Origin of the sequence: Enterobacter chuandaensis (assembly GCF_039718975.1) — a bacterium.
Taxonomy (GTDB): Bacteria; Pseudomonadota; Gammaproteobacteria; order Enterobacterales; family Enterobacteriaceae; genus Enterobacter; species Enterobacter chuandaensis.
On the sequence record NZ_CP097173.1, the window covers coordinates 4,452,108 to 4,509,778 of the forward strand.

Annotated in this window: 47 protein-coding genes, 8 tRNA genes and 3 rRNA genes (2 of these 58 cut by a window edge); 13 read left to right on the forward strand and 45 right to left on the reverse strand. The window is 55.9% G+C overall.

The annotated features are described in order from the left end of the window. Nucleotides 1–163 carry the end of an EamA family transporter RarD gene (gene rarD, locus MX657_RS21385; protein ID WP_119917162.1) on the forward strand. Its footprint begins 734 nt before the window's first position, so only the last 163 of its 897 coding nucleotides appear in the window; the start codon falls outside the window, past its left edge; its stop codon occupies nucleotides 161–163. A 43-nt stretch (nucleotides 164–206) separates the two neighbouring features. On the opposite strand, the gene corA is transcribed toward rarD, so the two are convergent. The 8 genes from corA to lptM form a co-directional block, all read right to left on the reverse strand. After that, the gene (corA, locus tag MX657_RS21390; protein ID WP_080330379.1) at nucleotides 207–1,157 is read right to left on the reverse strand and encodes a magnesium/cobalt transporter CorA; all 951 of its coding nucleotides are present in this window, start codon (nucleotides 1,155–1,157) and stop codon (nucleotides 207–209) included. A gap of 150 nt (nucleotides 1,158–1,307) precedes the next feature. Further along, complete coding sequence (ysgD, locus tag MX657_RS21395; RefSeq protein WP_217480774.1) at nucleotides 1,308–1,364, reverse strand: YsgD/CorL family protein; 57 nt, start codon at nucleotides 1,362–1,364, stop codon at nucleotides 1,308–1,310. A gap of 149 nt (nucleotides 1,365–1,513) precedes the next feature. Next, a complete protein-coding gene (gene uvrD, locus MX657_RS21400; RefSeq protein ID WP_045631335.1) occupies nucleotides 1,514–3,676 on the reverse strand; it encodes a DNA helicase II in 2,163 nt (720 codons plus the stop codon). A 107-nt stretch (nucleotides 3,677–3,783) separates the two neighbouring features. Beyond that, on the reverse strand, nucleotides 3,784–4,500 hold the full coding sequence (yigB, locus tag MX657_RS21405; RefSeq protein ID WP_080330377.1) for a 5-amino-6-(5-phospho-D-ribitylamino)uracil phosphatase YigB: 717 nt from the start codon (nucleotides 4,498–4,500) through the stop codon (nucleotides 3,784–3,786). Continuing rightward, nucleotides 4,500–5,402, reverse strand: coding sequence for a tyrosine recombinase XerC (xerC, locus tag MX657_RS21410; protein ID WP_032641439.1), 903 nt, complete (start codon nucleotides 5,400–5,402; stop codon nucleotides 4,500–4,502). The genes yigB and xerC overlap by 1 nt, the downstream gene beginning before the upstream one ends. Beyond that, nucleotides 5,399–6,106, reverse strand: a complete 708-nt coding sequence (locus MX657_RS21415) for a DUF484 domain-containing protein (RefSeq protein WP_346806747.1) — start codon at nucleotides 6,104–6,106, stop codon at nucleotides 5,399–5,401. Before MX657_RS21415 ends, xerC begins: the two co-directional genes overlap by 4 nt. After that, a complete protein-coding gene (gene dapF, locus MX657_RS21420) occupies nucleotides 6,103–6,927 on the reverse strand; it encodes a diaminopimelate epimerase (protein WP_061096761.1) in 825 nt (274 codons plus the stop codon). The genes MX657_RS21415 and dapF overlap by 4 nt, the downstream gene beginning before the upstream one ends. 35 nt (nucleotides 6,928–6,962) lie before the next feature. After that, nucleotides 6,963–7,166, reverse strand: coding sequence for an LPS translocon maturation chaperone LptM (gene lptM / locus MX657_RS21425; RefSeq protein WP_080330375.1), 204 nt, complete (start codon nucleotides 7,164–7,166; stop codon nucleotides 6,963–6,965). A 135-nt stretch (nucleotides 7,167–7,301) separates the two neighbouring features. On the opposite strand from lptM, the gene cyaY reads away from it, so the two are divergent. Beyond that, nucleotides 7,302–7,622, forward strand: coding sequence for an iron donor protein CyaY (gene cyaY / locus MX657_RS21430; RefSeq protein ID WP_003860816.1), 321 nt, complete (start codon nucleotides 7,302–7,304; stop codon nucleotides 7,620–7,622). Nucleotides 7,623–7,713: 91 nt separating this feature from the next. Here the strand turns inward: cyaY and cyaA are convergent, their stop codons facing one another. Continuing rightward, nucleotides 7,714–10,257 (reverse strand): class I adenylate cyclase, encoded by a 2,544-nt coding sequence (cyaA, locus tag MX657_RS21435; RefSeq protein WP_080330374.1) that lies wholly within the window; start codon nucleotides 10,255–10,257, stop codon nucleotides 7,714–7,716. Nucleotides 10,258–10,607: 350 nt separating this feature from the next. Between cyaA and hemC the strand changes: the two genes are divergently transcribed. From hemC to MX657_RS21460, 5 genes are all read left to right on the forward strand, one after another. Beyond that, nucleotides 10,608–11,549 (forward strand): hydroxymethylbilane synthase, encoded by a 942-nt coding sequence (gene hemC, locus MX657_RS21440; RefSeq protein WP_346806749.1) that lies wholly within the window; start codon nucleotides 10,608–10,610, stop codon nucleotides 11,547–11,549. Continuing rightward, the gene (gene hemD / locus MX657_RS21445; RefSeq protein WP_119917169.1) at nucleotides 11,546–12,286 is read left to right on the forward strand and encodes a uroporphyrinogen-III synthase; all 741 of its coding nucleotides are present in this window, start codon (nucleotides 11,546–11,548) and stop codon (nucleotides 12,284–12,286) included. The genes hemC and hemD overlap by 4 nt, the downstream gene beginning before the upstream one ends. 20 nt (nucleotides 12,287–12,306) lie before the next feature. After that, nucleotides 12,307–13,497 carry a uroporphyrinogen-III C-methyltransferase gene (hemX, locus tag MX657_RS21450; protein WP_119917170.1) on the forward strand — a complete coding sequence of 397 codons (1,191 nt, stop codon included), beginning with the start codon at nucleotides 12,307–12,309 and terminating at the stop codon, nucleotides 13,495–13,497. A 2-nt stretch (nucleotides 13,498–13,499) separates the two neighbouring features. Further along, a complete protein-coding gene (gene hemY, locus MX657_RS21455; protein ID WP_346808583.1) occupies nucleotides 13,500–14,699 on the forward strand; it encodes a protoheme IX biogenesis protein HemY in 1,200 nt (399 codons plus the stop codon). 169 nt (nucleotides 14,700–14,868) lie between these two features. Then, on the forward strand, nucleotides 14,869–16,080 hold the full coding sequence (locus MX657_RS21460; RefSeq protein ID WP_080330370.1) for an MFS transporter: 1,212 nt from the start codon (nucleotides 14,869–14,871) through the stop codon (nucleotides 16,078–16,080). 506 nt (nucleotides 16,081–16,586) lie between these two features. On the opposite strand, the gene MX657_RS21465 is transcribed toward MX657_RS21460, so the two are convergent. The 17 genes from MX657_RS21465 to trxA form a co-directional block, all read right to left on the reverse strand. Then, a tRNA-Pro gene (locus MX657_RS21465) sits at nucleotides 16,587–16,663 on the reverse strand. Nucleotides 16,664–16,708: 45 nt separating this feature from the next. Continuing rightward, nucleotides 16,709–16,794, reverse strand: a tRNA-Leu gene (locus MX657_RS21470). Between the two features lie 22 nt (nucleotides 16,795–16,816). Next, a tRNA-His gene (locus tag MX657_RS21475) sits at nucleotides 16,817–16,892 on the reverse strand. Nucleotides 16,893–16,956: 64 nt separating this feature from the next. Next, nucleotides 16,957–17,033, reverse strand: a tRNA-Arg gene (locus MX657_RS21480). A 102-nt stretch (nucleotides 17,034–17,135) separates the two neighbouring features. Continuing rightward, nucleotides 17,136–18,521 (reverse strand): bifunctional threonine/serine APC transporter ThrP, encoded by a 1,386-nt coding sequence (gene thrP, locus MX657_RS21485; protein WP_119917173.1) that lies wholly within the window; start codon nucleotides 18,519–18,521, stop codon nucleotides 17,136–17,138. 197 nt (nucleotides 18,522–18,718) lie between these two features. Next, nucleotides 18,719–19,459, reverse strand: coding sequence for a lipopolysaccharide N-acetylmannosaminouronosyltransferase (gene wecG, locus MX657_RS21490; RefSeq protein ID WP_119917174.1), 741 nt, complete (start codon nucleotides 19,457–19,459; stop codon nucleotides 18,719–18,721). A 12-nt stretch (nucleotides 19,460–19,471) separates the two neighbouring features. Next, entirely contained in the window at nucleotides 19,472–20,824 is a 1,353-nt protein-coding gene (wzyE, locus tag MX657_RS21495; protein WP_119917175.1) for an ECA oligosaccharide polymerase, read from the reverse strand. Beyond that, nucleotides 20,821–21,900, reverse strand: coding sequence for a TDP-N-acetylfucosamine:lipid II N-acetylfucosaminyltransferase (locus MX657_RS21500; protein ID WP_346806753.1), 1,080 nt, complete (start codon nucleotides 21,898–21,900; stop codon nucleotides 20,821–20,823). Before MX657_RS21500 ends, wzyE begins: the two co-directional genes overlap by 4 nt. Then, nucleotides 21,897–23,147 (reverse strand): lipid III flippase WzxE, encoded by a 1,251-nt coding sequence (gene wzxE / locus MX657_RS21505; RefSeq protein WP_346806755.1) that lies wholly within the window; start codon nucleotides 23,145–23,147, stop codon nucleotides 21,897–21,899. The genes MX657_RS21500 and wzxE overlap by 4 nt, the downstream gene beginning before the upstream one ends. 1 nt (nucleotide 23,148) lies before the next feature. After that, the gene (gene rffA / locus MX657_RS21510) at nucleotides 23,149–24,279 is read right to left on the reverse strand and encodes a dTDP-4-amino-4,6-dideoxygalactose transaminase (RefSeq protein ID WP_080330363.1); all 1,131 of its coding nucleotides are present in this window, start codon (nucleotides 24,277–24,279) and stop codon (nucleotides 23,149–23,151) included. Between the two features lie 4 nt (nucleotides 24,280–24,283). After that, nucleotides 24,284–24,961: a dTDP-4-amino-4,6-dideoxy-D-galactose acyltransferase gene (gene rffC, locus MX657_RS21515; RefSeq protein WP_346806757.1), complete on the reverse strand. Its 678-nt coding sequence runs from the start codon at nucleotides 24,959–24,961 to the stop codon at nucleotides 24,284–24,286. Continuing rightward, nucleotides 24,958–26,220 (reverse strand): UDP-N-acetyl-D-mannosamine dehydrogenase, encoded by a 1,263-nt coding sequence (gene wecC / locus MX657_RS21520; protein WP_346806759.1) that lies wholly within the window; start codon nucleotides 26,218–26,220, stop codon nucleotides 24,958–24,960. Before wecC ends, rffC begins: the two co-directional genes overlap by 4 nt. After that, nucleotides 26,217–27,347 carry a non-hydrolyzing UDP-N-acetylglucosamine 2-epimerase gene (gene wecB / locus MX657_RS21525; RefSeq protein WP_080330360.1) on the reverse strand — a complete coding sequence of 377 codons (1,131 nt, stop codon included), beginning with the start codon at nucleotides 27,345–27,347 and terminating at the stop codon, nucleotides 26,217–26,219. The genes wecC and wecB overlap by 4 nt, the downstream gene beginning before the upstream one ends. Nucleotides 27,348–27,403: 56 nt before the next feature. Beyond that, nucleotides 27,404–28,450 (reverse strand): ECA polysaccharide chain length modulation protein, encoded by a 1,047-nt coding sequence (wzzE, locus tag MX657_RS21530; protein ID WP_080330359.1) that lies wholly within the window; start codon nucleotides 28,448–28,450, stop codon nucleotides 27,404–27,406. Between the two features lie 13 nt (nucleotides 28,451–28,463). Then, nucleotides 28,464–29,567, reverse strand: a complete 1,104-nt coding sequence (gene wecA / locus MX657_RS21535) for a UDP-N-acetylglucosamine--undecaprenyl-phosphate N-acetylglucosaminephosphotransferase (protein WP_080330358.1) — start codon at nucleotides 29,565–29,567, stop codon at nucleotides 28,464–28,466. Between the two features lie 241 nt (nucleotides 29,568–29,808). Further along, nucleotides 29,809–31,068 carry a transcription termination factor Rho gene (gene rho, locus MX657_RS21540; RefSeq protein WP_008501566.1) on the reverse strand — a complete coding sequence of 420 codons (1,260 nt, stop codon included), beginning with the start codon at nucleotides 31,066–31,068 and terminating at the stop codon, nucleotides 29,809–29,811. 344 nt (nucleotides 31,069–31,412) lie between these two features. After that, nucleotides 31,413–31,742: a thioredoxin TrxA gene (gene trxA, locus MX657_RS21545; RefSeq protein WP_006179218.1), complete on the reverse strand. Its 330-nt coding sequence runs from the start codon at nucleotides 31,740–31,742 to the stop codon at nucleotides 31,413–31,415. Nucleotides 31,743–31,886: 144 nt separating this feature from the next. Here trxA and rhlB point away from each other — a divergent pair, with 144 nt between their 5' ends. Together rhlB and gppA are read left to right on the forward strand one after the other, a co-directional pair. Next, nucleotides 31,887–33,155 carry an ATP-dependent RNA helicase RhlB gene (gene rhlB, locus MX657_RS21550; RefSeq protein ID WP_346806760.1) on the forward strand — a complete coding sequence of 423 codons (1,269 nt, stop codon included), beginning with the start codon at nucleotides 31,887–31,889 and terminating at the stop codon, nucleotides 33,153–33,155. Nucleotides 33,156–33,161: 6 nt separating this feature from the next. After that, the gene (gene gppA / locus MX657_RS21555; protein ID WP_119917183.1) at nucleotides 33,162–34,646 is read left to right on the forward strand and encodes a guanosine-5'-triphosphate,3'-diphosphate diphosphatase; all 1,485 of its coding nucleotides are present in this window, start codon (nucleotides 33,162–33,164) and stop codon (nucleotides 34,644–34,646) included. 51 nt (nucleotides 34,647–34,697) lie between these two features. Here gppA and rep read toward each other — a convergent pair whose 3' ends face one another. Next, on the reverse strand, nucleotides 34,698–36,722 hold the full coding sequence (gene rep, locus MX657_RS21560) for a DNA helicase Rep (protein WP_028014817.1): 2,025 nt from the start codon (nucleotides 36,720–36,722) through the stop codon (nucleotides 34,698–34,700). An 85-nt stretch (nucleotides 36,723–36,807) separates the two neighbouring features. Here rep and ppiC point away from each other — a divergent pair, with 85 nt between their 5' ends. After that, nucleotides 36,808–37,089 (forward strand): peptidylprolyl isomerase PpiC, encoded by a 282-nt coding sequence (ppiC, locus tag MX657_RS21565; RefSeq protein ID WP_004886861.1) that lies wholly within the window; start codon nucleotides 36,808–36,810, stop codon nucleotides 37,087–37,089. A gap of 86 nt (nucleotides 37,090–37,175) precedes the next feature. On the opposite strand, the gene ilvC is transcribed toward ppiC, so the two are convergent. Further along, nucleotides 37,176–38,651 carry a ketol-acid reductoisomerase gene (gene ilvC, locus MX657_RS21570; RefSeq protein ID WP_021242831.1) on the reverse strand — a complete coding sequence of 492 codons (1,476 nt, stop codon included), beginning with the start codon at nucleotides 38,649–38,651 and terminating at the stop codon, nucleotides 37,176–37,178. A gap of 152 nt (nucleotides 38,652–38,803) precedes the next feature. On the opposite strand from ilvC, the gene ilvY reads away from it, so the two are divergent. After that, a complete protein-coding gene (gene ilvY / locus MX657_RS21575) occupies nucleotides 38,804–39,694 on the forward strand; it encodes an HTH-type transcriptional activator IlvY (protein ID WP_080330355.1) in 891 nt (296 codons plus the stop codon). Here the strand turns inward: ilvY and ilvA are convergent. From ilvA to ilvL, 7 genes are all read right to left on the reverse strand, one after another. After that, entirely contained in the window at nucleotides 39,691–41,235 is a 1,545-nt protein-coding gene (gene ilvA, locus MX657_RS21580) for a threonine ammonia-lyase, biosynthetic (RefSeq protein ID WP_119917187.1), read from the reverse strand. The genes ilvY and ilvA overlap by 4 nt on opposite strands. 2 nt (nucleotides 41,236–41,237) lie before the next feature. After that, a complete protein-coding gene (ilvD, locus tag MX657_RS21585) occupies nucleotides 41,238–43,088 on the reverse strand; it encodes a dihydroxy-acid dehydratase (protein ID WP_080330353.1) in 1,851 nt (616 codons plus the stop codon). A 60-nt stretch (nucleotides 43,089–43,148) separates the two neighbouring features. Next, on the reverse strand, nucleotides 43,149–44,078 hold the full coding sequence (gene ilvE / locus MX657_RS21590; protein ID WP_023326297.1) for a branched-chain-amino-acid transaminase: 930 nt from the start codon (nucleotides 44,076–44,078) through the stop codon (nucleotides 43,149–43,151). Nucleotides 44,079–44,096: 18 nt separating this feature from the next. Further along, entirely contained in the window at nucleotides 44,097–44,360 is a 264-nt protein-coding gene (ilvM, locus tag MX657_RS21595; RefSeq protein ID WP_003860184.1) for an acetolactate synthase 2 small subunit, read from the reverse strand. Continuing rightward, nucleotides 44,357–46,003 carry an acetolactate synthase 2 catalytic subunit gene (gene ilvG / locus MX657_RS21600; protein WP_119917184.1) on the reverse strand — a complete coding sequence of 549 codons (1,647 nt, stop codon included), beginning with the start codon at nucleotides 46,001–46,003 and terminating at the stop codon, nucleotides 44,357–44,359. Before ilvG ends, ilvM begins: the two co-directional genes overlap by 4 nt. Nucleotides 46,004–46,005: 2 nt before the next feature. Beyond that, the gene (gene ilvX / locus MX657_RS21605; protein WP_166792073.1) at nucleotides 46,006–46,056 is read right to left on the reverse strand and encodes a peptide IlvX; all 51 of its coding nucleotides are present in this window, start codon (nucleotides 46,054–46,056) and stop codon (nucleotides 46,006–46,008) included. An 86-nt stretch (nucleotides 46,057–46,142) separates the two neighbouring features. Further along, a complete protein-coding gene (gene ilvL, locus MX657_RS21610; RefSeq protein ID WP_001311244.1) occupies nucleotides 46,143–46,241 on the reverse strand; it encodes an ilv operon leader peptide in 99 nt (32 codons plus the stop codon). A gap of 341 nt (nucleotides 46,242–46,582) precedes the next feature. Between ilvL and MX657_RS21615 the strand changes: the two genes are divergently transcribed. Next, a complete protein-coding gene (locus MX657_RS21615; RefSeq protein WP_217480771.1) occupies nucleotides 46,583–48,103 on the forward strand; it encodes a YifB family Mg chelatase-like AAA ATPase in 1,521 nt (506 codons plus the stop codon). Between the two features lie 25 nt (nucleotides 48,104–48,128). On the opposite strand, the gene MX657_RS21620 is transcribed toward MX657_RS21615, so the two are convergent. Beyond that, a complete protein-coding gene (locus tag MX657_RS21620; RefSeq protein ID WP_008501577.1) occupies nucleotides 48,129–48,467 on the reverse strand; it encodes a DUF413 domain-containing protein in 339 nt (112 codons plus the stop codon). Nucleotides 48,468–48,585: 118 nt separating this feature from the next. On the opposite strand from MX657_RS21620, the gene hdfR reads away from it, so the two are divergent. Next, a complete protein-coding gene (gene hdfR, locus MX657_RS21625) occupies nucleotides 48,586–49,407 on the forward strand; it encodes an HTH-type transcriptional regulator HdfR (protein ID WP_346806764.1) in 822 nt (273 codons plus the stop codon). A gap of 99 nt (nucleotides 49,408–49,506) precedes the next feature. On the opposite strand, the gene MX657_RS21630 is transcribed toward hdfR, so the two are convergent. The 9 genes from MX657_RS21630 to btuB form a co-directional block, all read right to left on the reverse strand. Then, nucleotides 49,507–49,582: transfer RNA gene (locus MX657_RS21630), tRNA-Trp, on the reverse strand. Between the two features lie 53 nt (nucleotides 49,583–49,635). Next, nucleotides 49,636–49,712, reverse strand: a tRNA-Asp gene (locus MX657_RS21635). A 56-nt stretch (nucleotides 49,713–49,768) separates the two neighbouring features. After that, a 5S ribosomal RNA gene (rrf, locus tag MX657_RS21640) occupies nucleotides 49,769–49,884 on the reverse strand. Between the two features lie 65 nt (nucleotides 49,885–49,949). Next, nucleotides 49,950–52,853 (reverse strand): 23S ribosomal RNA (locus MX657_RS21645). A gap of 170 nt (nucleotides 52,854–53,023) precedes the next feature. After that, nucleotides 53,024–53,099, reverse strand: a tRNA-Ala gene (locus tag MX657_RS21650). Nucleotides 53,100–53,206: 107 nt separating this feature from the next. Continuing rightward, nucleotides 53,207–53,283: transfer RNA gene (locus tag MX657_RS21655), tRNA-Ile, on the reverse strand. A gap of 69 nt (nucleotides 53,284–53,352) precedes the next feature. Then, nucleotides 53,353–54,892: ribosomal RNA gene (locus MX657_RS21660) — 16S ribosomal RNA — on the reverse strand. The 16S, 23S and 5S rRNA genes sit together here with 4 tRNA genes alongside, the layout of an rRNA operon. 382 nt (nucleotides 54,893–55,274) lie before the next feature. Beyond that, nucleotides 55,275–56,126, reverse strand: a complete 852-nt coding sequence (murI, locus tag MX657_RS21665; protein WP_134347534.1) for a glutamate racemase — start codon at nucleotides 56,124–56,126, stop codon at nucleotides 55,275–55,277. Beyond that, nucleotides 56,071–57,671, reverse strand: partial view of a TonB-dependent vitamin B12 receptor BtuB gene (gene btuB / locus MX657_RS21670; protein ID WP_346806766.1) — the 3' portion only. The gene runs 247 nt beyond the window's last position; 1,601 of the gene's 1,848 nt are visible here — the last part of the coding sequence; the start codon falls outside the window, past its right edge — the gene reads right to left on this strand; its stop codon occupies nucleotides 56,071–56,073. Before btuB ends, murI begins: the two co-directional genes overlap by 56 nt.

The following is a 57,671-nucleotide window of genomic DNA, read 5'->3' on the forward strand; positions in this document are numbered from 1 at the left end:
CCAGTACATTGGCCCGACGCTGATGTTCCTGCTGGCGGTGGTGTTTTACGGCGAAGTGCCGGGTGCGGATAAGATGGTGACCTTCGCCTTTATCTGGGTGGCGCTGGCGATTTTCGTCGCCGATGCGATTTATACCCAGCGCAGAACCCGCAGAGGAATGTAGGTATTTTGCAGGGCGGGTAAGCGCAGCGCCACCCGCCAGATCTTTACAGCCAGTTCCGACGCTTGAAATAGAGATACGGCGCCAGCCCCGCGAGGATCATAAAGATAATCGCCCCCGGGTAGCCAAAGCTCCACTTCAGCTCCGGCATAAACTCAAAGTTCATCCCATAGCTGGATGCCACCAGCGTAGGCGGCAGGAACACCACGGACACCACCGAGAAGATCTTGATAATGCGGTTCTGCTCGATGTTGATAAAGCCCATCGCCGCCTGCATCAGGAAGTTCACCTTCTGGAACAGGGATTCGTTGTGTGGCAGCAGGGATTCGATATCGCGTAAAATCTCACGCGCCTGCTCCAGCTGACCGCCCGGCAGACGCGCCTTGCGCACCAGGAAGTTCAGCGCGCGCTGGGTATCCATCAGACACAAACGCACCTTCCAGCCGATATCTTCCAGCTCTGCCAGCGTAGACAACGCTTCGTCGTACTCATCGCCCTGATGGCCTTCCATGATCACGCGGCTCAGCTTTTCCAGGTCGCTGTAGATGTTTTCAATTTCGTCCGCCAGCTGTTCAATTTTGGTTTCGAACAAATCGAGCAGCAGCTCGTAGGCGTTGCCGTCCACCATCGCCTGGCTGCGGGCGCGCATGCGGTAGAGACGAAATGCCGGCAGTTCGCGCTCGCGCAGAGTAAACAGACGGCCGTCGCGAATGGTAAACGCCACGGTGGAGTTACCCGCGTGGTCTTCCGCATCTTCAAAGAAGAAGAAGGAGTGAATATGCAGGCCATCTTCATCTTCAAAGAAACGCGCAGAGGCTTCGATGTCTTCCAGTTCTGGACGGGTTGCCAGGCTTTGCCCCAGCTCTGATTGTACGCGAAGGCGCTCATCGTCGTCCGGCTCGACCAGATCCACCCATACGGCATCAACGAGGGGCTGTGACTCTTCGGCTTCAAGCCGAGTCAGTCGGTTATTTTCGAGTTGAAATGCGCTCAACATGACCGGGACTCCCAATGCAAAAAATATCGGACAGTTCGGTGGGCACACAGAAACAAATTGGGTTTCAGACCATTAAACAGCCTGACTCAGCGCGACGGGAATAATGCAGTCGCTGACAACCACTAAGGCCATCAGCAAGAGGAGATAGCCTTAGGAGTTGTTCCTGGATGACAGGGAAATGAGCCAGTATCTACTGGGTGTGTCCAAGGCGAATGTCCTCTTAGCGTAATCGTGCGCGCATGTTACGCCAGCAGTTACTGCGGCGTCAACACGCAACGGAACGCTGAAGGGCATTAATTGACCTTCAACGTATAAGGCTAGCAGATTATTACAAAATAATGATATTTTTCTGTAAGTTACACTGTTTCCAGCTTCGCGTAAGCGGCCACCAGCCATTTGATCCCCTGGCCCTGGAACGCGACCTGCAGGCGGCTGTGCTCGCCGCTGCCTTCCAGATTCACAATGGTGCCTTCACCAAACTTCGAGTGACGCACGCGCTGGCCCAGCTTGTAGCCGGTGTCAGTTTCAGAGATCGGCGAGCCCATACGCGGATGGCTAACCGGGCGGCTGATGCTGGCACGCAGACGCACCTCTTCCACACACTCTTCCGGCAGTTCGCCGATAAAGCGCGACGGACGGTGGTAGACCTCTTTGCCGTACAGACGGCGGGTTTCGGCGTAGGTCAGCGTCAGCTTTTGCATGGCGCGGGTGACGCCGACGTAGGCCAGACGACGCTCCTCCTCCAGACGTCCGCCTTCATCCAGCGACATCTGGCTCGGGAACATCCCCTCTTCCATGCCGACGATAAACACCTGCGGGAACTCCAGACCTTTGGCGGAGTGCAGGGTCATCAGCTGAACCGCGTCCTGCCAGGTGTCCGCCTGCCCTTCACCCGCTTCCAGCGCGGCGTGAGAGAGGAACGCCTGCAGCGGCATCAGGTCTTCGTCTTCTTCGTTGTAGCTGAACTGGCGCGTTGCCGTGACCAGTTCCTCTAAGTTCTCAATACGGGTCTGGCCCTTCTCGCCTTTTTCCTGCTCGTACATGGTGCGCAGGCCGGAGTCTTTAATCACCCGGTCGGTCTGCACGTGCAGCGGCATATCGGCGGTTTCCTGCGCCAGGGCGTCAATTAATTCCAGGAAGCGCTGCAACGCGCTGGCGGCGCGTCCGGCGAGGGCTTTCTCCTGCAGCAGCTCGCGGCACGCCTGCCACAGCGTCAGCTGGCGATCGCGCGAGGCCTGGCGCACCACGTCCAGCGTACGGTCGCCAATGCCGCGGGTCGGCGTGTTCACCACGCGCTCAAACGCCGCGTCGTCGTTACGGTTGGCGATCAGGCGCAGATACGAGAGCGCATCTTTGATTTCCTGACGTTCGAAGAAGCGCATGCCGCCATAGATGCGGTACGGCATGCTCACCTGCAGAAGCGCCTCTTCCAGCACGCGCGACTGGGCGTTGCTGCGGTAGAGAATGGCGCACTGCTCCAGCGCGCCGCCGTTGTCCTGCCAGGTTTTGATGCGGTTCACCACGAAGCGGGCTTCGTCGAGCTCGTTGAAGGCGCAGTAAATCGAAATCGGTTCGCCGTCGACGCCGTCGGTCCACAGCTTTTTGCCCAGACGCCCGTTGTTGTTCTCAATCAGGGCGTTGGCCGCGCTCAGGATGTTGCTGGTTGAGCGGTAGTTCTGCTCCAGACGGATGGTTTCCGCGCCGGGGAAATCGTTGAGGAAGCGCTGGATGTTCTCCACCTGCGCCCCGCGCCAGCCGTAGATCGACTGGTCGTCATCGCCCACGATCATCACCTTGCCGGTATCACCGGCCAGCAGGCGGATCCACGCGTACTGGATGTTGTTGGTATCCTGGAATTCGTCCACCAGGATATTGGTGAAGCGTTCGCGGTAGTGCTGCAGGATATGCGGTTTGTTCAGCCACAGCTCGTGGGCGCGCAGCAGCAGTTCGGCAAAGTCCACCAGCCCGGCACGATCGCACGCTTCCTGATAGGCCTTATAGACGTTCTGCCAGGTCTGCTCGACCGGGTTGCCGAAGCTCTGAATGTGGTGCGGGCGAAGGCCTTCGTCTTTCTGACCGTTGATGTACCACATCGCCTGACGCGGCGGCCACTGCTTCTCGTCGAGGTTCATCGCCTTGATCAGGCGCTTCAGCAGACGGAGCTGGTCTTCGCTGTCGAGGATCTGGAAATCCTGCGGCAGGTTGGCGTCCATATGGTGCGCGCGCAGCAGACGGTGCGCCAGGCCGTGGAAGGTGCCAACCCACATGCCGCCCTGGCTGGTGCCCATCAGCTGGGCGATACGGTGGCGCATCTCCGCCGCCGCCTTGTTGGTAAACGTCACCGCCATGATGGAGTACGGTGAGCAGTTTTCCACGCTCTGCAGCCAGGCGATACGGTGAACCAGCACGCGTGTCTTACCACTGCCCGCCCCAGCCAGAACCAGCAGGTTGGTGCGCGAGGCGGCAACCGCGTCACGCTGTTTGTCATTAAGGCTGTCGAGCAGGTAAGAAACGTCCATTGGCACCGTCACATAGTCTTCAGGAACACAGCAAAACGCCCGGTGGCGCTTCGCTTACCGGGCCTACAACTGCAAAACCATGGTAATTTATACATTATTACTGGTGATTATATCAGCGTCGTGAGGGATGCCAACCGTGAAATTTCCACGTGCGGCAGAAGACGGCTGTCGGCTGCGGTCATCAGCTCCGCATTTTCTGGCTTGATCCAGCAGGCCTGCATGCCGCAGCGGATAGCACCCGCCACGTCGGTGGTCAGGTCGTCGCCCACGTGAAGTATGTTACCGAGCGGCAGATTCAGTTTTTCCGCTGCAAGGTGATACATATCGCTGAACGGCTTCGAGCGCCCGTGCGGGCCCGCGCGCAGCACGAACTCGAAGTAATCCCCGAGGCCAAACAGCTCCGGCTGGGCGTTGCCGTTGGTAATGGCCACCAGCGGCCACTTTTCAGCGAGCTTAGCCAGCGTGTCGTGGGTTTCCTGCGGCACGTCGATCCGGCTGCGCCATTTGGCAAAGTTTTCCATGGACGCTTCGGCACCGATGGCCGCATCCTGCGCACTCAGGCCAGCGTTGAGCATCGCCTGCTCAACCGCACGGCGACGCCATTCGGTCACGTCGTGGTAAATCTCCGGCTCGGTCTCCCGCAGGGACTGGCGCAGCTGCTGGAAGTCTTTATTCTGCATCGCTTTCAGCGCGGGATGGTAATTTTGCACAAACGCCAGCGACTCCTGCTCAGTACGCAGGATCACCTCGCGGTTGTCATAAAGGGTGTCATCAAGGTCAAACGTCAGGGCTGAAATCTGACCGAGTGGGCGGTAAAAACGCATTATTTCCCCCGTTTGGCGCGTGGATGCGCCGCGTCATACACCGAGGCAAGGTGTTGGAAGTCTAAGTGGGTGTAGATTTGAGTGGTCGACAGATTCGCGTGGCCGAGCAGTTCCTGTACGCCGCGCAGATCGCCGCTCGATTCCAGCATGTGGGTGGCAAACGAGTGGCGCAGCTTGTGTGGATGCACGTGGCTGTTCAGCCCCTGCTTGATGCCCCACTCCGCAAAGCGCTTCTGCACGTTACGCGCGGAGATCCGCTTGCCGAGCTTTGATAAAAACAGCGCATCCTCTTCCGCGCCAAACAGGCCGCGCAGATCCAGCCAGTGCTCAATCCAGGAAACCGCGTTACGGCCAATCGGCAGGCGGCGCTCTTTGCTGCCCTTGCCCATCACCCACACTTCGCCGGATTCCAGATCGAGATGCTTTAAGTCGAGGTTCACCAGTTCGGAGAGACGCAGGCCCGCGCCGTACATCACCTCCAGCATCGCGCGGTCGCGCACGGCGAGCGGATCGTTCAGATCGATATCCAGCAGGCGGTTTACGTCGTCAACGTCGATGTTTTTAGGCAGATGGCGCGGGGCTTTCGGCGTGGCGATCCCTTTCGCCGGGTTGGCTTTCAGGCCGCCCTGGCTGACCAGCCAGTCGAAGAAGCTGCGCAGCGCAGAGAGCCGGAGCGCCAGGCTCGCCGGGCTGAGATTTTTTTTACGGCTACGCACGACGAACCCGCGTACCGTGGCGGCGTCACATTGTTGCCAGCTTTTCAGGCCGATTTCATCGGCAATCTGCATGATGGCATCAAGCTGACGCTGATAGTTGAGCAGCGTGATGGGGCTGAGCTGACGTTCAACGCCCAGATAGCGCAGAAAGCGCGAGACGTCAGTGGCGAGCAGTCCGTCCGTCATACGCGTTCAATCCAGCGCTCCAGCAGCTCGGGCAGCATCAGGGCGATCTCCTGCAGCAGGTGCGTGGCTTGCCCCTGCTCATAGTGGTGCGCGTCGCGGCTGGTAAATAATATTACCCCCAGGTCGCCATCGCGCCCCATCAGCGACATCGCCACCGAGCCAATCGCTTTAGCTTCCGGTAACACCACCAGCAGTTCAGGCCCGTTCAGCGGCCCCAGATAGTGGTGCTCATGGCCCAGGCGCTGAATGCGCAGCGGTTCAAATGCCTGACGGCTGATCGCCAGATGGGTGAACCCCGACGGTGCGCCAATGCGCCAGCGGTCAGGGAACAGACGAATTGTGGCACCCGCCAGCCCCAGCTCGCGCGCCCAGCGGTGGAAGCGGCTGAGAAACTCTTCGAGGCTGTGCGCCGAGGCCAGACGCGCCTGCAGATGCAGCAGACGATAGAACAGGCTTTCGTTGGTGCTGGCCTGCTCCATCAGCAGCGTCATGTTCTCTTCAAGCTGGTTGATGTGGTTACGCGAGCGCGCCATGTGCCATTCGACCAGCGACACGGTCCCGCGAACCGGATGCGGCACGCGCATCTGTTCGACGACGCGTGCATTGCGAATAAAAAACTCAGGATTGTTCAGCAGATAATCAACAACAGCGCTGTCGTCCAGTTCCGTCACTGTTTCCTGCAGTTCTTCCCCTGGTTGTTTCATAGATGGATAAACCCGTCATAAACATGTGTCGCCGGGCCCGTCATATACAGTGGATGACCCGGTCCTTTCCAGGCGATATCAAGCCGACCGCCCGGTAACTCCACGCGAACCTCTTCCGCCAGTAACCCCTGAGAGATACCAACGGCGACAGCCGCACAGGCGCCGCTTCCGCAGGCCTGGGTTTCGCCCGCGCCGCGCTCGTAAACCCGCAGGCGAATGTGCTCACGCTTCACCACCTGCATAAAGCCGATGTTCGCGCGCTCCGGGAACCGCTCGTGGCTCTCCAGAACCGGACCGAGCGTTTCGACCGCCGCGGTTTCCACGTCATCCACCTGAATCACGCAGTGCGGGTTACCCATCGAGACGACGCCGCACAATACTGTCTGCTCGGCCGCACGCATAATATAGGTCTTTTCCGCTTTGTTTGCGCGAAACGGCACGGCGGAGGGCTCGAAGTTAGGCTCGCCCATATTGACGCGCACCAGCTCGTCGTCGGTAACGCTGAGCACCATACGACCATTAGCGGTACTGACGCGGATATCGCGCTTGTTGGTCAGCCCTTTCAGGCGAACAAAACGGGCAAAACAGCGCGCGCCGTTGCCGCACTGGTTAACCTCGCTGCCGTCCGCGTTAAAAATACGGTAGTGGAAATCGAGGTCGGGATCGTAGGGCGGCTCTACCACCAGCAGCTGATCGAACCCCACGCCCACGTGCCGATCCGCCAGGCGACGGATCAGTTCCGGGGAGAAAAATACATTCTGCGTTACCGCGTCGACGACCATAAAATCGTTGCCAAGGCCATGCATTTTAGAGAACTGCATCATTTGCTCCATTGCGCGGGTACAGAACGTTGTCGTCAGAGATTTACCTGAGTCGGGCCACCGTTGTCGCCACGATCGTTAGTCTTTGGCGTGGAAGACTCAATGCCGCTATTCACCGGTTTTGTCGGCGGCGGTGCGGTTTTATCCGCTGGCGGGAAGTACAGGGGTCCCTTCAGTCCACAGCCGGTCAGGCTAAACAGCGTGATGAGAACGGCAAGCGTTCGGAAGACGTTTTTCATTATAAAGTTGCTCGTAAGTTCAAATCTGTTTCTATCATCGCAGGAGAAGACACAAAAGCAAGAGTTTGCCGCTTTCCTGCAACGGGAATTATTTAGCGTTATACTGCCGCCATCACGAAAAACAGGAACAAAACCATGAACGACAGTGAATTCCATCGCCTTGCCGACACCCTGTGGATGACCATCGAAGAACGTATCGACGACTGGGACGGCGACAGCGATATCGATTGTGAAATCAACGGCGGCATTCTGACCCTGAGCTTCGAAAATGGCAGCAAAATTATTATTAACCGCCAGGAGCCGCTTCACCAGGTGTGGCTGGCGGCCAAACAGGGCGGCTATCACTTTGATTTGAAGGGTGACGAGTGGGTGTGCGACCGCAGCGGCGAAACGTTCTGGGATCTGCTGGAGCAGGCGGCGACGGCGCAGGCGGGTGAGGATGTGAGTTTCAGGTAGTTTTGTTGCCCGGTGGCGGCTACGCCTTACCGGGCCTACAACGGCTCGAACCGTAAGCCGGGTAAGCGTGAGCGCCACCCGGCGAAAAGCCTCAGGAAAAATACTGCTGCAACAGCGGTGCGGTATCCTGATTAGCAGGCACGGCAGGGGCAATCGCCTGCGTACGGAACGGGATCACCTGCGCTCGCCCATCCACATTCACAATCTGGTAGAACTGCGGCAGGTTGAAGTTGATAAAGCTGGAACCGTAGGTGAAGCGGTCATGCGAGGAAGAGTAGAAGCGGCTGACGTCGCGCACCAGCTCCTCTTTGCTGCCTTCACAGTGGTGATACACCTCGGCGCGGTTGGTCTCATCCAGAATGTAGATGTTGAACCCGGCATCGTCGCCCGACTCTTCAAAGAAGAACTGAATAATCCCTTCGCTCGCAAAGCCGTCCACTACCTGTGGCAGCTTGACGTGGTTGGTTTCCACCTGAACCGACAGGCCGTGCAGCTTGTTGTGCGAAATCGCGCCGTAGAACTCGATGGCGTTTTCCAGCTTCTGGACCGACACGTTCAGACGCTCGAAGAACAGGCCCCAGGTCTGGCCTGAGACGCGCAGCGCTTTAAAGCGTCCGGTCTCCTGACGGGTACTGGAGAGACGCAGTTCGATGCATTCGGAGACCAGCTGCTGCACGCGGGTACGAATTAAACCGCGCAGGTGCTGGCTGTAGCAGAACACTTCGACGCTGTCCGGCGGCGCGGCGTCCTGGTGCATCTTGCCGAGAATAGTTTTCAGCGCTTCGATCATCGCCTGCTCGCCGTTGAAGTGCAGGGTACGCACTTCGTTCCACGAGTTGCGGTACAGCAGGTCTACGCTGCCCACCAGGCAGTTTTGCTGCTCGCCAAAGCTGAAGACGTCCAGCTTGCGGAAGTCAAAATGGACCACCTGATTGCGGAAGGCCGCCGTCGGGTCGTATTCCAGGTTGACGATAATCGCCAGGTGACGGATTTCGCACGGGCTGTAGAGCGCTTTCGGCGTCGGCGCAGGCAGACGCAGCGGGAAGTGGTGCGAGACATCCGCCACCATCTCCTGCAGCTTGGCTAAATCGACGACCTCGTTGCCCTTGATAAACAGGCGCGTGCGCGAGGTCAGCAGGCCGTTAAACCAGGCCCACGCCACCAGCTTGTTCAGGTAGCGGTTATACTCCAGCGGCTGATGGCTGATAATCGAATCCATGCTTGGCGCACGGTTGTACAGATACCACCCGGTGCGGTTTGCGCGGCCCGGCGGCACGTAGATAAAGGTCAGGTTTGGTTCAGACAGGTCAGGCGAAATCTGCGGGTTAACCAGGGTCACTTTGCCCGGCAGCGCTTCAAACGCGGCGTACAGCTTACGGGTTAACACCCCGATATCCTGCGGGCTGGCGGACACGCTGAGGTTATTGCGGCGCGCAAAGCGGATCAGGTTACGATAGCTCTGCATCATCGCGTCGAGCAGTTCGTTGTGTGCTTCACGCACCTGATCGATCTTCCAGTTGGCGCGGTTATCGAGCATGGACAGACGCGCTTCGTCCCATCCCCACTCTTTCACTAACTGACTGACCACTTCACGACGCCAGCCCACACAGGCGCGCTCGCGGCTCAGCTTTTCACAAACTTTGAGATAGAAACATCGACGCACCAGGTCAAGGCGCGTGGAATCATCAATGGCTTTCAGGTATTCGGTAACGCGTTCCAGCATCATGCAGTAGGCATCGAGCCCGTAAGAGACAATTTCCCCGTCGTGAAGACGCTGCTTGATATCTTTCGCCAGCAGGCGCGGCGTAGGGTATTCCCAGGAATAGGCTTCCAGCAGCAGCGTTTTCAGCACCGCTTTATACGGTGAGTCGATGCTCTTATAGAGCTGCCAGAGGCTTGCGCCAAAATACTCTTCGGCGGACAGGGAGCTGAGGCCGCCCAGATCCAGCCATTCGTTTGGCGTCAGTACGCCCTGCGCGTAAAGCGACATGACGTAGTCGTCGTAATGCTCTTCTTCTTCGCACGGGACCATATTCCACAGAATACGCTTCCCGGCCAGACGAACGGCAGTACGGTAAAATTCATCCAGCAACAGGATGTGCTGAGTCGAGCCGCAGTCTTCACCACCCAGACTGCCGCTTTCGTTATGACGGAAACGGTTTTCATCAATCAGGAAGAAGCTCACTTCCACGCCGAGCGACGCCGCCCAGCTCTCCAGCAGGCTGCATTTACGCTGCAGCAGCTGGCGCTCTTCGTTATCGAGCCAGGATTGATGGCAGACCCAGATATCCAGGTCTGAAGAACAGCTCTGCCCTACCGATGAGGTACTCCCCATCGAGTAAACGCCGGTAATCGGCAGCTCACCTTTCGGGGATTCCTGCGGCGGCATGCCGCGGTAGAGTTCCAGTTCGTTCAGATAATGCTGTTGGGTTTCATCAGGCGTGAAGAGGCAAATGCCCTGGGGAACGTTACCATCGAGGTAGCCCGGCATCAGCGGATGGTGATAGTGCAATAATGTCGGCAGCAGACTGTACACCTGCTGAAAAGCAGGGCCCATGGCAGCAAGCGCGCGATCCACACGCAGTTGATTTATGGCATCCAGTCTCTGTTTCAGAGTCTCAATATAGAGGTACAAGACGTATCGCCTGATGTTTCCGGGTGTCGTAAGCTATTCAAAACACGAATAACAGCGAGCCCGCAGTATTTCAAAAAGATAACCGTTACCCTTTTTTCGCCCTTATCATTATGGTGGTACCGACGAAAAAATGGTCTAAAACGTGATCAATTTAACACCTTGCCGGTTGACCGTAAAGAAAGATGCGCTACATACAAGTGTAGCACCGTTCTGTACGTGTAAATTCCTGAATACGGCTACGGCTGACGAATACGCCGCCTTGTCCCTCTCACGCTTCATCAACCGTAAAACTGCCATCCCAGAGTCAACAATGTTAGGATGGTTAGCGATTGATAATGACGGTAACAAGCATGTTAGACAATGTTTTGAGAATTGCCACACGCCAAAGCCCTCTCGCGCTCTGGCAGGCACATTATGTTAAGCAGCGCCTTGAAGCCTGCCACAGTGGATTGCGCGTCGAGCTGGTGCCGATGGTCACGCGCGGTGACGTGATCCTGGATACGCCACTGGCGAAAGTGGGCGGCAAGGGCCTGTTTGTCAAAGAGCTGGAACTGGCATTGCTTGAGAACCGCGCCGATATCGCCGTTCATTCGATGAAGGACGTGCCCGTCGAGTTCCCGGAAGGGCTGGGGCTGGTGACCATCTGCGAGCGCGAAGATCCGCGCGATGCGTTTGTCTCTAACCACTATGACTCCCTCGACGCGCTGCCAGAAGGTAGCGTGGTTGGCACGTCCAGTTTACGCCGTCAGTGTCAGCTGGCAGAGCGTCGTCCTGACCTTATCATCCGCTCGCTGCGCGGTAACGTCGGCACGCGTCTGGGCAAGCTGGATAACGGCGATTACGATGCCATTATTCTTGCCGTTGCTGGCCTGAAGCGCCTGGGGCTGGAGGAACGTATTCGCATGGCGCTGCCGCCAGAGCTGTCGCTGCCGGCCGTCGGCCAGGGTGCCGTCGGCATTGAGTGCCGTCTGGACGATGCGCGCACCCGCGAGCTGCTCGGCCCGCTGAACCATGACGAGACCGCTATTCGTGTAAAAGCCGAGCGGGCGATGAACACCCGCCTCGAAGGAGGGTGTCAGGTGCCGATTGGCAGCTATGCTGAATTAACAGACGATGAACTGTGGCTGCGCGCGCTGGTGGGCGCGCCGGACGGTTCGCAGATGGTGCGCGGCGAACGTCGCGGCAAGCCGCAGGATGCCGAGCAGCTTGGCGTGTCGCTGGCGGAAGAATTGCTGAATAACGGCGCGCGTGAAATTCTGACCGAGGTCTATAACGGAGAACCCCCAGCATGAGTATTCTTGTCACCCGCCCTTCTCCCGCAGGAGAGCAGTTAGTGAGCCGTCTGCGCGCACTGGGGCAGGTGGCCTGGAGTTTTCCGCTGATTGAATTCTCCCCCGGTCGGGAGCTCTCTGCGCTCGCCGACCAGATGAATACCCTGCAGGACGGCGACCTGCTGTTTGCGCTGTCGCAGCATGCCGTGGAATTTGCCCATGCGCAGCTGCAACAGGCGGGGACACGCTGGCCGACCGCTCCGCGCTACTTCGCTATCGGCAGAACCACCGCGCTGGCCCTACATACCGTGAGTGGAACAGACGTTCGCTACCCGTTGGATCGGGAAATCAGCGAAGTCTTGCTACAATTACCTGAATTACAAACTATTGCCGGAAAGCGTGCGCTTATTTTGCGCGGCAACGGTGGCCGCGAACTGCTGGGCGAAACGCTGCGCGAACGCGGGGCTGACGTCACGTTTGTTGAGTGCTACCAGCGCTGTGCGAAACACTACGACGGCGCGGAAGAGGCGATGCGCTGGCACGCGCGCGGCATTAATACGCTGGTGGTGACCAGCGGTGAAATGTTACAACAGCTTTGGTCGCTGATACCGCGTTGGTATCGCGAAAACTGGTTACTCCGCTGTCGGCTTCTGGTCGTCAGTGAGCGTCTGGCGAACCTCGCCCGGGAACTGGGCTGGCAGGATATTCGGATCGCTGATAACGCCGACAACGATGCGCTGCTGCGCGCATTACAATAACTCTCAAATGGGAAGCCATAATGACGGAACACGAAAAATCCTCCGCCGTGGTTGAAGAGACCAGGGAGACTGTGGAGACGACGCCACAGCCAGAGACGACGACTGAGAAAACCGCTGAGAAGAAAAACGGCAGCAACAAAACCAGCCTCGCGCTGAGCGCGATTGCCATCGCCATTGCGCTGGCCGCAGGCGTTGGCCTGTATGGTCTGGTGAAGCAACAGGGCTCCAACCAGACGGCCACCAGCGATGCGCTGGTGAATCAGCTCACTGCCCTGCAAAAAGCCCAGGAAACGCAGAAAACCGAGCTGGAAGCGGTGATTAAGCAGCAGGCCGCCGCGCTTGCCGAGGCGAACAGCAAACAGGAAGAGCTGACCAAACAGCTGGGCGACGTGCAGCAGAAAGTCGCTACGATTTCCGGCACCGATGCCAAAACCTGGCTGCTCTCGCAGGCCGATTTCCTCGTTAAACTCGCCGGGCGTAAACTGTGGAGCGATCAGGACGTGACCACCGCCGCCGCGCTGCTGAAAAGCGCCGATGCGAGCCTGGCCGACATGAACGACCCGAGCCTCATTACCGCGCGCCGTGCGATTACCGAAGATATCGCCAGCCTCTCCGCTGTTTCACAGGTGGATTACGACGGCATTATCCTCAAGGTGAACCAGCTTTCGAATCAAATTGATAACCTGCAGCTGGCGGATAACAACGACGACGATTCCCCGATGGATTCCGACGGTACCGAGCTGTCCAGCTCCCTGAGCGAATGGCGCATAAACCTGCAGAAAAGCTGGCAGAACTTTATGGACAGCTTCATTACCATCCGTCGCCGCGATGAAACCGCCGTGCCGCTGCTGGCGCCAAATCAGGATATCTACCTGCGCGAAAACATCCGTTCTCGCCTGCTGGTCGCGGCGCAGGCCGTGCCACGCCATCAGGAAGAGACCTACAAGCAGGCGCTGGATAACGTCTCGACATGGGTACGTGCGTATTACAATACCGATGACGCGACGACGACCGCGTTCCTCGAAGATATCGACAAGCTGAGCCAGCAGAACATCACCATGAACGTGCCGGATAAGCTGGCCAGCCAGCCGATCCTGGAGAAGCTGATGCAGACGCGCGTGCGTAACCTGCTGGCGCAGCCGGGCGTTCCTGCCGAGCAGACTGGCACAGCGGCGGCACCAGCGCCTGAAAGCGCGCCACAGGGAGAGTAATGATGCTAAAAGTCCTTTTACTCTTCATCCTGCTGATCGCCGGGATCGTCCTGGGGCCGATGCTTGCGGGCCATCAGGGATACGTCCTGATCCAGACCGACAACTACAACATTGAAACCAGCGTAACGGGGCTGGCGATCGTTCTGATCCTCGGCGTCGTGGTCCTGCTTGCCGTTGAATGGATCCTGCGCCGTATTTTCCGTACCGGTGCCCATACACGCGGCTGGTTCGTTGGTCGTAAGCGTCGCCGCGCCCGTAAGCAAACGGAACAAGCGCTGCTGAAGCTGGCCGAAGGCGATTATCAGCAGGTTGAAAAGCTGATGTCGAAAAACGCCGATCACGCAGAACAGCCGGTGGTGAACTATCTTCTGGCCGCCGAAGCGGCCCAGCAGCGCGGTGATGAAGCCCGCGCTAACCAGCATCTGGAACGTGCATCAGAACTGGCGTCTGGCGACCCGATCCCAGTAGAAATTACCCGCGTTCGCCTGCAGCTGGCGCGCAATGAGAACCACGCGGCGCGCCACGGCATTGACCGTCTGATGGAAATCGCGCCACGTCACCCGGAAGTGCTGCGTCTTGCTGAACAGGCTTATATTCGTACCGGCGCGTGGGGCTCGCTGCTGGACATTATTCCGTCGATGGCCAAAGCCGAGGTGGGTGATGATGAGCATCGTGATGAGCTTCAGCGTCTGGCGTGGATTGGGCTGATGGATCAGGCGCGCGCCGATCTGGGCAGTGATGGCCTGAAAACCTGGTGGAAGAATCAGAGCCGGAAAACGCGTCAGCAGATCCCGCTACAGGTTGCCATGGCGGAACACCTTATTGAATGTGACGATCATGACACCGCGCAGGAGATCCTCCTCGACGGACTGAAGCGCCAGTACGACGATCGTCTGGTGATGGTGATCCCGCGCCTGAAAACCAATAACCCTGAGCAGGTCGAAAAAGTGCTGCGCCAGCAGATTAAAACCGTCGGTGACCGTCCTCTGCTGTGGAGTACGCTGGGCCAGTCGCTGATGAAGCACGGCGAATGGCAGGAGGCGAGCCTCGCCTTCCGTGCGGCGCTGAAACAGCGTCCGGACGCGTTTGACTACGCGTGGCTTGCCGATACGCTGGACAAACAGCATAAGCCAGAAGAAGCCGCAGCCATGCGGCGTGATGGGCTGCTATTGACGCTGCAAAATAACGGAACGCAGCAGTAATTCAGCAGGAGGCCAGACGGCCTCCTTTTTTTATCAAGGTTCTCCTGCTACATTCTTTACACCGACAACTGCAAACGAACCCGCCAATGTAACGATATCTTTTCATTAACCTTTTTTCGCACATGCGCGATTTGCGCATGGACTAAATCGTTTCTGAAAGGAAATCGTCATGAATTCGCTTTTGTACGCGTTTATTGAAGCGCTGCGCTGCCATCGCTGGCTGCGCCTGCTTGCCTGTGCTTTTATCTTCTCTTCTCTGGGAAATGGGTTAACCCAGGTCGTCGTCTTCGGCCTGCTGTTAGCGTGGTCGGCCCCGCCAGCGCTACTGACCCTCGCTTTTCTGTTCGCCACGGTACCTGGGTTTATCGGCAGCATACTCGGCGAAAGGCTGTGTTCGCGCTATTCTCCGGTATCTCTGCTGATATTGACCGAAGGACTGGGCTTACTTGCCCTGCTCTTCCCCCTGCTTGGCGTGGGTTATCATAGTGTTGCAGCGTTACTCGCCGTGCAGTCCACCGAAGCGCTGCTCAGCGGGATGAGCTGGCCCGCCCTGACGCTGCTCTTCAAGCGTGGCCTTAGCGAAACGGAACTGCCTGCCGCCACCTGCCTGGAAAATGTGATTTTTGCGTCTCAGGTGTTGTTAGGTACCGGGCTGGGCGTGGTGCTTTTTCCGAAGATACCCGTGTTCGCCTTGCTGACCATTGATGCCATCAGCTTTCTCGGGTCGCTGGTCATGTTATGGCTGGCAGGACGCCTGCTTTCTTCGGCGTCACGCACCGGCCATGTGGAGAAAGGGGCTTCAGCGACATTGCGCTGGCAGACATTGACCGTTCGGCAGAAACGCAGCTTGCTCATTTTGCCGGCGCTGGCCGCCGTCGGGTCACCCGCGATGGCGCTTCTTCCGGCGCTGGCCCAGCAGCTCCGTCCTCAGGATGCGGCGGGCCTTGCTCTGCCTCTGCTTTTCGCAAGAAGTATGGGGCAGCTTTGCGGTCCTTTGCTGCTGAAAAGAGACAGCCTGACGCGTTTTGCGGCTCATACGCCGCGACTGTTGCTTTGCCTCGGCATCTTTCTGGCCGCTTATGGAATGCTGCCGTTTATGGCCGGCTGGACAGGGTATGCGCTGGGGATGATCTTTGTCGCGCATTTGGCCTCAAACGTGCTCTTTGCGGCGGGTACGTTTGGCGTGCTCAGTAGTTTTCAGGCCACGCAAACCGCTGTAGCCAGCGGTAAAGCCTGGCGCTGGCAAACGCTCAGTGCCTCTCTTTTTACCGGATTAGCCGCGATCGCGGCATCAGGGTTTGGCTCAGTACAGGCGCTTTATATGGTTTCGTCAGCGGCTCTGCTGATGGTTGCCCTCATCATGCGCTTTTATCGGGAATAAGGCATAAAAAAACGCCTGCTATAAAAGCAGGCGTTAAAACAGGTCTGTAAGACAACATATTTGGTGCTTCACTCAACGTTATGTCCATGGTGTCTGATGAGGCCGAAGCGACATCTGTCAGTGGACGATAAGCACCGTAAATGGCTCTGCGTCATTCCGGAGTTTATGAGGCACTAAGGCGAACATAAGAGATGGAATGAGCATCTACGCGTATATTATTGCACGTAACGTGCCAGATTTACACGCAGAACTTTTACGTAGCGCAACATTTTAAGATAAAAGGAAATTATTCTATTAAGCAGCGTCTGAAGCCCGATAACGTATTGCCCGAGGCAGTAATATGTTGCCTGGAGGAGACGCTAAAAAGTAACAAAACGGAAAGTTATTTTTTTTCAGATGATTACATGTCGCTGAATCGCGACAATGAGAAATAGCGCTGTCGGGGGATCGCTACAGAGATAAAAAGTGCAGAAAACAAAAAACCCCGCCGAAGCGGGGTTCAAAATTGGTCGGCGAGAGAGGATTCGAACCTCCGACCCACTGGTCCCAAACCAGTTGCGCTACCAAGCTGCGCTACTCGCCGATGTACTGCTTTTTGAATTTTTAGTTCAATTCATTTAAAAAGTCGTGGTGCGAGGGGGGGGACTCGAACCCCCACATCCTAAGGACACTAACACCTGAAGCTAGCGCGTCTACCAATTCCGCCACCTTCGCAATTCACAACTCTTTCAAATAATGGGGTGGCTAATGGGATTCGAACCCACGACAACTGGAATCACAATCCAGGGCTCTACCAACTGAGCTATAGCCACCACTGTATTCTTTCACGCGGTACTGACCACTTCTCAGACCACCGCAGCTCCAGCACCGGGTTAATGGTGCGCCCGACAGGATTCGAACCTGAGACCTCTGCCTCCGGAGGGCAGCGCTCTATCCAGCTGAGCTACGGGCGCTTAGCGCCGTTGCGGGGCTGGATATTACGTACCTCCGTCCCCGCTGTCTAGTGCTTTTTTGAAAAAAATGCGCGTTTGGTTATGGTTTGCACATTTTGCCGCTTATTCCTCCACTTTCTGCGTGGTGGCACGGCGACCCAGGCCAAAAAGCTTATACGCAGCCGTCACAGCCGCCAGGAAGATCAGCCCGACAAACAGCGACATGCGGGTATCTTCATTAAAGTACATTCCAATTAATACACAAATCAGGAACGCCATCGTTAAATAGTTCGCATACGGGAACAGAATCGAGCGGAACGGATGGCTGGCGATCGCTTTTTTGTGTGCATGGCGAAAACGCAGCTGGCTGATGAGGATAACAAACCACGGCACCATACCCGGCAGCACGCTGGCGCTGTAGACGTAAACAAACACGCGCTGCGGATTAGGAATGATGTAATTCAGGCAGGAGCCAATCAGCAGGATAGCAATGGAGACCGCCACGCCCGCTACCGGCACGCCAGCACGTGAGACTTTACTCATCGCCGCAGGCAGCTGGTTATTCTTCGCGAGCGCGTAGAGCATACGGCCACAGCTGTACATCCCGCTGTTACAGCCTGACAGCGCTGCCGTCAGGACCACGAAGTTAATAATCCCTGCTGCCGCCGTAATCCCAATCTTCGCAAAGGTTAAAACAAACGGGCTACCCGTTGTGCCGATTTCGTTCCACGGGAAGATGGTGACGATGACGAAGATCGCGCCCACGTAGAAAATCAGGATGCGCCACAGCACTTTGCCCACCGCGCTACGCAGCGTGACCTGCGGGTTTTTCGCTTCACCGGCGGTAATCCCGATCAGCTCCACGCCCTGATACGAGGCCACAACAATACACAGCGCCGTCAGGAAGCCCTTCCAGCCGCCGGCGAAGAAGCCGCCGTGCTCAGTCAGGTTGCCAAAGCCGATGGCGTGTCCGCCGTTGCCAAAGCCATAAAAAATCACGCCCAGGCCAATAACAATCATCACGATGATGGTGGTCACTTTGATCATCGCAAACCAGAACTCGATTTCACCGTAAAGGCGCACGGCTGCAAGGTTTGCCAGGGCCACCAGCCCCACGGCAATGAGTGCCGGTATCCACTGGACCATGTCCGGGAACCAGAACTGGACGTAAACCCCTATCGCGGTGATTTCAGAGATGCCTACCGCCATCCACATAAACCAGTATGACCAGGCCGTCAGGTAGCCGAAGAACGGGCTCATATAACGGTGCGCGTAAACGGCGAAGGAACCGGTCACCGGCTCCAGAAAGAGCATTTCGCCCATTGAGCGCATGATGAAGAAAACAAACAGTCCGGCGATGATATACGCCAGTAAAACGGAAGGGCCTGCCCATTTGAGGGTGCTTGCGGAGCCCATAAACAGGCCAACGCCAATAGTGCCGCCCAGCGCTATCAGTTCGATATGACGAGCTTCCAGCCCACGCTGTAGCTCCGGTTGTTTCTCTGCCATAGATCCTCGATTGTGTTTGCTGTTTCCCGGCTTAATACCGGTTATTGTTTTTTAGGGGTACTAAAATACGGTGCGAATGGTTTCTTAAAATCGGCCAAATGGCAAACGATGCATTAAAAAAATGAATGCATTGCACAAATTATCAGCAGCTTTGCAGGCGAATTGCAGCGCGAACAGTATATCGCGCTACATTTTGATTACATCTTACCGGTATAGTGCCAGGTGAGGTAACGAAGCAGACGGATCTGTCGTTTAATGCGGGTGGGTTGGGAGAGCAGGCGGTAGAGCCACTCCAGCCCCATATTTTGCCAAATCTTCGGTGCGCGCTTCACGTGGCCGGTAAAGACATCGTAGGTGCCACCAACGCCCATATAAAGTGCATCCGGGCTGACCAGACGGCAGTCGCGCATCAGGATCTCCTGGCGCGGGGATCCCATCGCCACGGTGACGATTTTCGCCCCGCTGTCGCGAACGCGTTCAAACAACGCCTGCTGGTCTTCAGGTTTAAAGTAACCGTCCTGGCTGCCGACAATATTCACTTTCCACTGGCGACGCAGCTTCTCTTCGGTCTGGGCCAGCACCTCAGGCTTACCGCCAATCAGGAACACCGGCGTGCCCTCCGCACCAGCGCGGGCCATAAGCTGCTCCCAGAGATCGGCACCCGCCACGCGGGAAACATTAGCGCCAGGATACTTTTTACGAATGGAGCGGACTACGCTGATACCGTCCGCGTATTTAAATTCGGCCGCCTCGATCAGGCTTTTCACCTCGGCGTTATCTTCCACCGCCAGCATCTTTTCCGCATTGATGGCGACCAGCGTACCGGATTTCATCTGTCCGTCGGCAAACAGAAAATCCAGCGCGTGCTGCATGTCGCGCCAGCCAATAAGCTGCAGGCTACGTAGCGCATAGCGCGGTGCAGAAGTTTTATCAGTCATTACTTTCCCTACTCAGACTTGCGACAGCGTTGTGCTGCCCTGTGGCTCGCGCTTGTGCACAAGCCCTGCGCTGTCGAACAGCCAGTACAGCAGTTTGGCCAGTAACAGGCAGATGCCAAAAACGACCATGAAGAACACTACGCGCGAAACGAATGAATCCAGCCCCTCGCGCGCCAGGACGATCATATTGAAAATGGCACCAAAGCAGAAACTGTGCAAAATGGCGGCTTTATAGCGGTTGGTCTCTTCGTTACCGCGCACGTAAAGCCAGTCAAACCACTTGATAATCAACCCTACGACACACGCGCCCGGCAGGATAAACCAGCCTCCACCCATCACCACCAGGGAGCCAATCAAGGTTGGCGAGATCGCCAGGCCCGAATGGTTGTTCAGCACTTCCCACGTAAAATAGTTCGCAGTGTTGACCACCACGCCAGGGCGGTCTGGCCAGAGCCAGCTCGGGATAAACACATAGAAGTCGCGAACAATCGGCGCCAGCCCCTGGAAATCAATCTTGTCGTAGTTTTGCAGCAGCAATGCCAGGTTTTCCCACGGCGAGAAGGTATCGCGCGTCAGGTAGAGGAACGTGTAAAACGCCTCGTCGCCCGCCACGTTCATCCCGTAGCGCTTCAGCGCCAGCCAGAACATCCCCACAATGCCAAACACGCCTGCCGCAACCAGCATCCACAGCGAGATCCAGCCGCGGATGATGCCGATGAACAGGAAGATAGCAAAAGCGATGATGATGTTGGCGCGCGTACCGCCCACGATCATGTAGGTCAGAATACCGAACGCAACGGTACTGACCAGGAAGAACAGCCACGCTTTGCTGTCCTGACGCAGGAAGAAGATCACCAGCATCGCCGGGATGAAGAAATAGAAGAATCGCTTAAGCGCCACGCCTGAGACTTCAGCCGAAAAAATCTGGCTGTAGGAGTGGAGCTTAAACAGCAGGAAGCCGTTATGCATGAAGAAGATGCCGACGCTGACCAGGGCGATGGTCATGAGCATCACCCACGTCAGGTGGGTCTCCACCCGATTCATGGTAAAGAGCGCCCGACGCGGGGCAGCAGCCTGCGCGGGCCGCAGACGCGTTTTATAGGTGACGTAGTAAACCGCATAGAAGCATGTCGCCGCCAGCAGGGCCTGGAGAAGAATTTCCGGCGGTGCGACGCTCACGTCAAAACGGAAGACCAGAATGCTGGTCAGCGGGAAGCCGAAAAAGAAGGTCAGCAGGAACAGTAACGAAAAGAACACGTTAAAATTGAAGCGCACCCGGCGAAATTCAAACCAGGTAAGCGTGGCGATAAACAGCGTGCTCAGAAGCCAGACAACCAGCAAGCCGCTAAACTGCAACTGACTCATGCGTTGTCTCCTGATGCGATACGCAGCGCGCGATGCCACGGCGTGAGGTAATTCGGACGGAAAAAGTCGATGCTATTTTTATCCACCAGCGTGAGCTGGCGCTGTGCTTCACGTACCACCTCAATGTTCAGCGTGTCTGAGGTAAACAGTACCGGAATATGCTGCTCGGCCATATCCTGCCAGAACGGGTTTTCACGGTTGAGCACGCACGGTATACCGGCCTGAATCAGCAAGCACAGCGTACCAATCCCCTGCTGGCGGGCAAAGATGAAATAGCCAAGATCGCATTTTCGCAGCAGCGCAAGGTAGTCATCAAACTCCAGCTTTTCGCTGAGAATGTGCAGATTTTCTTCGCTAAATAACACAAGCCCCTGCTGGCGAACCTCATCAATGTAGGCATCGTTGTTAGCCGGGTACCCCATCGGCACCACCACGTTCACCGTGTCGCCAAACTGCTGGTGTACCGCCCGGAGCGCGGCCACATGTTCGTTACTGCGGTCGCCGGAATTCCCCACCAGGATCGTCAGCTTGCCGTCGCGAACCGCGCTATTTGCCATGGTGTTCAGCGCCGGATCCATACGGGTTGGGAAATAGAGTAGCTCACCGCGCACGTTCGGGTGCTGCTTCGTAAAATAATTCAGATCGCCACGGGTGGCAAAAACGCAGCCCACCCTTCCCTGCGCCATACGGCGCAGCGGATAGAAAAGACGGAATTTCCAGCCGCGGGAGACTTCGTAGAGATCGGCTCCCCAGATATGCCAGCTGCACTGGGAGGGCTTAATCCCCCCGCTAAGCAGTGCCAGCCACAAGCCAGTATTAAACTGCCCGTGGAAAAAGAAACGTTGCTCACGATCCGCTTTAGCTTTGGCAATGACCGCCTTCGCCAGCGTGGCTTTATCCGGCCAGAAGGCGATTGTCAGCGCCGGAAACGCAGCGCTCAGGCCCTTATCCTGACCTGCAACCATAAACTCGCGTGCATCAGGATTGCCCGATGCCAGCTCGTCATTGAAGAACCGCAAAACGGTCTGGTTATGGTGTGGGATGTCCGATCCCAGGATGTGAATCAGTGCAGTCATGCGCGTTTACGCCACAATAAAAATACGCCGCAGCAGGCAGCGAAATAAACGATATAGGTTGCCATGTAGGCCTGAGCCGCCCCCAGCGCACCGTGCGCGGGTATCAGCCAGTGTGAAAATGCCGTCAGTAACGCAAACTGGCTAATTTCTGCCAGGATATACAGCCGCAAAGAGGCTTTCGCAATCACCAGATAGCCGAAAACGTAAGCACCCACTTTTAGCACATCACCCACCAACTGCCAGGCAAAGAGATCGCACATGGCAACAAACTTCGCCGAGAACAGCAGCCAGATGGCGACATCGCGCAATAACCAGACGGTCAAACTGGCCGCCGCCACTGCGGGTAATACAAAACGCAGGGAGCGGGAAATTTCGCGGGTAATATCCTGCCTGGACGTCAGCCGGGATAAGGTTGGCAGCAAATAAACGCTGAAGGAAGCCGTAATAAACTGGAGGTAAGCATCCGAAATACTGCTTACGCCCTGCCAGATCCCCACCTCATCCCAGCTGTAATGCGCCGCCAGCAGGTTTCGCATCATCACGTAGGCCACCGGCAGCGTGACGGAGGTGATGAGCGCCATCAGGGTAAATTTACCCAGCTGGCTGGCAAGCACCTTATCCCATTGCGGTTTCAGGTAGCTCAGAGGGATGACGCCCCGACGCATCAGCATGAACGCCGCAGGCACAACAACCAGCGCCGGGACCAGTGCCAGCCCCAGCAGTGCGCCCTCATAGCCGCCCAGGCGGTAGCAGAAGTAATAGGCAATCACGCCGATGACGCTGCCAAGGATTAAGGCAAGCGCGTTCCCGGCAGCATCGCGAAAACCCTTCATCAGCGCCAGCAGCAGATTGGCCCAGGCAATGCCCATCTGGACCAGCGCGACCAGACGCACCAGCCCCTGATAATGGGAATGCCCGAACAGCCCCTGGCTGATGGGGGCCGCCGCCAGCAGAAACACAATCGCCAGCAGGGTCGAAAAGCCCGTGACCATTGCCGACGCGGTGCCCACCACTCTGCGCAGCTGAGCCGCATCATCGTGATGCTGAGCCACGTATTTGGTCACGCCGTTGAAGATACCGGCACCGGCCAGAACGCCAAGGACGGTAACAAGCTGGCGAAAGTTGCCCGCCAGCCCGACGCCTGAAGGTCCGAATGAGACGGCCAGCAGCTTGACGACCAGCAGTCCGGCACCAATTTTTACAAGCGTGGACGCGGCGGTCCACACTGATGCTTTTGCCAGAGACATATCAGCCGAAATAGCTCAGAAGGGTATTGATCACCGTACGCTGGTTAACTGGCGCGAGGTTGTAGAACAGTGGTAAGCGAAGCAAACGCTCACTTTCTTTCGTGGTGTAACGGTCTTCACCCGCGAACGTGCCAAACGCTTCGCCCGCCGGGCTGGAGTGCAGCGGAATATAGTGGAAGACCGCCATAATTTCGGCTTCTTTCAGCCAGGCAATAAGCTGGCTGCGATCGTCGTTATCGCGCAGCTTGATGTAAAACATGTGGGCATTGTGGACGCAACCAGCCGGAATCGTTGGCAGCTCAATGCGTCCGGCTTTTGCCAGCGGCTCAAGCGCATCGTAATAGGTTTGCCACAGGGACAGGCGCTGGAGATTAATTCGCTCCGCTGCTTCCAGCTGTGCCCACAGGTATGCCGCCTGCAGATCCGCCATCAGGTAGCTTGAGCCGATATCGCGCCAGGTGTATTTATCCACCTGACCGCGGAAGAACTGACTGCGGTTAGTACCTTTTTCGCGGATCACTTCCGCACGCTCCACGAGCGCCCGGTCGTTGATCAGCGTCGCACCACCTTCGCCGCCCGCCGTGTAGTTTTTCGTTTCGTGGAAGCTAAAGCAGCCGATGTGGCCGATCGTGCCCAGCGCGCGTCCCTTGTAGGTGGACATCACGCCCTGCGCAGCATCTTCCACCACAAACAGGTTGTGCTTTTTGGCGATTGCCATGATGGTGTCCATTTCACAGGCCACGCCCGCGTAGTGAACCGGCACAATCGCGCGCGTTTTGTCGGTGATCGCCGCTTCAATCAGCGTCTCATCAATGTTCATGGTATCCGGGCGGATATCCACAAAGACGATTTTTGCCCCGCGCAGGACAAACGCGTTCGCGGTAGAGACGAAGGTATAGCTCGGCATGATTACTTCATCACCGGGCTGGATATCCAGCAACAGGGCCGCCATTTCCAGCGATGCCGTGCATGACGGGGTCAGCAGCACTTTGGCGCTGCGAAAACGCTGCTCCATCCACTGCTGACAGCGGCGGGTAAAACCGCCGTCACCGCAAAGTTTGCCGCTGCCCATGGCAGACTGCATATAGTCGAGTTCGGTTCCGACAACGGGTGGTGCATTAAATGGAATCATCTTGTCACCTGTATAACCAGTAGGCGGTGGCGTCGATGTTGGCACCACTCGCAATATAACGTTTAAGCGCGGCGGTGTTGCCCACCTGGGTCGCCACACGCAGCGTCTCAACCTGCTGCTGCTGCGCCCAGTGCAGCGCCGCCTGCATGAGTTTCTCACCCATGCCGCGCCCGGCTAATAAGCCAATACGCGCCTCGCGCTCGTTGAGCTTGCGCAGGGAGACAAATCCCTGGATCTGACCGTTCGCGGCACGAAAAATCAGACAGACGTGGTCAAAAGTGCCTTTAACCGCATTCTCTATCCACTGGGCATAGAAACGTCCGCTATCGTCAGGCGCATACCAGGGCGTGCGAAAGCGGCTCTGCGCAAACGCCCGGGCCGCCATCTGACGCAGCACAGGAATATCCTGTTCCGTTGCAATTTCCGCGCCGGACGCATCGTGCCGGGTGATGGTGATGGAAAGGTCTACCTCACCTTCGACCAGCTGAAAACCCTGCTGCTGGAGCGCATCAAGCAGGTCAGCACGCTCCGCCGGGATCTTAGCCTGCACGCGCTGCCAGGCGCTGAGATCAGCTTCCTGCAGGGCAGGCGCATTCTCGCGCCAGCGGACTATCGCCGAAGGGCGGGCAAAAAATGTGCTTTCCCACTCAAGGGACTCAAGCACGCCGTGGAGTTCACTCAACGCCAGACACCTTTTGTATCAACCACATACTGCTGACGCACGGTATCACCGGACGTCGCTTTAAACTCTTTATGATCCACCAGCAGTACCAGCACGTCCGCTGTCGCCAGCGCGTCATCCAGCGCCGTCAGCGTACAGTGCCCCGCCAGTTTTGCCGGTATTTCATGGATATTCGGCTCAACCACCAGCGTTTCGCCCTTGTGCCATTCAGCAATCATTTCAGCAATTTCCATCGCCGGGCTTTCGCGCAGATCGTCAATGTTGGGTTTAAATGCCAGACCAAAGCAGGCAATTTTCAGCTCGCTGGCGCGCTTGCCGCTCTCTGCCAGACAATCCGCTACCGTCGCTTTAACCTGATTGAGCACCCAGTGAGGCTTGCTGTCGTTCACTTCACGTGCGGTGCGAATCAGACGCGCCTGCGCCGGGTTCTGCGCCACGATAAACCACGGGTCGACGGCAATACAGTGGCCGCCCACGCCCGGGCCTGGCTGGAGAATGTTGACGCGCGGATGGCGATTCGCCAGGCGGATTAACTCCCAGACGTTAATGCCCTGGTCGGCACAGATCAGCGACAGTTCGTTAGCAAAGGCGATGTTAACGTCACGGAAGCTGTTTTCCGTCAGCTTGCACATCTCGGCGGTGCGTGAGTTGGTCACCACGCATTCGCCTTCCAGGAAAATCTTGTACAGCGCGCTGGCGCGTTCAGAACAGACCGGCGTCATGCCGCCAATCACTCGGTCGTTTTTAATCAGTTCGACCATCACCTGCCCCGGCAGCACGCGCTCCGGGCAGTAGGCGATGTTGATATCCGCCTGCTCGCCGGCCTGCTGTGGGAAGCGTAAATCAGGACGCGCGTCGGCAAGCCACTGCGCCATCTGCTCGGTAGCGCCGACGGGAGAAGTCGACTCCAGAATCACCAGCGCCCCTTTCTTCAGCACAGGAGCTATGGATTTTGCCGCCGCCTCGACGTAGACCATATCGGGCTCGTGGTCGCCTTTAAAGGGCGTTGGAACGGCAATCAGATACGCATCCGCTTCCACCGGCGTCGTGCTGGCGCGCAGGAAGCCGCCATCAACCGCCTCTTTCACCACGCGGTCAAGATCGGGCTCCACAATATGAATTTCGCCACGATTAATGGTTTCTACCGCCCGTGCGTTGATATCCACACCGACAACCTGTTTTTGACGAGAGGCAAACGCAGCCGCAGTAGGCAGGCCAATGTAGCCAAGACCAATGACAGAGATGGTAGTAAAACTCATAGCGATACCCGATTGTGTTTAAGTGCATGCAAAATACGGCCACAAGCCTGCCCGTCGCCATAAGGATTGTGGGCCCGGCTCATCGCCTGATACGCTTCATCGTCTTGCAAAAGGCGCGTGACCTCTTCGACGATGAGCTGCGCGTTGGTGCCGACCAGACGCACCGTCCCCGCTTTAACCGCTTCCGGGCGTTCAGTGGTTTCGCGCATCACCAGCACCGGCTTGCCGAGCGAGGGTGCTTCTTCCTGAATACCGCCGGAATCGGTGAGGATCAGCCAGGCGTGGTTCATCAACCAGACAAACGGCATGTAGTCCTGCGGTTCGATCAGCAGAACGTTTTCGACGTGGCCCAGAATACGGTTGACCGGCTCGCTGACGTTAGGATTAAGGTGTACCGGGTAGACAATTTGCACATCGTCGTTTTGCGCGGCGATTTCAGCCAGCGCGTGGCAGATTTGCTCAAAGCCCCGACCAAAGCTTTCGCGACGGTGGCCAGTCACCAGAATGGTTTTTTTGCCGTTATTGAGGAACGGATAGCGGGCGGCAAGTTGTTCCTGCAGATCGCTGTTTTCCAGTACGCGATCGCGTACCCAAATTAACGCGTCAATGACCGTATTGCCGGTCACAAAGATTTTGTTATCGGCGATATTTTCGCGCAGCAGGTTCTGACGAGAGTTTTCCGTTGGCGCAAAGTGGTACATCGCCAGATGGCCCGTTAACGTGCGGTTGGCCTCTTCCGGCCACGGAGAATAAAGATTGCCGGTGCGCAGACCCGCCTCAACATGGCCGACGGGAATACGCTGGTAAAACGCGGCCAGGCTTGTTGCCATCGTTGTCGTGGTATCACCATGTACCAGGACAACGTCAGGCTTGAATGATTCCAGGATCGGCTTGAGATCCTGCAGTATGCGACTGGTTATTTCCGTCAATCCCTGTCCCGGCTTCATAATATTGAGATCGTAATCCGGGACGATGGAAAAGAGGGTTAAGACCTGATCGAGCATCTCACGGTGCTGAGCCGTAACGCAGACCTTCGCTTCAATATCAGGATCGCTGGCCAGCGCATGAACCAGAGGCGCCATCTTAATGGCCTCCGGCCTGGTGCCAAATACGGTAAGTACTTTCACATCGATTCTCTTCGATTAGACAATGAAGGCCGCAGCCTTCATTGTAAACGGCGTTCTTAGTTTGTACGACGACGCGTTAACGCCACGCCAGCACCAACGAGTGCGCCCACAATCCCCCACATGATCATCAGGAATGCGCGGCGCGGACTGTCGCGTTTTACAGGTTCTTCAGGTGTTCTCAAATAACGATAGGTCTGAAAACGCGGGTCCAGGGATGGGCCGACATTAAGCGTATTAAGCATCGCGCGGTTTTGATCGTAGTCGAGGTCAAAATCAGGCCCAACGGCCTGCAGGTTTTCCAGACGCGCCTGCAGCATAGGGCGACCAAGAAGGAACATTTCCGAATCAGGCAGTTCGTCAGCCGGGACATCCGTCTCGGTACGGGAAATATTGTGCTGTTCCGCAATTTTCAGCGCCTGCTGGATGTTATGGACGCGGCGCGCAAAAATGGCGTTTGCCACCTCTTCCTGACGTTTGACCTGCGCCTTCATCTGGATAGTGCGGGCTGCCCAGGCACCTTTAAGCTCTTCATTCAGATGGCTTGCGGCACGCTGGCTGGCAAACGCAACGTACTGGCGCAACAGGTTGTTGGCGTCCGGCGCGGTTTCCGCAATCAGCTTGACGCTGTCATTGACGTTACGCAGCGCATCGCCCGGCATGAACTGAATGTTGTTAATCAGATCGTCCAGCAGCGCAGCATCGGCTTTGGTGTTATCAACCCGACGCTGTTTGTAGTAATCCGTCTGGGACCAGAAATCGCGGCGTGTATCCCACGAGGCCAGCTGCATCACAAACTCTTTGTAGGCCTCATCCATAACGGAAGCCTGGTCCGGGGTGGCAAGGTTGGCTTTAATATCCAGGTTTCGCAGGAATTGCTGCTGGGAGTAGTACCCTCCGAGCATATTAACCGTTGGTCTGTCCGTAATTGCCGTGGCGCTCCACTCTTGTTTTGCAAAGAACGTGTAGGCCAGCGCCAGCAGTGCAAACCCCAGCGCGATCCCCGCTATCCAAAGTTTGCCTGCCCATAACACGCGAAACAAACCCCGAATGTCCAGTTCATTCTCTATTACCACTGATTTCGCTCCCGCCAACGGTTGAGTCATCATAGTCCCGGTTTTATTTAGTTAATGTTGTGTTTTTGCCACTGTTACGTCGCATCCTGCGCTTAATACGTTTTATGAATCGCGCCACTTTCCATGCGCGCTTAATGCAGTAGCCGTAGAGAGAAAATGCTAGCAAGAACAATACCAACATGGCCCACTCAGGCACAAAGTGCGTATATTCCGCCGTCACGCCAATACCCGCTAGAATAGCAGCCGCCAGCGTAATAAGCACAAATGCCTGCCGGGAAGTGAATCCGGCTCGCATGATCAAATGATGAATATGCTGACGGTCAGCAGAGAATGGACTCATCCCTTTACGCAGGCGGCGATACATAATCGCAACCATATCCATTAAGGGGATGGCGATAATCCATAATGCCGTTACCGGACTGATGGGATGTACATCGCCCTGAGTGGTTTCCAGCAGGATCCAAATGATAGTAAAGCCGATAAGCGTGCTACCCGCATCGCCCATGAAGACTTTATAGCGTCGGCCCAATGCGCCGAGATTTAACAGGATATAAGGCAGGATGGCCGCAATCATGGCGAAACACCACATGGCGAGGCTATATTGCCCATCGAACCATAAAATAAAACCAATGGCGGCAAATGAGACGCAGGATAGGCCTCCCAGCAAACCATCAATACCGTCAACCATGTTGAAGGCGTTAATCGCCACCCACACGGCAAACAGCGTCAGAAAATAGCCGAACGGGCCGAGCTCCATCTCCCAGGAACCAAAAATGTAGCCCAGGCTACTCAAATGCAGTTTTGCAAACACCATCATTGCAATAGCGACAGCGGCCTGAACAAAGGCGCGAATTTTGACGCTAATGTCGTATCTATCGTCAAGCGCGCCGATCACGACAAGAACCGCGGCGCAAGAGAGATACAGCCTGGCATGCGGAATATAGTAATCCGCGATAGCAAACGTGAAGCAGATGCCTGCGAAAACAGAGATCCCCCCAACCAAAGGGATCATGCCTTGATGACGCTTACGGAAATTAGGTTTATCCACTAAGCCCAGATATTTCGCCACCTTACGTGCCAGAAACAAAAAGCAGGTGGTAAATAAGAAAATACTGGTTAGTTCAGTAAACGTATCAAGTAGGTTCACAATGGATGTTCTCAACAAATGTTAGTCAAGGAAGTATAACCATCAAGGCGCTGAGCCTGAAGTTATAAAGCAAACCTCTTACAGTTCCATTTGTTTATTATTCAAGCTATTAATGTTTTTACTGTGCGAATTATCTTATTGTCGCACTGACCGGTCAAAATTGGGAGTAGGCGGTACTAGCGTATAGCCCATAAAAGAAAAACGCCACGTAAAAACGTGGCGTTCGCTGGCTTTATTTGCGTTACGAGCGCTTCATCATGTCGAAGAAGTCGTCGTTGGTTTTGGTCATCGCCAGTTTGTTAATGAGGAACTCCATCGCGTCAATTTCACCCATTGGATGGATGATTTTGCGCAGGATCCACATTTTCTGCAGCTCTTCCTGTGTGGTAAGCAGCTCTTCTTTACGGGTACCGGAACGGTTGTAATCGATAGCCGGGAAGACGCGTTTTTCTGCGATCTTACGAGAGAGGTGCAGTTCCATGTTACCTGTACCTTTAAATTCTTCGTAAATCACTTCGTCCATTTTAGAACCAGTATCGATCAGCGCCGTTGCGATGATGGTCAGGCTACCGCCCTCTTCCACGTTACGTGCAGCACCGAAGAAGCGTTTTGGACGGTGCAGGGCGTTAGCATCCACACCACCGGTCAGCACTTTACCGGACGCCGGCACCACGGTGTTGTAGGCACGCGCCAGACGGGTGATGGAGTCGAGCAGGATGATCACGTCTTTCTTGTGCTCAACCAGGCGTTTCGCCTTCTCGATAACCATTTCCGCAACCTGAACGTGGCGAGATGCTGGCTCGTCGAAGGTTGAAGCAACCACTTCACCTTTAACCAGACGCTGCATCTCGGTGACTTCTTCCGGACGTTCGTCAATCAGCAGCACCATCAGCACGCAGTCTGGGTGGTTGTAGGCGATGCTCTGCGCAATGTTCTGCAGCAGCATGGTTTTACCCGCTTTCGGCGGTGCCACAATCAGACCACGCTGGCCGCGACCGATTGGCGATGCCAGATCCAGAACACGTGCGGTTAAGTCTTCAGTAGAACCGTTACCACGCTCCATGCGCAGGCGGGAGTTCGCGTGCAGCGGCGTTAAGTTCTCGAAGAGGATCTTGTTACGCGAGTTTTCTGGCTTGTCGAAGTTAACTTCATTGACTTTCAACAGCGCAAAGTAGCGTTCACCCTCTTTAGGAGGACGAATCTTACCTGAAATGGTGTCACCAGTGCGGAGGTTGAAACGGCGGATTTGGCTAGGGGATACGTAGATGTCGTCAGGGCCGGCGAGGTAGGAGCTGTCTGCAGAGCGGAGGAAACCAAATCCGTCTTGCAATATCTCCAGCACACCGTCGCCAAAGATATCTTCGCCACTCTTAGCGTGCTGCTTCAGGATGGCGAAAATGATGTCCTGCTTGCGCATACGAGCCTGGTTTTCCAGCCCCATATTTTCGCCGAGAGTGATCAGCTCAGAAACCGGCGTATTCTTTAATTCGGTAAGATTCATAATGGTGTGGGTTCTTAAACTCGGGGTGATTCTCGAACTTAATGTTGTGAATGGTATGGCAGGGTCATCCATGCCTGTTTAGCGGCCATCACCTCATGTCTGTTCGCTGTCTGGTCACAGGGAAAGAACGCAGAACTGAAACGACAAGACGGATTGAGTGACAAGCCCGGAATTTAGCCACTTCACGCATTGTTCATGTCAACAACGGGAAGTATCGGGTAAAACAAGATTCAAACAACAGATATGTTTAAAACGAAGTCATAGCTAACTTAGCACGACTTCAGCCGGACGTCCAGAGTTCCACATCATTTAGCCGGGGGCTCTGGACGCACAGCGGAGAAACCTTACGCCAGGTTAGCGTCCAGGAACTCTTTCAGCTGACCTTTGGACAGCGCGCCCACTTTGGTCGCAGCCACTTCGCCGTTTTTGAACAGCAGAAGGGTTGGGATGCCACGGATACCGTATTTTGGCGCGGTGCCCGGGTTCTGGTCGATGTTCAGCTTGGCAACCGTCAGTTTGCCCTGATATTCGTCAGCGATCTCATCCAGAATCGGGGCGATCATTTTGCAAGGACCACACCATTCAGCCCAGAAATCGACGAGGATCAGCCCGTCAGCCTTAAGTACGTCCGTGTCAAAACTGTCGTCAGTCAGGTGAATAATTTTATCGCTCATATATAACTCCACAGGAATAAGCCTGGTACGTTGGTTTTGTCTTCACCAACGACGTGTTGATGTCGCATTAACCAACTAAAGGTTGACTTTATTTCACCGGATACGCTTTCGTAAAGCAATAGTAAGCTGATATTCTACCACACTATGAGCAAAACACATTTAACAGAACAGAAGTTTTCCGACTTCGCCCTGCACCCAAAAGTCATCGAAGCCCTTGAAACAAAAGGGTTTCATAACTGCACGCCAATTCAGGCTCTCGCCCTGCCGCTGACGCTGGCCGGTCGCGATGTTGCAGGGCAGGCGCAAACCGGTACCGGCAAAACGATGGCGTTTTTAACGTCAACGTTTCATTATTTACTTTCTCACCCAGCGATTGTCGACCGCAAAGTTAACCAGCCGCGCGCGCTAATTATGGCCCCTACGCGAGAACTGGCGGTACAGATCCACGCAGACGCTGAACCCCTGGCACAGGCTACCGGTCTGAAGCTTGGCCTGGCCTATGGCGGTGACGGCTACGATAAACAGCTGAAAGTGCTGGAAAGCGGCGTGGATATCCTGATCGGTACCACCGGCCGTCTTATCGACTACGCCAAACAGAATCACATTAACCTCGGCGCCATCCAGGTTGTCGTGCTTGATGAAGCTGACCGTATGTACGATCTGGGCTTCATTAAAGATATCCGCTGGCTGTTCCGCCGCATGCCGCCGGCTAATCAGCGCCTGAACATGCTGTTCTCTGCCACCCTTTCCTATCGCGTACGCGAGCTGGCGTTCGAGCAGATGAACAATGCGGAATATGTGGAAGTGGAGCCTGAGCAGAAAACGGGCCACCGCATTAAAGAAGAGCTCTTCTATCCTTCCAATGAAGAGAAAATGCGTCTGCTGCAAACACTGATCGAAGAAGAGTGGCCGGATCGCGCCATTATCTTCGCGAACACCAAACACCGCTGTGAAGACATCTGGGGCCATCTGGCTGCAGACGGCCACCGTGTTGGCCTGTTGACCGGCGACGTGGCGCAGAAAAAACGCCTGCGTATTCTTGAAGAATTTACCCGTGGCGATCTCGATATTCTGGTCGCAACCGACGTTGCTGCTCGTGGTCTGCACATTCCAGCCGTAACGCACGTCTTTAACTACGATCTGCCAGACGACTGTGAAGACTACGTACACCGTATCGGTCGTACCGGTCGTGCGGGCGCAAGCGGTCACTCTATTAGCCTTGCGTGTGAAGAGTATGCGCTGAATCTTCCAGCCATTGAGACCTACATCGGTCACTCTATTCCGCAGAGCAAATACAATCCGGAAGCGCTGTTAAGCGAACTGCCGCCGCCTAAGCGTCTTACCCGCCCACGCTCCGGCAATGGTCCGCGTCGTTCAGGCGGCGCACCGCGTAATCGTCGTCGTTCAGGTTAATACATTATGCTCAGCTCCACCTCGCTCTATGCGGCAATTGATCTCGGTTCGAATAGTTTTCATATGCTGGTTGTGCGTGAGGTGGCGGGAAGCATACAAACGCTGACGCGCATTAAACGCAAGGTCCGCCTCGCGGCGGGCCTGAGCAGCGATAACTACCTCTCACCTGAAGCCATGGAACGTGGTTGGCAGTGCCTGCGTCTCTTTGCTGAGCGTCTGCAGGATATCCCGCATGCCCAAATCACCGTCGTCGCCACAGCGACGCTCCGACTGGCGGTTAACGCCGTAGATTTTATTGCCAAAGCGCAGGAAATTCTGGGGTGCCCGGTCCAGGTCATCAGCGGTGAAGAAGAAGCCCGCCTGATCTATCAGGGGGTTGCCCACACGACGGGCGGAGACGATCGCCGTCTGGTAGTGGATATCGGCGGTGCCAGTACCGAACTGGTCACCGGCACCGGCGCGCAGGCGACGTCGCTGTTCAGCCTGTCGATGGGCTGCGTGACCTGGCTTGAACGTTACTTTGCCGACCGGAATCTGTGTAAAGAGAACTTCGACGAGGCAGAAAATGCCGCGCGCGCAGTATTACGCCCGGTGATGGACGAACTGCGCTATCACGGCTGGAAAGTCTGCGTGGGTGCCTCGGGTACCGTGCAGGCTCTGCAGGAAATCATGATGGCGCAGGGCATGGACGAGCGGATCACGCTTGCCAAACTTCAGCAGCTTAAACAGCGAGCCATTCAGTGCGGACGCCTGGAAGAGCTGGAAATTGAAGGCCTGACGCTGGAACGCGCGCTGGTCTTCCCAAGCGGGCTGGCCATTCTGATCGCCATATTCACCGAATTGAATATCCAGTGTATGACTCTGGCTGGCGGTGCGCTGCGCGAAGGTCTGGTCTACGGAATGCTGCATCTGTCGGTGGATCAGGACATCCGCAACCGTACGCTGCGCAACGTCCAGCGTCGTTTTCTGGTTGATATCGATCAGGCTGGACGCGTCTCGCAGCTGGCATCACGCTTTGCCGACCAGGTTGCTAACGCCTGGGATCTCGATCATCTGAGCCGCGATTTATTGCTGAGCGCCTGCGCGCTGCATGAGGTGGGGCTCAGTATTGATTTTAAACAGGCGCCGGCTCACGCAGCGTATCTTGTGCGTAACCTGGATTTGCCGGGCTACACGCCCGCACAGAAAAAGCTGCTGGCAACGCTGCTGCTGAACCAGACCAACGCCGTTGATCTCTCCTCTTTGCATCAGCAGAATGCCGTACCGCCGCGCGTGGCCGAGCATCTGTGCCGCCTGCTGCGTCTGGCGATTCTGTTTGCCAGCCGCCGCCGCGATGATTTGCTTCCAGCTATTAATCTGGTAGCCGATGATGAGAAGCTGGCGCTGACGCTGCCGGAAAACTGGATTGATAATCACCCGTTAGGGGCAGAGATGATCGAGCAGGAGTGCCAGTGGCAGAGCTATGTGCACTGGGTGCTTGAGGTGAAGTAATACGCTGAACATTGCCGGGTGGCGGCTTCGCCTTACCCGGCCTACCCATCATTATCCCTTCTCTTTGGCTTTTGCCAGCATGGCGCGAATGTTCGCCACGTTAGCCTGCCCTTTGTGCATCCGCTCTTCTGCGGTAATCACTTTACGCTCCTGTTCCCAGATAAGATCGTCCTGCGGCAGTTCCAGCAGGAAACGGCTGGGTTCCGGGCGAACCAGTTCACCGTACTGACGGCGCTCTTTACACAGCGTGAACGTGAGTTCCTTCTGCGCGCGGGTGATCCCCACGTAGGCCAGACGACGCTCCTCGTCGACGTTATCTTCATCAATGCTGCTCTGGTGTGGCAATAACCCCTCTTCCATACCGACCAGATACACATACGGGAACTCCAGACCTTTTGACGCATGCAGCGTCATTAGCTGAACCTGGTCGGCCTCTTCTTCGCTTTCACCGCGCTCCATCATGTCGCGCAGGGTAAAGCGGGTGACCACCTGCGTCAGGGTCATCGGCTCGTCAATCTCAGAGCCCTCCAGCATTTCAGTCATCCAGCTGAAAAGCTGGTTTACGTTTTTCATCCGCATTTCAGCCGCTTTCGGGCTGGCGGAGGTTTCGTACAGCCAGGATTCATAGTCGATGCCGTGGATCAGATCGCGCACGGCAGCCACCGGCTCGCGCTCTGCCAGCCGCTGAACTTCGCCCAGCCAGTGGGTGAAGCGGGTTAAGTTGTCATATCCGCGTCCCGTCAGCGTCTGGCTCAACCCCATATCAAAGCTGGCGGTAAACAGGCTCTTATTGCGGGTCATCGCCCATTCGCCCAGCTTTTGCAGCGTCGCCGGGCCAATTTCGCGTTTCGGCGTATTCACAATACGCAGAAACGCGCTGTCGTCATCCGGGTTCGTAAGCACGCGCAGATAGGCCAGCAGATCTTTGATTTCTGGTCGTGAGAAGAACGACGTACCGCCCGAGATTTTGTATGGAATGCGGTTCTGCATCAGCATCTTTTCAAAGACGCGCGACTGATGATTGCCGCGATAGAGGATCGCGTAATCCTTATATTCGGTTTTATTGACGAAGTGGTGGGCGATCAGTTCGCCCGTCACGCGCTCCGCCTCATGCTCTTCATTATTGGCGCTGAGCACCTTCAGCTCCGTACCGTAGCCCAGTTCGGAGAAGAGACGCTTTTCAAAAACGTGCGGGTTATTGGCAATCAGGATATTTGCCGCCTTCAGGATGCGCCCGGAGGAGCGGTAGTTCTGCTCCAGCTTAATCACCTGCAACGCAGGAAAATCTTTGCTCAGCAGCACCAGGTTTTGCGGGCGTGCGCCGCGCCAGGAGTAAATCGACTGGTCGTCGTCGCCGACCACGGTGAAGCGCGCGCGCTGCCCCACCAGCAGCTTCACCAGCTCGTACTGGCTGGTGTTGGTATCCTGATATTCATCCACCAGCAGATAGCGGATTTTGTTCTGCCAGCGCTCGCGCACCTCTTCATTTCGCTGTAAAAGCAGTGTCGGCAAGAGGATCAGATCGTCGAAGTCCAGCACGTTGCACGCTTTCATGTGCGCGTCGTAAAGACCATAGCAGTGGGCGAAGATCCGATCCCGTTCACCTTTAGCGATCGCCGCGGCCTGGGCCGGGGTCATCAGATCGTTTTTCCAGTTCGAGATCGTCGAGATCAGCTGCTGCAACAGCACCTTATCATCCTCGATCAGCCCCTCGGTGAGCTCTTTGAGCAACGCCACCTGGTCGGTGTCATCGAACAGCGAAAAGTTGGATTTCATCCCCAGCGCGGCATATTCACGTTTAATGATATCCAGCCCCAGCGTGTGGAAGGTGGAGATCATCAGCCCGCGCGCCTCTTTGCGCCCCAGCGTCTGGCCGACGCGCTCTTTCATCTCGCGCGCCGCTTTATTGGTAAAGGTGACCGCCGCAATATGTCGGGCCTGATAGCCGCAGCCGCGGATCAGGTGCGCAATCTTATTGGTGATGACGCGCGTTTTACCGGATCCTGCGCCCGCCAGCACCAGACACGGTCCGGTGACAAATTCGACGGCTTGTTGTTGTCCGGGGTTTAAACGCATAAATGATCGCTCAATGAAAGTCAGGAGGGGAGAATAACAGCGTGGTAGTATAGCGAGCCTAATCCATACCACTCAAGGCACGATCATGGCAAAAACAGCAGCAGCACTGCATATCCTTGTAAAAGAAGAGAAACTGGCTCTGGATCTTCTGGAGCAGATTAAAAACGGTGCCGACTTCGGCAAGCTGGCGAAGAAGCACTCCATCTGCCCATCAGGCAAGCGCGGCGGCGATTTAGGCGAATTCCGTCAGGGCCAGATGGTTCCGGCGTTCGATAAAGTGGTCTTCTCCTGCCCGGTGCTGGAGCCAACCGGCCCGCTGCATACCCAGTTCGGTTATCACATTATCAAAGTGCTGTATCGCAAATAAACAAGCCGGGTGGCGGCTGCGCCTTACCCGGCCTACATCTTACGTTTTTGTAGGTCGGGTAAGCGAAGCGCCACCCGACAAGGATGTTAACCTGCTACCGCGATACGCTTCATATCGGTCATGTAGCCACGCAGTTTGTGGCCCACTTTCTCGATCTGGTGGCTGCGAATCGCTTCGTTCACATCGCGCAGCTGCGCGTTGTCTACTGCACCTTCCGCAATCGCTTTTCCCAGATCGCCCGTCTGCAGGGTGGTCATGAACTCTTTCAGCAGCGGTACGCAGGCGTAAGAGAACAGGTAGTTACCGTATTCTGCGGTATCCGAGATAACCACGTTCATTTCGTACAGACGCTTACGGGCGATGGTATTCGCGATCAGCGGCAGCTCGTGCAGAGATTCGTAGTATGCAGACTCTTCGATGATGCCGGAATCCACCATGGTTTCGAAAGCCAGCTCAACGCCCGCTTTCACCATCGCGATCATCAGTACGCCTTTATCGAAGTACTCCTGCTCGCCGATTTTACCTTCATACTGTGGCGCGGTTTCGAACGCGGTTTTACCGGTCTCTTCACGCCAGGTCAGCAGTTTTTTGTCGTCGTTTGCCCAGTCCGCCATCATGCCGGAAGAGAACTCGCCGGAGATGATGTCATCCATGTGTTTCTGGAACAGCGGCGCCATGATGGTTTTCAGCTGTTCAGACAGCGCGTAAGCACGCAGTTTTGCCGGGTTGGACAGGCGGTCCATCATCAGCGTAATCCCGCCCTGCTTCAGCGCTTCGGTGATGGTTTCCCAGCCGAACTGAATCAGTTTTTCTGCGTATGCCGGGTCAGTACCTTCTTCCACCAGCTTGTCGAAGCAGAGCAGAGAACCCGCCTGCAGCATGCCGCACAGAATGGTCTGCTCGCCCATCAGGTCAGATTTCACTTCAGCCACGAAGGACGATTCCAGCACGCCCGCGCGGTGGCCGCCGGTGGCCGCTGCCCAGGCTTTGGCAATCGCCATGCCTTCACCTTTCGGATCGTTTTCCGGGTGAACTGCGATAAGCGTCGGCACGCCGAAACCACGCTTGTACTCTTCGCGTACTTCCGTACCCGGGCACTTCGGCGCCACCATCACTACGGTGATGTCTTTACGGATCTGCTCGCCCACCTCAACGATGTTGAAGCCGTGGGAGTAACCCAGCGCGGCACCGTCTTTCATCAGCGGCTGTACGGAGCGCACTACGTCGGAGTGCTGCTTGTCTGGCGTCAGGTTAACCACCAGATCCGCCTGCGGGATCAGCTCTTCGTAGGTACCCACTTTGAAGCCGTTTTCGGTCGCTTTACGCCAGGAAGCGCGCTTCTCGGCAATCGCTTCTTTACGCAGGGCGTAGGAGATATCCAGACCGGAGTCACGCATGTTCAGGCCCTGGTTCAGGCCCTGTGCGCCACAGCCGACGATGACCACTTTTTTACCCTGAAGGTAGCTCGCGCCATCAGCAAATTCATCGCGCGCCATGAAGCGGCATTTGCCCAGCTGCGCCAGCTGCTGGCGCAAGTTCAGTGTATTAAAGTAGTTAGCCATGGGTGATACCTCGTGATGTTGTGTGTCTTATTGTTCGGTTCGCGTTTCAGCGAGAATGTACCCACATTACAACAGGAAATTTATTGCGGAAATTGATATATTCACAACGTCACATTGCAATTTTTGCAATGTAAAAAGAGGGAGTGGAATCGGTGGATTTACGCGATCTAAAAATGTTCCTGCACCTGGCGGAAAGCCGCCACTTTGGCCGTAGCGCCCGGGCGATGCACGTTAGCCCCTCCACGCTTTCGCGCCAGATCCAGCGCCTTGAGGAAGACCTCGGCCAGCCGCTGTTCGTGCGCGATAACCGCACCGTCACCCTCACGGAAGCAGGAGAAGAGCTGCGCGTCTTTGCCCAGCAGACGCTGTTGCAGTACCAACAGCTGCGGCACGCCATTGACCAGCAGGGACCGTCGCTTTCCGGCGAGCTGCATATTTTCTGCTCCGTGACCGCCGCCTACAGCCATCTGCCGCCGATCCTTGACCGCTTCCGCGCGGCGCATCCGTCGGTTGAAATTAAGCTCACCACCGGCGACGCCGCCGACGCAATGGAAAAAGTGGTGACCGGCGAAGCAGATCTCGCCATCGCCGGGAAACCCGAAACCCTGCCGGGCGCGGTGGCGTTCTCGATGCTGGAGAATCTGGCTGTGGTGCTGATCGCCCCGGCACTGCCCTGCCCGGTGCGTAACCAGGTGTCGGTGGAAAAACCGGACTGGTCAACGGTGCCGTTTATCATGGCCGATCAGGGGCCGGTGCGTCGCCGTATTGAGCTGTGGTTCCGCCGTCAGAAAATCAGCAATCCGTCGATTTACGCCACCGTCAGCGGTCATGAGGCGATGGTGTCGATGGTGGCGCTAGGCTGCGGCGTGGCGCTGCTGCCGGAAGTGGTGCTGGAAAACAGCCCGGAACCGGTGCGCAATCGCGTGATGATTCTGGAGCGCAGCGACGAGAAAACCCCGTTTGAGCTTGGCGTGTGCGCACAAAAAAAGCGGCTACATGAGCCGCTTATTGATGCGTTCTGGAGCATATTGCCGAATCACTAACCCGCCAGAAAGAACCTGAACGCCGGGTTATGGGTCTCGTCGTGACATTCATAGCCCAGCTCGTTCAGCCGCGTTTCGAAATCCGGCTCGTGCTCGCCCAGTTCGAACGCCGCCAGCACGCGCCCGTAGTCGGTGCCGTGGCTGCGGTAGTGGAACAGGGAGATGTTCCAGTGCGTGCCCAGCGTGTGCAGGAACTTGAGCAGCGCGCCCGGTGATTCCGGGAACTCGAAGCTGAACAGACGTTCCTGGAGCGGCTTCGAGGGACGCCCGCCAACCATGTAACGCACGTGCAGCTTCGCCATCTCATCGTCAGAAAGATCGACCACGCTGTAGCCGCCGTTATGCAGCAGGTTGAGGATCTCTTTGCGCTCCTCCACTCCCCGGCTCAGACGCACGCCGACAAAGATGCAGGCATCTTTGGCATCGGCAAAACGGTAATTGAACTCCGTTACCGAACGACCGCCCAGCAGCTGGCAGAACTTAAGGAAGCTGCCCTTCTCTTCCGGGATGGTCACCGCCAGCAGCGCTTCACGCTGTTCGCCCAGCTCGCAGCGCTCAGAAACGTAGCGCAGGCCGTGGAAATTCACGTTGGCACCGGAAAGCACGTGCGCCAGACGCTCGCCGCGAATGTTGTGTTGTGCGATGTATTTTTTCATCCCCGCCAGCGCCAGCGCGCCGGACGGTTCCGCCACCGCACGCACGTCCTCGAACAGATCTTTCATCGCCGCGCAGATCGCATCGCTGTCTACGGTGACGATATCGTCGAGATATTCCTGGCACAGGCGGAAGGTTTCGTCGCCAATGCGCTTCACCGCCACACCCTCGGCAAACAGCCCGACGCGCGGCAGATCGACCGGATGCCCGGCATCCAGCGCCGCCTTCAGGCAGGCAGAGTCTTCCGCTTCAACGGCAATGACTTTGATCTGCGGCATCAGCTGTTTGATCAGCACCGCCACGCCCGCGGCTAACCCGCCGCCTCCAACCGGGACGAAGACGCGGTCGAGATGCGCATCCTGCTGCAGCAGTTCAAGCGCCAGCGTGCCCTGCCCGGCAATCACCATCGGGTGGTCAAACGGCGGCACCCAGGTGAAGCCCTGCTGCTGCGCCAGCTCGATCGCTTTGGCTTTCGCTTCGTCAAAATTGGCCCCGTGGAGCAGCACTTCCCCGCCGAAACCGCGTACCGCATCGACTTTGATGTCTGCGGTGGCGACCGGCATCACGATCAGCGCTTTTAGCCCCAGACGGGCAGATGAGAACGCCACGCCCTGGGCGTGGTTGCCCGCAGACGCGGTAATCACCCCGCGCGCTTTTTGCTCGTCGGTCAGCCCAGCCATCATCGCGTAGGCGCCGCGCAGCTTAAAGCTGTGCACCGGCTGACGGTCTTCGCGCTTCACCAGAATGACGTTGTCGAGGCGCGAAGAGAGTTTTTCCATCTTCTGCAGGGGCGTGACCTGCACGGCTTCATAGACCGGCGCGCGCAGCACCGCTCTCAGATATTCCGCCCCCTCGGGGGCGGCGGATAAGGGTTGTGACTCGGCCATCATTAGCCCCCAAGCTTAGATTTATCGCGCACCGCGCCTTTATCTGCACTGGTGGCAAGGCTCGCGTAGGCGCGCAGAGCGAAGGAGACTTCGCGCTGACGGTCTTTCGGCGTCCAGGCTTTGTCGCCGCGGGCTTCCTGCGCTTCACGACGGGCCGCAATTTCCTGGTCGCTCAGCTTGAGCTGAATGCCGCGATTCGGAATGTCGATTTCGATCAGGTCACCGTCTTCGATGATGGCGATGTTGCCGCCGCTTGCCGCTTCCGGGGAAACGTGGCCGATAGAGAGGCCGGAGGTGCCGCCGGAGAAACGTCCGTCGGTGATCAACGCGCAGGCTTTACCGAGGCCCATGGATTTCAGGAAGGTGGTTGGGTAGAGCATCTCCTGCATGCCCGGGCCGCCTTTCGGCCCTTCGTAGCGAATGACAACCACGTCGCCTTCCACCACTTTGCCGCCAAGGATAGCGTCTACCGCTTCATCCTGGCTTTCGTACACTTTCGCCGGACCGGTGAATTTCAGGATGCTGTCGTCCACGCCTGCGGTTTTCACGATGCAGCCGTTTTCCGCAAAGTTACCGTACAGCACGGCCAGACCGCCGTCTTTGCTGTAGGCGTGTTCCAGCGAGCGGATGCAGCCTTCGGCGCGGTCATCGTCCAGGGTATCCCAGCGACAGTCCTGCGAGAACGCCTGGGTAGTACGAATACCCGCTGGACCCGCGCGGAACATCTTTTTCACCGCGTCGTCTTTGGTCAGCATGACGTCGTACTGATCCAGCGACTCCGGCAGCGTCAGGCCGAGCACGTTTTTCACGTCACGGTTCAGCAGCCCGGCGCGATCCAGCTCACCCAGAATACCGATGACGCCACCGGCACGGTGCACGTCTTCCATGTGGTACTTCTGGGTACTCGGTGCGACCTTACACAACTGCGGCACCTTGCGGGAGAGCTTGTCGATGTCGCTCATGGTGAAGTCAATTTCGGCTTCCTGCGCGGCAGCCAGCAGGTGCAGAACGGTATTGGTGGAACCGCCCATGGCGATATCCAGCGTCATGGCGTTTTCAAATGCGGCTTTGCTGGCGATGCTGCGCGGCAGCGCGCTGGCGTCGTCCTGCTCGTAGTAGCGTTTGGTCAGCTCAACGATGCGTTTACCGGCATTCAGGAACAGCTGCTTACGGTCGGCGTGGGTTGCCAGCAGCGAACCGTTACCCGGCTGAGAGAGGCCCAGCGCTTCGGTCAGGCAGTTCATGGAGTTGGCGGTGAACATCCCGGAACAAGAGCCGCAGGTCGGACACGCGGAGCGTTCCACCTGTTCGCTCTGCTCGTCTGACACTTTCGGGTCCGCGCCCTGGATCATCGCATCGACAAGGTCGAGCTTAATGATTTTGTCGGAGAGCTTGGTTTTCCCCGCTTCCATCGGGCCACCGGAGACGAAGATCACCGGAATATTCAGGCGCAGGGAGGCCATCAGCATCCCCGGGGTGATTTTGTCGCAGTTGGAGATACAGACCATCGCATCGGCGCAGTGGGCGTTAACCATATACTCTACCGAGTCGGCGATCAGCTCGCGCGACGGCAGTGAATAGAGCATGCCCCCGTGGCCCATTGCGATACCGTCATCCACTGCAATAGTGTTGAACTCTTTCGCCACACCGCCGGAGGCTTCGATTTGCTCGGCAACCAGTTTACCGAGGTCGCGCAGGTGCACGTGGCCCGGTACGAACTGGGTGAAGGAGTTCACCACGGCGATAATCGGCTTGCCGAAATCGGCGTCGGTCATTCCGGTGGCGCGCCACAGCGCGCGGGCTCCCGCCATGTTGCGGCCGTGGGTGGTGGTGGCTGAACGATACTTAGGCATGCTTTATTTACTCCCGTCTGACTATTTAATGGGACGGTGCGTGCCGTCCCAAATTTATACTTAGTGATTAACCTGATCCAACCAGCCGTATTTATCTTCCGTTTCACCGGTGAAGAGGCCGAAGAACGCCTGCTGGATGCGTTTGGTGACCGGACCGCAGCGGCCTTCGCCCACCTGGATACCGTCTACGCTGCGCACCGGCGTAATTTCAGCCGCCGTGCCGGACATAAATACTTCATCGGCCAGATACAGAGATTCGCGGGACAGAACCTGCTCGCGCACTTCGATACCCAGATCTTTCGCCAGCTTGATGATGGCGTCACGGGTGATGCCCGGCAGCGCGGACGAGGTGAACGGCGGCGTGAACAGGATGCCGTCTTTCACTTCAAACAGGTTTTCACCCGCACCTTCAGAGATGTAGCCGTTCACGTCGAGCGCGATACCTTCCTGATAGCCGTGGCGGCGCGCTTCGCTACCGACCAGCAGTGAGGAGAGGTAGTTTCCGCCCGCTTTCGCGGCGGTCGGGATGGTGTTTGGCGCTACGCGGTTCCAGGAAGAGACCATTGCGTCGATCCCCTGCTCCAGGGCTTCTGCTCCCAGATAAGCACCCCATGGAAACGCAGCAATGATCACATCGGTGTTGTAACCGGCTGGCGGGTTCACCCCCATGCCGACGTCGCCCACGAAGACCAGCGGACGAATATAGGCGCTGGTCAGGTTGTTCTTACGGATTACGTCGCGGCAGGCTTCCATCAGTTCATCAACGCTTTGAGAAACCGGGAAACGATAAATTTTGGCTGAGTCATGCAGACGCTGCATGTGTTCGCGATGGCGGAACACCACTGGTCCTTTGTGAGAGTCGTAGCAACGGATGCCTTCAAACACGGAGGTACCGTAGTGCAGCGCGTGGGACATCACGTGGACTTTCGCGTCCTCCCAGCGAACCATCTCCCCATTGAACCAAATGTAATCAGCTTTTTTTGTCGTCATTTTTTCGTCCTGTCACGCTCAAGCGCGGATTTGTTGTGATGTGGTTGTGCTCTGGCAGATGGCAACATGGGCAACGTCTACCAGCTTTGATAACTGACTAAACAGTAAGTCGACCGGCCGCGGGCTGGCAACGGTTAATTCGATACTGATGTTCTGCGCGTCGGTGGCCGTTTCCATATTCATTGAGCAAATCTGAAAACCACGGTGGCGGACCACACGCAATACGCGTTCTAACGTTTCCGGGTTGAAGCGAGCCTGCACGGCGACCTGATGTTGCATCATGATAATTTCTCCAGCATTTGTGAGTTACTGGCACCGGGCGGTACCAACGGCCAGACGTTCTCAAGCTCGTCGATTGAGACATGAAGCAGGTATGGCCCTTCGCTTGACAGCATGGTGTCGAGTGCCGCTTCAACCTGGTCTTTACGGGTGATGTGCTGACCAGGAATGCCGAAGGCGCTGGCCAGGGTAAGGAAATCGGGGTTATCGGTGAGCGTCGTTTCGCTGTAGCGCTCCTGGAAGAACAGCTGTTGCCACTGGCGAACCATCCCTAAACGCTGGTTATCGAGCAACACGATCTTCAGCGGTAACTGTTTGCGCTTCACGGTGCCGAGCTCCTGGACGTTCATCATGAAGGAGCCGTCACCGGAGATACAGATAACGGTATCGTTCGGACGGGCAACCTGCGCGCCAACGGCTGCCGGCAGACCGAAGCCCATCGTCCCTAACCCGCTGGAGGTGATGAAGTTTTCCGGGCGGGTGTAGGTCATATGCTGGGCGGACCACATCTGGTGCTGGCCCACATCCGTCGTCACCACGCTGTCAGCAGGTTTACGGTCGGACAACTGCTTCAACAGCAGCGGCGCGTAGATGGCCTCGCCGGGGTGGTCGTAACGCCAGGCGTGCTCGGCGCGCATGTCTGCGGTGTGCTGACGCCATGGGTTGATATCCAGCGGCTGCTGCAATGCCGGTAACAGCGCGTTGAGATCACCCTGCAGCGCAACGTGCGCCTGACGCAGCTTGTTCATCTCCGCCGGGTCGATATCCATATGGATGACTTTGGCGTTCGGCGCAAAGGTATTCAGCTTGCCGGTAACGCGGTCGTCAAAACGAGCCCCCACGGCGATGAGCAGATCGCACTCCTGTACCGCCAGGTTTGCCGCTTTGGTACCGTGCATCCCCAGCATGCCAAGGTAATACGGGTAGTCCGCGTCGACTGCGCCCAGACCTTTCAGCGTACAGGTGGCGGGCATCTGCGTAGTCGCGATAAATTCCCGCAAGGCAGGAACAGCCTGCGCCATGCCTACGCCACCGCCGACGTACAGCATCGGCTGTTTCGCCTGCGCCAGCATCTGGCGGGCTTCTTCAACGTCTGCATGCGGGAACGCATTGTTGCTTTCAACGGTGGAGAAGTGCGGCTCCAGATCGCCGAGTGCAACCTGGATATCTTTCGGGATATCCACCAGAACCGGGCCAGGGCGACCAGAGCTTGCCACTTCAAACGCTTCTGCCACTACGCGTGGCAGTTCTTCGAGAGACTGGACGAGAAAGCTGTGTTTGGTGCAGGCCAGCGATAAACCGAGGACGTCGACTTCCTGGAAAGCATCGGTACCGATGAACGGAGAGGCTACCTGACCGGTGATCGCCACGACGGGAACGGAATCGAGCAGCGCGTCAGCCAGGCCGGTGATCAGGTTCGTTGCGCCCGGACCTGAAGTCGCCATGCAGACGCCGGTTTTACCGGTCGCGCGGGCATAGCCGATAGCGGCCATCGCTGCGCCCTGCTCGTGCCGGCACAAGAGGTGTTCCACGCCGCCGTCATACAGTGCATCGTAAATCGGCATAATTGCGCCACCCGGATAACCGAACACGGTTTCGACTCCCTGCGCGCGCAACGCATGTACAACCCATTGTGCCCCATTCATAGTTAGTTCCCCGTCATAAATCTGGAGAAACAGAATTTTGTGCTAGTCGTCATTCTCTGCTCCTCGTTTAAGTTTTTTAGTCATAAAAAAACCCCCGGACCTTTCGGTGCGGGGGTCTTAGTTCGTTAAGGCTTGATTTCTAAGCCTTTCCTCGTCCAAGTGCAGCCCCGCACGGTGGGATAATAATCACCACCACGCTAATCACGACCAGGCTAATCACTCGTAGAAGGGCTGTCATTTTCAGTTCTTTTTGCATCTTGTTCGAAGGAATACCTAAAGAGTTACCACAGTTTTTAAATCAAACACAAGATTTATTTATGACGCAGTTGATTAGCCAGCGAATCATATTTCTTAAAATCGTTGTTTTATATGAGGAAATTAGAAAATGAATATTTTTCATTTTTTTCACGTTCCCTGCGGCGTTAAAACGCGGTTTTTGACGTTTTGCGTGGAGGCTTCCACGCTGGTGTAACAGTTTCAACTTGCCGCCAAAATGCCTGAACAGGGGACGTAAATTCGCGAAATCGCGCTAAACAGGTAACGCTCATACTGGCATAGTCCCGCCAGGAGGTAGTATAAATGTCACTGTCAGTTGTTTATACGCGTGCGGCTCTCGGGGTGAAGGCTCCGCTTATTTCCGTAGAGGTTCATTTGAGTAATGGGCTGCCAGGACTCACGCTTGTCGGGCTACCGGAAACGACGGTTAAAGAGGCCAGGGATCGCGTTCGCAGCGCAATCATAAATAGCGGTTATACCTTCCCCGCGAAGAAGATCACCATCAACCTTGCCCCCGCCGATCTGCCCAAAGAGGGGGGACGATATGATTTACCTATCGCGATAGCGCTTCTCGCAGCTTCTGAGCAGCTTAAGACGAACAGGCTAGGCTCGTATGAGTTCGTGGGTGAACTCGCGCTTACAGGCGCATTAAGAGGCGTTCCCGGTGCGATATCAGGTGCGCTGGAAGCAATACGCGCAGGACGGCAAATCATTGTCGCCAATGAAAACGCATCAGAAGTGAGTCTTATTGCAGAGAAGGGATGCCTCATCGCGGGGCATCTTCAGGAAGTGTGTGCCTGGCTTGAAGGGCGTCATGAACTGTCCGAGCCGGAAGAGTGCGACGAGGCTATAGCGGATGCGCCAGAAGATCTCAGCGAGATCATGGGACAAGAGCAAGGGAAGCGTGCTCTGGAAATTACGGCAGCGGGTGGGCACAATCTTCTGCTGATTGGTCCGCCGGGTACGGGCAAAACCATGCTGGCGAGCAGGCTGAGCGGGCTGCTACCACCGCTTAATAACCATGAAGCGCTGGAAAGCGCTGCCATTTATAGTCTTATCAGTTCGACGTCGTTGCATAAACAGTGGCGTCGACGTCCCTTTCGTTCACCGCATCATAGCGCGTCACTGACGGCAATGGTCGGCGGTGGGTCTATTCCGGGGCCGGGAGAGATCTCACTGGCACACAACGGCATTCTGTTTCTCGATGAGCTACCTGAGTTTGAGCGCCGCGTGCTGGATGCACTGAGGGAACCCATTGAATCGGGTGAGATACATATTTCACGCACGCGAGCCAAAATAAGCTATCCCGCCCGTTTTCAGCTCGTGGCGGCGATGAACCCCAGCCCGACGGGGCATTATCAGGGCAATCATAACCGCTGTACGCCAGAGCAGACGCTGCGCTATCTGGGAAAACTATCCGGTCCATTTCTCGACCGTTTCGATTTATCACTGGAAATCCCGCTTCCACCGCCGGGTCTGCTCAGGCAGACGGATAGGCTCGGTGAAAGCTCCGCGCACGTTCGCGAGCGGGTTATCGCGGCACAGGCGCGACAGTACGCTCGTCAAAACAGGCTTAATGCACGGCTGGATAATGCCGGGATCCGACAGTTTTGTTCTCTTAACGGTGAAGATGCTGTGTGGCTGGAGGAGACGTTGACGCGCTTTGGGCTTTCCATACGTGCGTGGCAGCGTTTATTAAAAGTGGCCAGAACCATTGCGGACGTGGAGGGATGTGCCGACATTGAGAGGAAACACTTGCAGGAGGCGCTGAGCTATCGCGCTATCGATCGTTTGCTGCTGCATCTGCAGAAGTTACTGGCATAAAAAAGGGGCCGTAGCCCCTTTTTTATTAGTCGTCAGACTCGGTGTAGTCTTCTGCACCTTCCATCTGCGGCTTGCCGCCAGACAGCGTATGGAAACGCTTTGGACGCTTAATGCGCGCCATGTACTTGATCCATACACGTTCTGCTTCAGATTGCGGCTCACGCTCGCCACGGCACACTGAGACAAACTGCTTTTCATCTTCAGTTGCAGGCTCACGTTTACCCAGATCCAGCTCGTTAAAGGCATAACCATGACGCTCAAGCAGCTGCGCCTCTTTGATGGTGAAATCGCCGTGACGAGAGAACCCGCGCGGATAATGTTTATTGTCGAAAAAACGATTAGTCGTCGTAAAGCTTTCCGCCATCCTACACGCTCCTAATTCTTTGGCCGAGCTATTTATGGCGCGGAGTATTAGTTACGCTTGACAGAGTGTAAAACAAAACATTTAAATCATAACGACAAATAATTTTGTGGAGAAAGATGTGGATACGGAATTGCTAAAAACTTTCCTTGAAGTGAGCAGAACGCGTCACTTCGGGCGAGCCGCTGAAGCCCTTTACCTGACGCAGTCAGCAGTCAGTTTTCGTATTCGACAGCTGGAAAATCAACTGGGTGTGAATCTTTTTACCCGCCATCGCAACAATATCCGTCTCACGCCTGCTGGTGAAAAACTGCTTCCGTATGCGGAGACATTGATGAATACCTGGCAGGCAGCGCGCAAAGAGGTGGCGCATACCTCAAGGCACAATGAGTTCTCTATTGGGGCCAGCGCATCTCTGTGGGAATGTATGCTCAGTCAGTGGCTGAGCAGGCTATATCATTCACACGGGCACCTGCAATTTGAGGCCAGAATTGCGCAACGTCAGTCGCTGGTTAAACAACTTCATGAGCGGCAGCTGGATCTACTTATCACGACAGAAGCCCCCAAAATGGACGAATTTAGCAGCCAGATCGTTGGGCAGTTTGGCCTGGCGCTTTACGCTTCTGAACCCTCAATGATGAAATCCGATCTGTCCTATTTGCGTCTGGAATGGGGCCCTGATTTTCAGCAGCATGAGGCGGGACTGATTGCACCTGATGATGTTCCACAGCTAACAACCAGTTCTGCCGAGATTGCCTGTCAGCAACTTCCCCTGTTGAAGGGTTGCACCTGGTTACCAGTCCGTTGGGCAGACGCTAAGCCAGGACTGCATACCGTCGTAGATTCCACTACCCTTTCCCGGCCGCTGTATGCGATTTGGCTGCAAAATAGCGATAAGCAATCTCAGATTAAAGATCTGTTGAAAACCAATGTAATGGATTGATGCTGAGGCCAGCAGGGATGCTGGCTGCATTTCAGAATGCTGAAATTCCCCCGAATTTCAGGCAAAAAAAAATCCTTTGCCGAAGCAAAGGATTCTATATGGCAGGGGCGGAGAGACTCGAACTCGCGACACCCGGTTTTGGAGACCGGTGCTCTACCAACTGAGCTACGCCCCTAAAGTTTCTTACCATCAAGCCTGCCTAAGAGGCAGGCTTGATGTCTTAATAAGTGGCGGAACGGACGGGACTCGAACCCGCGACCCCCTGCGTGACAGGCAGGTATTCTAACCGACTGAACTACCGCTCCACCGAAGACTGCTTATAACCACCGGATTTATGCACCGGCTTACTACTTAATTTGATGCCTGGCAGTTCCCTACTCTCACATGGGGAGACCCCACACTACCATCGGCGCTACGGCGTTTCACTTCTGAGTTCGGCATGGGGTCAGGTGGGACCACCGCGCTAAAGCCGCCAGGCAAATTCTGTTAATCTGTATCAGGCTGAAAATCGTGTCTCTTCGCCAAAACATCTTCGGCGTTGTAAGGTTAAGCCTCACGGTTCATTAGTATCGGTTAGCTCAACGCATCGCTGCGCTTACACACCCGACCTATCAACGTCGTCGTCTTCAACGTTCCTTCAGGAGACTTAAAGTCTCAGGGAGAACTCATCTCGGGGCAAGTTTCGTGCTTAGATGCTTTCAGCACTTATCTCTTCCGCATTTAGCTACCGGGCAGTGCCATTGGCATGACAACCCGAACACCAGTGATGCGTCCACTCCGGTCCTCTCGTACTAGGAGCAGCCCCCCTCAATTCTCCAGCGCCCACGGCAGATAGGGACCGAACTGTCTCACGACGTTCTAAACCCAGCTCGCGTACCACTTTAAATGGCGAACAGCCATACCCTTGGGACCTACTTCAGCCCCAGGATGTGATGAGCCGACATCGAGGTGCCAAACACCGCCGTCGATATGAACTCTTGGGCGGTATCAGCCTGTTATCCCCGGAGTACCTTTTATCCGTTGAGCGATGGCCCTTCCATTCAGAACCACCGGATCACTATGACCTGCTTTCGCACCTGCTCGAGCCGTCACTCTCGCAGTCAAGCTAGCTTATGCCATTGCACTAACCTCCTGATGTCCGACCAGGATTAGCTAACCTTCGTGCTCCTCCGTTACTCTTTGGGAGGAGACCGCCCCAGTCAAACTACCCACCAGACACTGTCCGCAACCCGGATCACGGGTCTACGTTAGAACACCAGCCATTAAAGGGTGGTATTTCAAGGACGGCTCCACGCAGACTGGCGTCCACGCTTCAAAGCCTCCCACCTATCCTACACATCAAGGACCAGTGTTCAGTGTCAAGCTATAGTAAAGGTTCACGGGGTCTTTCCGTCTTGCCGCGGGTACACTGCATCTTCACAGCGAGTTCAATTTCACTGAGTCTCGGGTGGAGACAGCCTGGCCATCATTACGCCATTCGTGCAGGTCGGAACTTACCCGACAAGGAATTTCGCTACCTTAGGACCGTTATAGTTACGGCCGCCGTTTACCGGGGCTTCGATCAAGAGCTTCGCGTTGCCGCTAACCCCATCAATTAACCTTCCGGCACCGGGCAGGCGTCACACCGTATACGTCCACTTTCGTGTTTGCACAGTGCTGTGTTTTTAATAAACAGTTGCAGCCAGCTGGTATCTTCGACTGATTTCAGCTCCACCCGCAGGGGCTTCACCTACATATCAGCGTGCCTTCTCCCGAAGTTACGGCACCATTTTGCCTAGTTCCTTCACCCGAGTTCTCTCAAGCGCCTTGGTATTCTCTACCTGACCACCTGTGTCGGTTTGGGGTACGATTTCGTGTTACCTGATGCTTAGAGGCTTTTCCTGGAAGCAGGGCATTTGTTACTTCAGCACCGTAGTGCCTCGTCATCACACCTCAGCGTTAAAAGGTACCGGATTTACCTGGAACCTCCGCCTACATGCTTAAACCGGGACAACCGTCGCCCGGCTAACATAGCCTTCTCCGTCCCCCCTTCGCAGTAACACCAAGTACAGGAATATTAACCTGTTTCCCATCGACTACGCCTTTCGGCCTCGCCTTAGGGGTCGACTCACCCTGCCCCGATTAACGTTGGACAGGAACCCTTGGTCTTCCGGCGAGCGGGCTTTTCACCCGCTTTATCGTTACTTATGTCAGCATTCGCACTTCTGATACCTCCAGCAACCCTCACAGGCCACCTTCAACGGCTTACAGAACGCTCCCCTACCCAACAACACATAGTGTCGCTGCCGCAGCTTCGGTGCATGGTTTAGCCCCGTTACATCTTCCGCGCAGGCCGACTCGACCAGTGAGCTATTACGCTTTCTTTAAATGATGGCTGCTTCTAAGCCAACATCCTGGCTGTCTGTGCCTTCCCACATCGTTTCCCACTTAACCATGACTTTGGGACCTTAGCTGGCGGTCTGGGTTGTTTCCCTCTTCACGACGGACGTTAGCACCCGCCGTGTGTCTCCCGTGATAACATTCTTCGGTATTCGTAGTTTGCATCGGGTTGGTAAGCCGGGATGGCCCCCTAGCCGAAACAGTGCTCTACCCCCGAAGATGAGTTCACGAGGCGCTACCTAAATAGCTTTCGGGGAGAACCAGCTATCTCCCGGTTTGATTGGCCTTTCACCCCCAGCCACAGGTCATCCGCTAATTTTTCAACATTAGTCGGTTCGGTCCTCCAGTTAGTGTTACCCAACCTTCAACCTGCCCATGGCTAGATCACCGGGTTTCGGGTCTATACCCTGCAACTTAACGCCCAGTTAAGACTCGGTTTCCCTTCGGCTCCCCTATACGGTTAACCTTGCTACAGAATATAAGTCGCTGACCCATTATACAAAAGGTACGCAGTCACCCCATAAAGAGGCTCCCACTGCTTGTACGTACACGGTTTCAGGTTCTTTTTCACTCCCCTCGCCGGGGTTCTTTTCGCCTTTCCCTCACGGTACTGGTTCACTATCGGTCAGTCAGGAGTATTTAGCCTTGGAGGATGGTCCCCCCATATTCAGACAGGATACCACGTGTCCCGCCCTACTCTTCGAGTTCACAACCTGTGTGCTTTCGTGTACGGGACTATCACCCTGTACCGTCGGACTTTCCAGACCGTTCCACTAACACACAAGCTGATTCAGACTCCGGGCTGCTCCCCGTTCGCTCGCCGCTACTGGGGGAATCTCGGTTGATTTCTTTTCCTCGGGGTACTTAGATGTTTCAGTTCCCCCGGTTCGCCTCGTTAACCTATGTATTCAGTTAACGATAGTGCAACGGATTGCACTGGGTTTCCCCATTCGGACATCGCCGGGTCAAAGGTTCATATCACCTCGCCGGCGCTTTTCGCAGATTAGCACGTCCTTCATCGCCTCTGACTGCCAGGGCATCCACCGTGTACGCTTAGTCGCTTAACCTCACAACCCGAAGATGTTTCACTTCTGATTGCGAAAATTTGAGAGACTCGAACACACATAACATGTGTGTCGTTTCAATTTTCAGCTTGATCCAGATTTTTAAAGAGCAAAACTTCGCAGTGCACCTTTTCAGGTTCACTCTGAAGTTTTCTTGTGTTCGCAGTAAAAGATGGTGGAGCTATGCGGGATCGAACCGCAGACCTCCTGCGTGCAAAGCAGGCGCTCTCCCAGCTGAGCTATAGCCCCATCGTTTGCCAATCTCTGTACCGGTAATTTTTGTTGAGGCAAGGCGTGGTGACACGAAGCATACTCAGGTATGTGAGTGTCGCCGCAACGCAGCATCAGCAAAAATTTGGTAGGCCTGAGTGGACTTGAACCACCGACCTCACCCTTATCAGGGGTGCGCTCTAACCACCTGAGCTACAAGCCTGCAGAGATTTTTACTGCTGTTTTTCATCAGACAATCTGTGTGGACACTACAAAGGCAGGTTCTTTAAGGTAAGGAGGTGATCCAACCGCAGGTTCCCCTACGGTTACCTTGTTACGACTTCACCCCAGTCATGAATCACAAAGTGGTAAGCGCCCTCCCGAAGGTTAAGCTACCTACTTCTTTTGCAACCCACTCCCATGGTGTGACGGGCGGTGTGTACAAGGCCCGGGAACGTATTCACCGTGGCATTCTGATCCACGATTACTAGCGATTCCGACTTCATGGAGTCGAGTTGCAGACTCCAATCCGGACTACGACGCACTTTATGAGGTCCGCTTGCTCTCGCGAGGTCGCTTCTCTTTGTATGCGCCATTGTAGCACGTGTGTAGCCCTACTCGTAAGGGCCATGATGACTTGACGTCATCCCCACCTTCCTCCAGTTTATCACTGGCAGTCTCCTTTGAGTTCCCGGCCTAACCGCTGGCAACAAAGGATAAGGGTTGCGCTCGTTGCGGGACTTAACCCAACATTTCACAACACGAGCTGACGACAGCCATGCAGCACCTGTCTCAGAGTTCCCGAAGGCACCAAAGCATCTCTGCTAAGTTCTCTGGATGTCAAGAGTAGGTAAGGTTCTTCGCGTTGCATCGAATTAAACCACATGCTCCACCGCTTGTGCGGGCCCCCGTCAATTCATTTGAGTTTTAACCTTGCGGCCGTACTCCCCAGGCGGTCGACTTAACGCGTTAGCTCCGGAAGCCACGCCTCAAGGGCACAACCTCCAAGTCGACATCGTTTACGGCGTGGACTACCAGGGTATCTAATCCTGTTTGCTCCCCACGCTTTCGCACCTGAGCGTCAGTCTTTGTCCAGGGGGCCGCCTTCGCCACCGGTATTCCTCCAGATCTCTACGCATTTCACCGCTACACCTGGAATTCTACCCCCCTCTACAAGACTCTAGCCTGCCAGTTTCGAATGCAGTTCCCAGGTTGAGCCCGGGGATTTCACATCCGACTTGACAGACCGCCTGCGTGCGCTTTACGCCCAGTAATTCCGATTAACGCTTGCACCCTCCGTATTACCGCGGCTGCTGGCACGGAGTTAGCCGGTGCTTCTTCTGCGGGTAACGTCAATCGACAAGGTTATTAACCTTATCGCCTTCCTCCCCGCTGAAAGTACTTTACAACCCGAAGGCCTTCTTCATACACGCGGCATGGCTGCATCAGGCTTGCGCCCATTGTGCAATATTCCCCACTGCTGCCTCCCGTAGGAGTCTGGACCGTGTCTCAGTTCCAGTGTGGCTGGTCATCCTCTCAGACCAGCTAGGGATCGTCGCCTAGGTGAGCCGTTACCCCACCTACTAGCTAATCCCATCTGGGCACATCTGATGGCAAGAGGCCCGAAGGTCCCCCTCTTTGGTCTTGCGACGTTATGCGGTATTAGCTACCGTTTCCAGTAGTTATCCCCCTCCATCAGGCAGTTTCCCAGACATTACTCACCCGTCCGCCACTCGTCACCCGAGAGCAAGCTCTCTGTGCTACCGTTCGACTTGCATGTGTTAGGCCTGCCGCCAGCGTTCAATCTGAGCCATGATCAAACTCTTCAATTTAAGTTTGATGCTCGTGAATTAAACTTCGTAATGAATTACGCATGTTCACTCAGAGACTTGGTATTCATTTTTCGTCTTGCGACGTTAAGAATCCATGTCACTTTGAGTGCCCACACAGATTGTCTGATAAATTGTTAAAGAGCAGTTGCAACGCGGCTTTCGCTCACCGTTGCGAGGTCCCGTATATTACGTTTTCCTCATTCAGAGTCAAGCGATTATTTTCACTTTTCTCTGTTGGCGTTCATCTCTGAACCCCGCTAACCCGGCGGCTTGTAAGCCGTTGTTCCGTGTCAGTGGAGGCGCATTATAGGGAGTTCTCAGACGTTGACAACCCCTCTTTTAAAAAAAACTTTCAACCGTCTCTTTTTTGCTCAAAACCGTGCTACAGCGCCAGTTTTTCGAGCGTTTCAAAGCCATAACGGCGTAAAACGGGTAAAAGTTGTTCTGTTTCTTTTGTTATCGCCATGCAAAACGCGATATTCGCATCGGTAGATTTCGCATCCGGCGCTTCATGCTCCAGCAGCCAGGCCGTACGACGGGCAATCGCCGCACCAGAATCCACCAGGCGCGTCCCCTCCGGCAGCACCTCTAATAACTCTTCCTGCAAGAGAGGGAAGTGGGTGCAGCCCAGCACAACCGTATCCGGTGGTTCGGGCATCCGCAGCCACGGACGCAAAATGCGACGCAGCTCTTCGAGCGATACCGCCTTTCCATGCAGCTTCGCTTCCGCCATCTCCACAAGTTCCGCCGAACCCAGCATCGCAATCTGGCATTCGTTAGCGAAACGGTCGATCAGCTCGCGGGTATAAGGACGCTTCACCGTGCCACGCGTGGCCAGCAACCCCACGATACCGTTCGCCGTCAGGCGTGCGGCAGGCTTTATGGCAGGCACGACGCCCACAACCGGGAACGGGAATTTTTCACGCAGGGCGGGAAGAGAAACGGTGCTTGCCGTATTACAGGCAATGACCGCCAGCGCAAGGGGATAGCGCTTTTGTACCGCAGTGACGATTTCAACCACGCGCTCAACGATAAAGTCCTCACTCTTTTCACCATACGGAAAAGCGACGTTATCGAAGGCGTAGATATAATGGAGATCCGGCAGGAGATGCCGAATCTCATCATAGACCGAAAGCCCACCGACGCCGGAATCAAACACCAGCACGGTAGGGCGCGGATTAGAAGGTGTAGCTGCCAGACAAGGTGTATTCCCGTCCTGCAGTTTGGTAGCCATAAACTGTCTCGTAATCTTTATCGAACAGGTTGGCTATTTTACCACGAACTGTGAGGTGTGAGGTGACCGGATATGAAACTGCGACATCCCACAGGCTAACACCGCCCATTTTTACTTTCTCTGACGGATAAGAACCAAAATCAGTGTCGTAGCGCGTGCCGAGATAGTGATACGTCAGGCTCCAGTCGAAATCATAGATCTGCGTATCAAGCTGATATTTCACCTGCTGCTTAGCACGACGGTCCAGAAGTTCGTTGGTTGCCGCATTGCGGGCATCCACATAGTCGTAGCCAACGGTATGCGTCAACGGACCCGTATCAAACGACGCCGTCGCTTCCACACCCTTAATGCGTGCTTTGCCGACGTTGTAATATTCCTGAAGGTTATTATTGAAGTCGATGAGATTATCAACGTCATTACGATAGCCGGATACGCGCCAGCTCACGCCTGCCGTCAGGCCTTCAAACGCCCCTTCCCACTGCTTGCTCTCTTCAGGATCAAGATGGTCATTGCCATAGAAGCCATAGAGTTGGCCCAGATTCGGTGCTTTATAGGCCGTACCATAAGAGGCAATGACGCGGTAACCGTCTACGAACTCCCACGCCGCACTGCTTTGCCAGGTGCCATGGCGACCAAACTGAGAGTTGTCATCGCTGCGAACCGCCCCTTCGAGAGTGACATCACCAAACTGCTGCAGCCCGGTCAGGTAGACGCCGGTGTTACGCAGGTCGTAGCCGTTGGTCACATAGTTTGTACCCGGCTCGGTGCTCTGCTTCTGCCAGTCAACGCCCGCGCCAATGTTTCCGTGCCCCACATCAACGGAGTTGAGCCACTGGACGTTGTACTGTTTGATTTCATCCAGCGTGGCCGTCGAATCGTAACGGCCCAAATTAGGGTCGTAGTTATAGTCCTTGCTGTGGCTATAGCTGGTGAGCAGTTGTGAATGGAAGATGTCATCGTTGAAGCGTAATCCTGCGTCCCAGGTCTGGCTGTAGAGCTGGCGGGTATCGACCAGTACATCAGGGGTAAATGAGCTGTAGTAACCGTCATAGGCCGTACGGTTGCTGTAGCCAAAGCCGCGAACAAATCCGCTCCACTGGTCTGAGAATGCGTGATCCACTGCTCCGTAGAGCGTTTTATTCATAAAGCCGTCGCGATCGGTCTGGGCAAGGCCGCCATTGTTACCGTCCGCAACCACGTCGAAACCTTTGGTATAGGTGTAATCACCCGCCAGCGTGACGCGCGTGCTGTCGCCCAGCGTTTGCTGAGTACTGCCGCCATAATTCTGGTAACCGTGCGAGCCTGCGCCTGCATTCAGGGTCGTGCCGTCCTTTGCGCGGGTGGTAATAATGTTCACTACACCGCCAATCGCATCCGAGCCGTATACCGCCGAACGCGGTCCACGAACATATTCGATACGCTGCACCAGAGAGATCGGGAACTGGCTGAGATCGGACGATCCCGTGACGCCCGCCTGGTTAAGGCGGATGCCGTCAACGAGAATCAGGACGTGACTGGAGTTGGTGCCACGGATAAAGAGAGAAG

Bases quoted from the DNA above. Each gene is read 5' to 3' on its own strand.
- dapF (WP_061096761.1), bottom strand. From the start codon at position 6,927: ATGCAGTTCTCTAAAATGCATGGCCTTGGCAACGATTTTATGGTCGTC.
- hemD (WP_119917169.1), top strand. From the start codon at position 11,546: ATGAGTATTCTTGTCACCCGCCCTTCTCCCGCAGGAGAGCAGTTAGTG.
- ilvE (WP_023326297.1), bottom strand. From the start codon at position 44,078: ATGACGACAAAAAAAGCTGATTACATTTGGTTCAATGGGGAGATGGTT.
- uvrD (WP_045631335.1), bottom strand. From the start codon at position 3,676: ATGGACGTTTCTTACCTGCTCGACAGCCTTAATGACAAACAGCGTGAC.
- rho (WP_008501566.1), bottom strand. From the start codon at position 31,068: ATGAATCTTACCGAATTAAAGAATACGCCGGTTTCTGAGCTGATCACT.
- ppiC (WP_004886861.1), top strand. From the start codon at position 36,808: ATGGCAAAAACAGCAGCAGCACTGCATATCCTTGTAAAAGAAGAGAAA.
- hemC (WP_346806749.1), top strand. From the start codon at position 10,608: ATGTTAGACAATGTTTTGAGAATTGCCACACGCCAAAGCCCTCTCGCG.
- trxA (WP_006179218.1), bottom strand. From the start codon at position 31,742: ATGAGCGATAAAATTATTCACCTGACTGACGACAGTTTTGACACGGAC.
- rffA (WP_080330363.1), bottom strand. From the start codon at position 24,279: ATGATTCCATTTAATGCACCACCCGTTGTCGGAACCGAACTCGACTAT.
- ilvA (WP_119917187.1), bottom strand. From the start codon at position 41,235: ATGGCCGAGTCACAACCCTTATCCGCCGCCCCCGAGGGGGCGGAATAT.
- cyaY (WP_003860816.1), top strand. From the start codon at position 7,302: ATGAACGACAGTGAATTCCATCGCCTTGCCGACACCCTGTGGATGACC.
- hemY (WP_346808583.1), top strand. From the start codon at position 13,500: ATGCTAAAAGTCCTTTTACTCTTCATCCTGCTGATCGCCGGGATCGTC.
- wzyE (WP_119917175.1), bottom strand. From the start codon at position 20,824: ATGAGTCAGTTGCAGTTTAGCGGCTTGCTGGTTGTCTGGCTTCTGAGC.
- MX657_RS21615 (WP_217480771.1), top strand. From the start codon at position 46,583: ATGTCACTGTCAGTTGTTTATACGCGTGCGGCTCTCGGGGTGAAGGCT.
- lptM (WP_080330375.1), bottom strand. From the start codon at position 7,166: ATGAAAAACGTCTTCCGAACGCTTGCCGTTCTCATCACGCTGTTTAGC.
- corA (WP_080330379.1), bottom strand. From the start codon at position 1,157: ATGTTGAGCGCATTTCAACTCGAAAATAACCGACTGACTCGGCTTGAA.
- ilvD (WP_080330353.1), bottom strand. From the start codon at position 43,088: ATGCCTAAGTATCGTTCAGCCACCACCACCCACGGCCGCAACATGGCG.
- hemX (WP_119917170.1), top strand. From the start codon at position 12,307: ATGACGGAACACGAAAAATCCTCCGCCGTGGTTGAAGAGACCAGGGAG.
- murI (WP_134347534.1), bottom strand. From the start codon at position 56,126: ATGGCTACCAAACTGCAGGACGGGAATACACCTTGTCTGGCAGCTACA.
- wzzE (WP_080330359.1), bottom strand. From the start codon at position 28,450: ATGACTCAACCGTTGGCGGGAGCGAAATCAGTGGTAATAGAGAATGAA.
- rep (WP_028014817.1), bottom strand. From the start codon at position 36,722: ATGCGTTTAAACCCCGGACAACAACAAGCCGTCGAATTTGTCACCGGA.
- MX657_RS21500 (WP_346806753.1), bottom strand. From the start codon at position 21,900: ATGACTGCACTGATTCACATCCTGGGATCGGACATCCCACACCATAAC.
- wecC (WP_346806759.1), bottom strand. From the start codon at position 26,220: ATGAGTTTTACTACCATCTCTGTCATTGGTCTTGGCTACATTGGCCTG.
- ilvC (WP_021242831.1), bottom strand. From the start codon at position 38,651: ATGGCTAACTACTTTAATACACTGAACTTGCGCCAGCAGCTGGCGCAG.
- gppA (WP_119917183.1), top strand. From the start codon at position 33,162: ATGCTCAGCTCCACCTCGCTCTATGCGGCAATTGATCTCGGTTCGAAT.
- rhlB (WP_346806760.1), top strand. From the start codon at position 31,887: ATGAGCAAAACACATTTAACAGAACAGAAGTTTTCCGACTTCGCCCTG.
- ilvM (WP_003860184.1), bottom strand. From the start codon at position 44,360: ATGATGCAACATCAGGTCGCCGTGCAGGCTCGCTTCAACCCGGAAACG.
- wzxE (WP_346806755.1), bottom strand. From the start codon at position 23,147: ATGTCTCTGGCAAAAGCATCAGTGTGGACCGCCGCGTCCACGCTTGTA.
- xerC (WP_032641439.1), bottom strand. From the start codon at position 5,402: ATGACGGACGGACTGCTCGCCACTGACGTCTCGCGCTTTCTGCGCTAT.
- MX657_RS21460 (WP_080330370.1), top strand. From the start codon at position 14,869: ATGAATTCGCTTTTGTACGCGTTTATTGAAGCGCTGCGCTGCCATCGC.
- thrP (WP_119917173.1), bottom strand. From the start codon at position 18,521: ATGGCAGAGAAACAACCGGAGCTACAGCGTGGGCTGGAAGCTCGTCAT.
- ilvG (WP_119917184.1), bottom strand. From the start codon at position 46,003: ATGAATGGGGCACAATGGGTTGTACATGCGTTGCGCGCGCAGGGAGTC.
- yigB (WP_080330377.1), bottom strand. From the start codon at position 4,500: ATGCGTTTTTACCGCCCACTCGGTCAGATTTCAGCCCTGACGTTTGAC.
- ilvL (WP_001311244.1), bottom strand. From the start codon at position 46,241: ATGACAGCCCTTCTACGAGTGATTAGCCTGGTCGTGATTAGCGTGGTG.
- MX657_RS21620 (WP_008501577.1), bottom strand. From the start codon at position 48,467: ATGGCGGAAAGCTTTACGACGACTAATCGTTTTTTCGACAATAAACAT.
- MX657_RS21415 (WP_346806747.1), bottom strand. From the start codon at position 6,106: ATGAAACAACCAGGGGAAGAACTGCAGGAAACAGTGACGGAACTGGAC.
- wecG (WP_119917174.1), bottom strand. From the start codon at position 19,459: ATGACTGATAAAACTTCTGCACCGCGCTATGCGCTACGTAGCCTGCAG.